We start from the raw sequence: 41,041 nt of genomic DNA, 5'->3' as shown, positions 1-41,041 counted from the left end.
CGCCCGGCACAACCCCATGACGATCTCGTCGAGGTCGATGCCGCGGGCGACCTTCCGCGTGACGCGACGCCGAGCGGCGTCAACTCCCGTACACGCGCCGGGCGATGTGCTCCGCGATCATGATCGTCGTCGCGTTGGTCACCGTCGACGGGACCTCGGGCATGATCGAGGCGTCGACCACGCGCAACCCCGTCAGACCGTGCACCGCCCCCGACTCTTCGACGACGGCCCACTCGTCCCAGGGCCCGCCCATGGGCGCGGTCGAGGTCGGATGGCCGTAGGTCGAGATTCCGGCCGCGATCGCCGCTTCCAGCTCGTCGTCGCCCACTGCCTCACCCGGAACGAGTTCGGCGGCCACCGCGCCCGCGAACGGCGGGGTGCTCGCCAGCCGGCGTACGAGCCGCACGCCCTCCAGCATGCGGCTGCGGTCCCTGGCCGTCGCGGGTAGTTGTCGCCGATCACCGGAGCGTCGTGGGGATCGCGGCCGGCCAGCCGCACCGAACCGCGTGACTCCGGCCGGGTCACGGCCGTGGCGAGGAGGATCGCCCTGCCGGTCGGGCCGAAGGAGCCGTCCGGGAGGTGGGTCGCGACGATGCTGAGGTCCAGCTCACCGGCCTGCGCCTCGGGCGAGGCGAGCCACAGATGCGCCGCGAAGGCCGACGTCAGGGTCTGGTGCTCGGGCGCGAGAGCGAACAGCGAGTGGAAGAAGGGGTGGTCCTGCAACCGGCGGCCGACCGGGAGATCGGCGACCACGTCGATACCGAGCGCCCGCAGATCCTCGGGCGGGCCGACGCCCGAGCGCAGCAGGATGGCCGGGCTGCCGTAACTCCCCGCGGAGAGCACCACTTCACCGGCCCGGAAGTCCGTCCCCGACGCGCTCACGGCACCCCGCGCCACCCCGTCCTCGACGATGACCTTGTCGATCGTGATGTCACTCAGCACCGTCAGGTTGGGGCGGCTGCGCACACCTGCGGTGTCAGGTACACCAGCGCGGAGTTCTGGCGCACCCCGTCGACGATGTTGACCGGGTAGCCGCCGGTGCCGTCCTGCCGGGCGCCGTTGAAGTCGTCGTTCCGCCGGAACCCCAGATCCGCCGCGCTGTCCACGAACGCCCGCAGCGAGGAGGTGAGTTCGTCGTACGTCCACTGCCGGATCGGGAAGGAACCGGTACGGCCGTGGTAACTGTCGTCCCCGGTGGGCGTGTTCTCCATGTCCCGGAACGTCGGGAGGACTTCGTCGCACGACCAGCCCTTGATCGGCCGCCGACGCGCCCGGCAGAACGTGCCGCTGCCCACCGTGATACGGCCTACCGCGTCGGCGTGAAGTACTTCTGGGAGTCCGTGGTCGCCGAAGCCACCACAACTGCCCTGGTGGGCAACGACATTCTGGTCGCGGCGGCCACCGCCATGTGGGAGATCCAGGACGGCATCACCGAGGCCATGGTCACCGGCTACACGACGCCGTGGCCCAACGGCTCCTCGTCGGCGACAAGGAACGCTCGGCGCTGGTGGAAGCACTCCTGGAGGGCAGGAGCATGGACGCCGACGCCGTGTGGTCCGCGGCGGAGGTGCTGCGCGTGCCGCGCGACGGGCCGTTCACCGTGGTCGCCGCCGAGGCACCCCGGATCGGCCGGCGGGCCCTGCCGGACATCGCGGTCCAACTGACCCGGCGTGGCATCCGGTCCGCCTGGCGACTGCGCCCCGATCTCCAACTGGGCATCGTGCACCTGCGCACCCCGCGCGATCTGCCCGACCTGGTCGAGGTGTTGCGGGACCACGCGGAGCGACGCGTGGGGGTGAGCCCCTCCTACGACGACCTCAACCGCACGGGCGACGCCCTGCGCTTCGCCAAGGTCGCGATGCGCGGCGGCAACGCGGAGAGCAGCGCCGTGACCGTCTTCGACGACTCACCGCTCGCGGTCGCCACAGCCGGTGCACCCGACGTCATGGCCCGCGTCGCCACCCAGGTCCTCGGCCCCATCGAGGCCCTGCCCGCCGACGAACGCGCCCTGCTGCTGGACACGTTGGACATCTGGTTCGAGTGCGGCGGATCCGCCGAGGAGGCCGCCAAGCAGCTCTACGTCCACCCCAACACCGTGCGCACCCGCCTGCGCCGTATCGCCGAACGCACCGGCCGCTCCCTGACCGACCCCCGCGGCATCACCGAACTCGCCCTGGCGCTACGCGCCGTACGCCAGACTCCGAGGCCCCCGACCTCGGAGTCCGCGAGCTGATCCCGCAACTGCCGGGACGCACGGGGTCGTTCTAGGCGGCGGTACCGCCCGCGTAGTCGCTCTTGAACGTGGTCTCGATGGTGGTGGCGACGGACTGGGCCACTCCCGTACCGGTGAGGATGATGCCCAACTCCCGGTTGTTGGAGAGGGAGTTGCTGCTGATGTTCATCGAACCCGCCTCCACCTCCTGGGTGGACAGGCCGTAGTCGGCGACCATGGCCTTGGCGTGGATGTAGAAGCCGTCGGGGTCGGAGTAGCCGACGACCGTGCCGCCGGCCGCTTTGATCGCGGACACCTCGCTGGAGTAGTCGGACGGGGTCTCCAGCACCACCCGTACGGTCACGCCCGCCTTCGCTCTGGCCACGATCGCGTTGACCACCGTGCTGTCGCTGAACTCCAGTTCCTCGACGTCCAGCGTCGTGGTGGCCGCGTTGATCACGGTGAGCAGCCGGCTGCGGGAGTCGGTGGGGGACCAGAGCAGATGGTCGCCGTCGGTCGGGGTGATCGAGGTGCCGGCGTAGTCCGCGTCGAAGACCTTCTCGATCGCGGCGACATCACGGGTGTCGTCGGTGAAGACACCGTAGTCGCGGCCGGTCGCGTAGTACTGCGCGGTCAGATTGCCGGTCAGGACAAGCGACTTGGTGGCGTCCACCGTGATCGTCTTCTGGTGGGTGTAGACGAAACTGGACGGTGACCACACCACGCCGACGCCCGCGTTCGTCAGGGCCGTGTACGCCGAGCTGTTGGCGGACTGGTGCGCGCGGTCCAGGACCACGCGCACGGTGACGCCCTTCTTCTCCAGGGCTATCAGGTCGTTGACGGCCGTGGTGTCCTCCAGCTCGTACATCGTCATGTCGAGCGAGGAGGTGGCCGAGTTGATGAAGTCGTAGATGGCCGGCTCGCTGCTGGTCTGCGAGAAGGCGAAGGCGGTGTAGGTCGCGGCGTTGGCGGGGACGGCCGTGACGAAGAGGGTGGCGCCGGCTGCCAGCGCGACACCCGCGCGGCCGAGGAACGTCCTCAACATGTGTGACTCCTAGTCGAGTTGATGCCCACGTGGGGGGTGGCGGGCAGGTGCATGACACCACGCGCGTAGAACGCGGTGGAAGAGAAGCTCGGTGAACTCGGGATTACCTGCCGTGAGTACGGCCGGACAAAGGGGACTTCGGGCAGGTGGGGGGCGGTTCATGGGGTCCCCGCGAGTTCGCAAAAACTTCGTAGTAGGCGGATCGGGCGATCGAGAGCACATCGCCCTCTTCGGGTGCCGTGCGTCGGCAGCGCCCCAAAGGGGCGCGGGGCTGTATCGATATGCGGCTCCGCCGCGCGGGCGCGACCAGCCACGACGGCGCGGCACTGGAACGACGGCATATCGGGGCACTCCGTGCGGAGCGCTTAGGCTGCGCCCCGACACCCGCATCGACCACAGGAGCGCCCCCGTGTCCAACCCTCCGTACCCCGACACCCACCGCCCCGACGAGAAACCCGCCCCCCACCCGCTGCTCGCCCCCGTACTCGGCCTCCTCGGCCACTGGCACGGCCGGGGCGAGGGCGAATACCCCACGCTCGACGGGGACTTCGCGTACGCGCAGGACGTGACCTTCAGCCACGACGGCCGCCCCTTCCTGCACTACGAGGCCCGCGCCTGGATCCTCGACGCCGACGGCACACCGCTGCGTCCGGCGGCCCGCGAGAGCGGCTGGTGGCGACTGCAGCTCGACGGCCGGGTGGAGGCACTGATCACCCAGCCCACCGGCATCGCGGAGATCCTCGTCGGCCGCGCCACCGACGGCACGGTCGAACTCGCCACCCACGAGGTCGCCCTCGCCCCCACCGCCAAGAAGGTCACGGCCAGCAGCCGTCGGTACACGCTGACCGACGACTCCACGCTCACGTTCGACCACGAGTTGGAGGCCGTGGGACAGCCGCTGCAACACCATCTCTCGGCGCGGCTGCGGCGCAGGGACTGAAATGGAGTGATCAGAAAGCCTGTTCACGGCGTTGCTTTCCGAATATCCGATCGTTGATCTCCTTATGCAGTGAGCGGTGCCCGAGCGGCATGGAGGCATGGATCGACAGTGGTGCCCGGCGGCCTCCCGTGGGCAGGCGAACGGAGAGCCCTGTGCGCATGACCGACCTTCAGCGGTGCGAGATCCGGCCCGGACGACTCGTCGAGTGGACGCTTCACCCGGCGGCCGTAGGAGCGGCGCGGGCGCTCCCGGACGACGCGCGGCCACCGGCGTACGTGCAGGAGTCCCACATCCGTACGGCGCGCTCGGTGCGCGAGGACGGGCTGTTCGTGCCGACCTGGCTCGGTACCGCCTTCGACATGCCGGGGCGGATCGAACTCGACGTCCTCCAGGGCGCGTTGCGCGCCTGGATGCTCCGGCACGAGACGCTGCGCAGCGGCTTTAGGTGGGCCGGTGACGAGATGCGGCGCTTCACCCTGGACGCCGACGCCGTGGCCCTGCACCGCGAGGACGTGGGGGAGTTCGCGGACGCGGGGACGCTGACCCGGTACATGCAGGACCGTTTCGATGTGACGGCGGACGCGCTCACCTGGCCGAACTTCCTCTTCGCGGCGGTCGTCCGCGACGACGGCACGAGCGTCTACCTGGCGTTCGACCACAGCAACGTCGACGCCTACTCGCTCCATCGCATCGCGGGGGAGGTCCACGAGCTGTACGCGGCCGGCCTCGTCGGCAAGTCGGTCGAGTCGGCGCCCGTCGCCAGTTACATCGACTTCTGCGCGGGCGAGCGCACGGACGCCGACCAGATCGACGACACGCACACCGTCGTGTCCCGCTGGCGCGAGTTCATCGCCCGCTGCGACGGCAAGCTGCCGAACTTCCCCGTCGACCTCGGCCTCGACCCCGAAGGGCCGCTGCCCACCCAGAAGTTCCTCCAGGAGATGCTCGTCGACGACACGGACGCGGCGGCCTTCGAGGCGTACTGCCGCCCCTACGGCGGAAGCCTCGTCGGCATCCTGGCGGCCGTCGCCCTCGCCGCCCGCGAGATCAGCGGCCTCGACGTGTACCGCACCGTCGTCCCCTTCCACACCCGGGCCAAGTCCCGCTGGGCCGACTCGGTCGGCTGGTACGTGGGCGGCGCCCCGATCGAGATCCCCGTCCAGCACGCCACCGACTTCGACCACGCCCTGCGCATGGTCCGTGCCACCCTCCGCGAGAACCGCCCGCTGGCCCGTATGCCCATCGCCCGCGTCCTGCGCCTGCTGGGCGCCGACTTCAGGCCCACGTCCCCCGACCTGTACTCGATCGTCTCCTACGTCGACTCGCGCGCCCTGCCCGGTTCGGAGCGCTGGCAGGAGCTGAAGGCGTACGGGCTGATCCGGGTGTCGTACGGCGACCAGGTGTGCGCGTGGGTGACCCGGGTCCACGAGGGCCTGCAGTTCGCGTGCCGTATCCCGGACAACGTGATCGCGGACAAGAACATGCGGCTGTGCATGGAGCTGGTGCGGGAGCGGCTCGTCGCGGTGGCCCGGGAGTCCTTGTCGGCGGCGGTCGGTCCCGCCTCGTAGCGATCGGTCCCGTCTCGTGGCGGGCGGGGCGCGCGGCACCTCACCCGCACCGTCCGGCACCTCACCCGCACCTCACGCGTACCTTCCGGTACCTCACCCGTACCTTCCGGCACCCGCGCCCCGCGGATCCGATCAAGCATTTGCTGCAGCACCGTTGACCGTACGGACGGACGGCACCTACGTTTCCTGGAGGTGAAAGCGCTTGCCACGCCTCACCATCCGTCCAGCGTGGCCCGGTGGGCCGCGTCCCCGAACCCTGTCATTCGCCCGCCCGACGGAGAGATCCCAGCGATGACGCGCACATCGCGGTCTTCCTCCCGGTGGCTCCCCCCACCCGCAATGACCGACGACCGTCGACGGTGATGCACGGGCCCCCGGCCGGCCCTCCCGCACGCCCATGCCGGTGAGGGCGTCCGCCCCTGACCTCCGACATCGATGTCGAAGCCATGCCCAGGAGGCCTCGCCATGACACGACCGAGCATCCGCCGGAGACGAGGCACTCTCGGCACCGTCGCAGGCACCGTGCTCGCCCTGCTCCTCGCCGGCCTCACCGGCTGCGCGGACGGCCAGAGCACGGAAGCGGGCGGGAAGATCAGCCTCACCTTCGCCTGGTGGGGCAACGACGACCGCGCTCAACGCACCAACGACGCTGTGGCCCTCTTCGAGAAACGCCACCCGAACATCACGGTCCGCACCTCCTTCGCCGGCTACCCGGCGTACGTGCAGAAGCTCGCCACCCAGGCGGCGGGCGGCGATCTGCCCGACGTGGCCCAGCTCGACTACCGGCAGATATCCCAGTACGCGGGCAGCGGCACCCTCCTGGACCTCGGCCCCTACCTCAAGAACGGCACGCTGCAGACAGCCGACTTCGACAAGACACTCACCCGCACCGGCGTCTACGACGGCAAGCAGTACGCCCTCCCGATGGGCAAGGGAACGACCGGCGTGGTCTATGACGCCGCCGTCTTCAAGAAGGCCGGAGTCGCGACGCCCCGGCCCGGCTGGACCTGGGACGACTGGGCCGAGGCGGGCAAAAAGATCAGCGCGCTCGGCATGAAGGGCCCCAACGGGCATGCCTACACCGGCCTCTCCGACCTCGGCGTGAACGAGGACGCCTTCGAGACCTGGCTGCGCGGCAGGGGCAAGGACCTCTACGCCTCCGAGCACCGACTCGGCTTCACCGCCGACGACTTGACCGCCTTCTGGACCTTCACCGACAAGCTGCGCCGCGCGGGCATCGTCTCGCAGGCCAGGGACACCGCCCAGGTCGGCGGCGCCGTCGAGGACACCCCGATGGGACGCGGCATCGCGGCGACCGACTTCAACTGGGACGCCCCCTTCCTCGGCTACCCGCCCCTGCTCGGCGACCAGGTCCACTTCGCGCCCGTCCCCACGACCGACGGCACGGTGGGCCAGTACTTCAAGCCGACCATGCTCATCGGCGCGGGCGCGGGGACCCAACACCCCAAGGAGGCGGCCGAGTTGATCGACTTCCTGCTCAACGACCCCGCCGCGGGCAAGATCCTCGGCGTCACCCGCTCCACACCCCCCAACGAGAAGATCGCCGAGGAGATGGGAAAGGGCCTCACCGGCCCGGAGAAAGAGGTCTACGACTACGGCCGCGAGATCGCCGCCCACGGCACATCGGCCCCACCCCTGGCACCACCCCGCGGCGACGTCGTCCTCCAGGTCTCCTTCACCCGCGACTACCAGCGCGTCTCGTACGGCATGGAGAGCCCGCGAGGCGCCGCCGAGGAGTACGTCGCCGAGGCGAAGCGGGAGCTGCGATGACCACCACAGCGACCCCGCCGCCCCGCACCGCACGTGCCACCGCGACACCACAGGTGAGCCGGAAGCGGGGTCAACGCAGCGGCCCCGCCTACGTCTTCCTCTCGCCATGGATCCTCGGAGTCGTCCTCCTGACGCTCGCGCCCATGGCCGTGTCCCTGTATCTGTCGTTCACCGACTACAACCTCTTCGACCCGCCCAAGTGGGTCGGACTGCGCAACTACAGCGACATGTTCACCGCGGACCCGAGGTACTGGCGCTCGGTGGGCACCACGCTCCTGTACGTAGTGGTCGCGGTCCCCCTCAAACTCGCCCTCGCCCTGGGCGTCGCACTGCTGCTCGGCAACACGCGCAAGGTCAGGGGTTTCTACCGCTCGGCCTTCTACGCACCTTCGCTGCTCGGCGCGAGCATGGCGGTCGCGCTGGTGTGGCGGGCGCTCTACAACGACGGCGGCACCGTCGACGAACTGCTGTCCTCCATCGGCATCCACACCGGCGGCTGGGTCTCCGACCCGCACCTCGCGGTGTTCGTCGTCGCGCTGCTCTCCGCCTGGCAGTTCGGCGCCCCGATGGTCATCTGCCTCGCCGGACTGCAGCAGATCCCGGCCGACCTGTACGAGGCCGCCGCACTCGACGGCGCCGGACGGTGGCGACGGTTCGTGTCCGTGACACTGCCCATGCTGTCCCCGGTGGTCTTCTTCAACCTCGTCCTGGAGACCATCCAGTCCTTCCAGGTCTTCACCCCCGCCTTCGCGATCAGCGGCGGCAGCGGCGGACCCGCCGACTCGACCGAGTTCTACACGCTCTACCTCTACGAACGGGGCTTCACCGCCTCGCACATGGGCTACGCCTCCGCCATGGCCTGGGTCCTGCTCCTGGCCATCGGCGCGGTCACGCTCGTCCTCTTCAGGACCTCGCGCTCCTGGGTCTTCTACGCCAACGAGGGGGCCTGATGGCCACGACCGCGCCGGACTTCAAGAGTGCCGCCGGCCTCAAGACCGACGCCGGCCGCACGCGCGCCGCGGCGATCGCGAAACACCTCGGACTGCTGGCCGTACTCCTCGTGCTGCTCTACCCGTTGGCGTGGCTGCTCGCCACCTCGCTGAAGCCGGCCAACGAGGTCCTCACCAGCCTCAAGCTGCTGCCGAACCACATCGAGTGGTCGAACTACACCACCGCCCTCGACGGAATCAGCGGCGTCTCGATATCCCGCCTTCTCCTCAACTCCCTGCTGATCAGCGTCGGTTCGGTCGTCGGGAACGTCGTGTCCTGCTCCCTCGCCGCCTACGCCTTCGCCCGGTTGCGCTTCCGGATGCGGGGCCCGATGTTCGGCTTCATGATCGCCACGATGATGCTGCCGCACCACGCCGTGCTGATCCCGCAGTACATCATCTTCAACAAACTCGGCATGGTGGACACCTATTGGCCGCTGATCCTGCCCAAGTTCCTTGCCACGGAGGCCTTTTTCGTCTTCCTCATCGTCCAGTTCATGCGCGGCCTGCCCCGCGAACTCGACGAGGCCGCCCGCATCGACGGCTGCGGACCGTTCCGTATCTTCTGGTCGGTCGTCCTCCCGCTGACCCGCCCGGCACTGATCACCACCGCGATCTTCACCTTCATCTGGAGCTGGAACGACTTCTTCACCCAGCTGATCTACCTCTTCGACCCGGAGAAGTTCACGATCACCCTGGCCCTGCGCAACTTCGTCGACCAGTCCAGCACGTCCGCCTACGGCCCGATGTTCGCGATGTCGGTGATCTCGATCGTGCCCATCGTGCTGTTCTTCTTCGCCTTCCAGCGCTACCTGGTGCAGGGCATGGCGACCTCCGGCCTGAAGGGTTGAGCCCATGAGTTCCTCCGTGCCCCAACGCCGGGAACCGGGCGAGCTGTTCGGCCCGCGCTTCACCCTCTTCGCCGACATGCTCGCCGTCGGCCTGGCCACGGCGGTCGCCTCCCTCCCCCTGATCACCGCTCCTACGGCGTTCGCGGCGGCCTGCGCCGTCCTGCGACGGTCGATCCGCGAGGACCGACCGGTGACTGTGGGGGAGTACGTCGCCGGGTTCCGCGCGCACGGTCTTCGCCGTTCCCTGCTGGCGGGCGTGATCGTCTTCGGCGCCGTGACCTTGGTCGTCCTCGACCTCGCCCTCGCGAGGGCAGGTCTCCCGGGCGCCCGTCCGATGTCATGGGCACTGACCGCTCTCGCGGTAGCGGGACTCGTCCTCGCCCTGCGCGCCGCCGCCGATCCGGAGGCGGCGCGCGGTTGGCGTCCGGCCCTGAACCGGGCCGCGACACGCTCCGTCGCGGACCCGACGGGCTGCGCCCTGATTGCGGCGGCGGTCGGACTGTGCGTCGCCTTCCTGTGGATGCTGCCACTGCTGGCCCTGCTCCTGCCCGGGCCACTGGCCTTCGCGATCACGGCAGTTGAACTGCGCGGAGAGCCTCCGTCCGACACGGAAGCAGAAACCGGACCTCCTTTGCGCAGGCATGGGTGAGGCGGCCAGTTGGGTCAGCCCCGGGCCACCGCGATGGACCCCGCGAGCCGCTCTCCCGCCTCGTAGACCATGTACGGGACGCCGCCATCGGTGCCGAAGGAAGGTGACGCGGAGCGGCCGTTCTCCGGGGCCGCGCTGCGTGAGTTGTAGAAGACGCCGAGGTGGTTGCGCTTGCTGAAGTCGTTGCCGACCTCGGTGATCATGATGTCGCCGCCGCTCTCCTTGTCCTTGTTGTAGACGACGTAGGTGCTGTTGTTGCGGTTGAGAAGGTGCGGGCCCCCGATGTTGACGGCGCCGACGTCGCTGTGCCGGACCAACGGCTGCTGGTCGTAGGTCCAGGTGCGGCCGTCGGCGGACCAACCCCAGTGGATGTCACGGTGGTTGGTGGTGTTGTTGAGCATGAAGACCATCACGTAGCGGGCGCCGCGTGAGGGCAGGTCCTGACGGAAGACCCGGGCGTACGACGTCTCCGTGGTGCCCGCCGGGAGCATGGACGCCGACAGCACGACCTTGTCGTACGTGAAGTGGATGCCGTCGGCCGAGCGGGCGAGGCGGGTCGTGGTGTTCTCGCCGTGGAAGTACAGCCAGAACTCTTTGGCGTCCGCGTTCCACAGCACGTGGGGCGAGGAGACGTGGCTGACGGAGTAGTACGGGGACCACTTGTTGGAGACGATCGGGTTCGACGGGTACTCCGTGAACGGGCCTTCGAGCGAGTTGCCGTAGGCCAGGCAGATCCCACCGGGCGCGTCGTGCGGCGCGTAGTACAGGTAGTAGCGGCCGAGGGGGGAGGCCAGCTTGTCGTAGACGCCTCTGATGGTGGGGAAGATGATCTCGCCGGTGGGGTTGTACTTCAGCTGAGACGGCGTCAGAAGGGTGCGGGCGTAGGTGTAGTCGGGAAATCCGCCGGGCGCCGCGGCCGCGGTCTGGGCGCCCAGGGACGTCCCGACGGCGAGGGCGGCTCCGGTGGCGGCGGTGGCGCGCAGGAAGAGACGCCGGTCGAGGTGTTGCTCGTGCATGGCGGGCTCCAGTTCCGGAAGGTGTGCGGCTCAGAGGTAGGTGGCGGCGGTGACGCACAGGCCGCCGAGGGCGACCGCCCAGACGTACGGCAGGGTGCGCACCATGACCTGTTGGGGAGTGACGCCCGCGTACTGGGCGCTCCACACGGTCTGGGTGCTGGTGGGGTCGGCGACGCCGAAGACCTGGTTGTACGAGGTGGCCATGCCGAGGACGGCGACCGCGGGGTAGATGCCGGTGGCGATGAGGACGCCGGCGATGCCCGCGCCGAGCCCGAACACGTTGAGGGGGCCGCGGTAGAGGCACAGCGGGACGAGCAGCGTGAAGACGAGGACGAACACCACGGGGTTGTGCGGGCTGACGGCCTTGACGAGTGGTTCGAGCGCGTCGACGGCGCCGGGCAGTTTTACGGCCGCCAGCAAGATGCCGATGGCGATGAACAGGGCGATCGGCGGGGCGGCCACCTCGAAGCCGCCGTACAGGGTGCGCAGCAGCCGCTTGTTCATCTCGCCGGGCCGGGTCGTGGTGACCAGCGCGTACAGGACGCCCGCCAACAGCGAGGGAATGATGGCGAGTTCGAAGCCCAGGGCGAGAACGAGCGGGACGGCGGGGGCGAGCAGCGCGTACCAGGGTGCGTCGCCCAGCTGCTGTCGTCGTGAACGAGGCTTGGCGTCAACGGACTTGAGCGACCAGGCGTGCTCGGTGCCACGCCGTCGTGTCTCGATGAGGACGAACGCGAGGGCGGCGGCCAGGGCGAACGGGAAGAGCTTCTCCATGAAGCCGCGCACGGTCGGGATCGGCAGATCCAGCGCGGTGGAGAAGAACTGCCACAGCGGCAGCTCGAAGGGGATACCCACGGCGATGCCCATCAGCACCGTGCCCGCGGCGGTCACCTTGGGCACGCCGACGGCGATCATGGCGGGGATGCCGATGATGCCGGCGAGCATGGCGGCGGGCGCCGAGCCGGTCACCGTACCGACGAGTGCGGACACGGCGAGGACGCCGAGGGCCACCACGGTCGGGCGGTCACCGCCGAACTCGACGATCTTGCGGACGAGGGTGCCCGCGATGCCGGTCTCGTCGAGGAGCTTGCCCAGCCAGGACCCCAGAATGATCGCGATCATGGTGGCGGCCAGAGCGGGCGCGCCCTCCTGGAGAACGGTGTCCAGGACGCTGTTCTTGCCGGTGAACGGTGCCCCGGCGAGGAAGGCGATGACGACCGCGAGCAGGGCCAGCGCGAAGGCGGTGGGCAGTCTGCGGGTGAGCATCAGGGCGACGCCGGCCGCCATGACGAGAAGGATGACGACACCCATGGGTCAGTTCTCTCTTCCTGGCGGGGTGAGCGCAGCGCGCAGCGCGGCGGTGAGGAGCAGGGGGCTGCGGCCGAGTCCGCAGACGGTTCGGGCATAGGCGTGCGCGGCGACTTCCTCCGCACCGGCGACATGGCCGGCCAGGCGGTGGCGTCCGAGGCGCAGCACGGTGTGGTCGAGCGCCTGCTTGAGGGCGGCCTTCGCGGGGCCGTGGTGGAGGTGGGCGTGCACGGCCTCGTGGGCCAGCGCGGCGGCGCGCACCGAACCCGGCGGGTACCAGGCCCGCCAGCCGCGGGCGTCGACCAACTCCTCGGCGAGCGCGAGCGTGTCGGTGTAGAGCTCGACCGTCGGGGGCCGTGACGTGTAGCGGGCGAGCAGCATCCGCTCCAGCCCGTCGTCCCGCTCGACCACGCGTGCGGTGGACGCAACGGGGGCGAGCCGGGATCCGAACTCGTCGGCCCTGCGGGCCCATTGACGCAGCAGCTCGCGGTCCCGGCCCTCGTGGGTGGGCGTGGCGGCCAGCAGCCGTACGCCCCATTCGACATCGTCGACGGACGCTGGATCCATCAACGCACGCCCCTGGACGGCGAGTTCACCCATTCTGGCTGTCATGACCGCACCTCCAGGACCGCGACCACGGGCTCGTCGGCCGCGCGGGCCCGCAACTCGCTCCGGGCCAGCGCCAGTAGAGGCTGGGGATCGAGGATGCCGGACAGGTCGGCGATGCGGGAGCCGAGCAGCAGCCGCAGGGCGGGAGCGCGTACCCCGCCGTCGCCGTACGAGGTGGACTCGCCCACCAGCCGGGCGAGCACCTCCGGGGCGGCGGCCACGGTGGTGGTCTCCACGCGGGCGTCGGTGGCGTGGTGGCGTACGACGCCGTCCACGTCGACGATCCGGACGGGGCGGCGGGTCGGCCGCAGGCGGCGGTGCGTCTGGGTGCCGTAGACGGTGTGCGAGGCGGTGCCCGCGAGGACGTGGACCGCCGCGGGGTCGGTCTTGAGGCTGGCCGCCGCGGCACGGAGCCGCTCGGTGTCGTCGGCGCGGTGGGACCGGTCCTGGGTGCGCAGTTCGGTGGCGCCGGTCGCGACCGCGCGCACGGTGTTGGTCTGCGGGTCGACGGTGACCTCGACCTCGACGCCTTCGGCAGCCGCGCCCTGGGCGACGACCGCCCGCTCCGCCTCGGCCCGGACGGCGAGGATCTGTTCCTGCGTGGCGCCGGGCACGATCCGCTCGACCTGTTCCCGTACGAGTGCGAGGGCGACGCCGATGGGGCTGATGACCTCGTTGTGGCGGGCGATCCGTCCCTCCATCCCGCTGGTGTGGGCCAGGTGCGGGGTGACGGACGCGGCACCGCCGCCCCCGCCGACGAGGACCGCCGTGTCCTTGTCGAGGCGGTAGTCGCGGACCATGGCGTCCACCACCGTCTTCACCTGGGCGACACCCGCGTCGAGGATCCGTGTCGCCGCGGTCGCGACGTCGGTGCCGAGATGCGCGGCCAGCGGCGCGATCGCGGCCCGCGCGCTCTCGGGATCGCAGCGGGCGAAGTCGCCCTCGGGGACGCGGCCGAGGGCATTGGCGGCGCAGGTCATGGTGACGGCGAACCGCCCGCCCGCCGCGTCGATCACGGCGTAGTCGGCGGGGTCGCCGTCCATCGGCCGGACGGTGTCCACCTTGGCGTCGCGCAACTGCTCCGGGGAGGCGAAGCAGGCGTACGGCAGCCCCGCGATGTGCGCGCTGCGCGGCCCCACACCCGTCACCCGGCCACCGCCGATCCGCACCATGGAACCGCCGCCGACGCCGACCGTGCGCACGTCGAGCGCGCTCAGATACGAGGTCTTGCCGAGGATGGTGGCGTGCCGGACGGCGACCTTGCCGCGGCGTACGACGCTGATGTCGGTCGAAGTGCCTCCGGTCTCCAGGAACACGCCCTCGCTCACCCGCTCCTGCATCAGAGCGCCCGCGACTCCGGCGGCCGGTCCCGACAGGACCGTCAGGAGCGGTCGGCGGCGCATCTCGTCGAGCGCCATCACGCCGCCGTCGCAGCGCATCACCATCAGTGGCGCGGTCACGCCCGCCTTGGTGATGGAGGCGTCGACCAGGTCGGCGGTGGCCAGCATGCGGGGCAGGATCGCCGCGTTGACCACGGCGGTACGGGTGCGCTTGTGCAGTCCGTACAGCGAGGTGATCTCGTGCGCCGCGGTCATCGGCAGCCCGTACGGCCGTGCCGCGTCCAGGACCGCCTGCTCGCCCTCGGGGCGGTCGACGCTGAACGGCTGGCTGGCGACGAGGACTTGAGCGCCTTCGCCCTTCACCTCTTCGACGGCGCGGCGGACGGCTGCCGTGTCCTCGGGGTCGGTGACATGCGCGTAGGCCAGCGGAAGCCTTTTGCCGGGGGCGAGTTCGAGCTTGCCGAACGCGGCGAGGCGGCGGGTCAGCACCGCTGAGGGGCCGCTCCCGATGCCGATCAGGCCGACGGTCGCCACATCGCCCTCCAGAAGGGCGTTGGTCGCCTGGGTCGTGCCGTGCGCCAGGAAGGTGATGTCGGCCGGGGCGCTGCCGGTCTGCTCCAGCAGCCGGTCGAGCGCCTCGACGATGCCGTGTGCGACGCCGTCCTCGTGATGGTGGCTGGTGGGGACCTTGACCTGCCCCAGGAGTTCGAGGGTCGTGGCGTCCACGGCCACGGCGTCGGTGAAGGTTCCGCCCACGTCGATGCCGACGCGGATACGGGGTGTGTTCATGTCCTGGCACCTCCTTGTGCTGGATCGGTTCGCGCCGGCGGTCACCGGGCGGGGCGCGTGGAGCCGCCCCGCCCGAACTCCCGCCCGTGCGTGGGTAGTTCAGTAGCCGCGTACGTCCGGCCAGTGGCGTTGCACTCCGTCGCGGTCGAGCAGCCGCGCGAACTCCTCGAACCGCTTGTCCTCGGCCTGTACTTGGTGCGGTTCGACGTCCTCGGCGACGCAGTGCGCGGCCAGAGCGCCGGCGACTTCGCCGACGTTCCACTCCACCGGGTGGAGCCGGTAACAGCCGTTGGTGATGTGCGTGGTGCCGATGTTCTTGCCGGCCGGCAGCAGGTTGCGCACCCGGCGCGGCACGAGTGCGCCGAGCGGGATCTCGAACGGCACCGACCCGATGTCGATATAGCCGTCCCCGCCGGTCGAGGGATGCAGGTCGATGCGGTAGCTGCCGACACCCACCGAGTCGCGGTACCGCGTGCCGCCGTAGGGGCCGACGAGATCGATCGCCACGTCGTGCTCGGTGACCGTGGTGACCGCCTTGATACGGCGGGACTCGCGGACGTACGCCGCCTTGGCCAGTCCGTCCGCCGTGCCGGTCACGTCCGGGCGGATCCGCAGGCCCGGGAAGCCGGTGCCGCCGTCCGTGCGCGGCGCCTCGGTCTGCAGCCAGTGCAGCACCGACAGCGACAACTGCCGTGCCTCGCGCAGCGCTTCGGCCTCCTGGCCGATGTATGGCTTGAGCCAGTAGTCGTTGAGCGGCCAGTTGACGAGCGTGATGTCGGAGTCGAAGGCGCCCGGCGCGTGCAGCTTGCGGGCGAGGATGCGGCGGAAACCCCACAGTTCCTTGTCGCCGGCATCGGCGCTCTGGTCGGCCGAGACGCCGAGCGGATCGAGATCCGGATTCGGTACGAAGGTCCGCGGCACCGGCTCCAGCGTGCGCGGGTCGGGCGCCTCGAAACCGAGCAACGGGCCCGGCCAGAACGAGGGTTGGTAGGTGCGCCAGAAGCCGTAGTCCCGCGGGCGGTCGATCGTGTGGTCCTCGCCCTCGTGGTGGGAGAGCGCGAAACAGACCGTGATGCCCTGCTGGTTGAGAGGCTGCGCCTCGTCCGGAGCGTGCGGCTCGTCGAACTCGGCGCGCGCCTCCGCCCCGTTCGCGTGCTCGACGTCCGCGAGGTGGAGGAGTTCGCCCGTCTCGGTGGCGTCCAGGACGTAACGCGCGGTGAGGGTGCGATGCGTCCCCTCGCGCAGGTCCTCCAGCGTCACCGACCGTACGACATCGTTGTCCGACTCGGCGGAAACCGGCCGGTGTTCGGTGAGTACGGTCAGTCGTCCCGCTGCCCGGTGGGGCGCGAGCATGCCCTCAAGGACGGCGAGGGAGACCCTCGGCTCGTGGCAGAGCTTGCTGACACGGCCCGCTCCCGGGTTGAGGTCGGTGAGTGCCGAGGCCTCGGCCCGCAGCGGGTACCAGTGGCGGTAGTAGTCCCGGATCTCCTCGCGCAGCCGCCGGTACGAGGCGGTCGTGCCGAACCGCTCGACCCACGGGTGCTCGTCGGGTGGTACGGCCTGGCTGGTCAGCTGGCCGCCGATCCAGTCCGTCTCCTCGGTGAGCACGACGGTGCGTCCTGCCCGGCAGGCGGCGAGTGCGGCGGCAACGCCACCGAGGCTGCCGCCCACGACGAGGATGTCGGCTTCGGGTATCACGCTTCTCCTTGCTGCTGGTTCGCGTTCGGTGGGGGACAGGGGTCTGCCGGGACCGTGGTCAGGAACGGGGATGCGGTGGTCCGGTCGTCAGGCCCGGGCGGAAGACACAGCTGACGAGTGGCTCCCGTGCCTCCTCGCCCGCGACGAGTGCGGCCAGCAGGCGCACCGCTGCGGCGCCCAACTGCGGCCGGGGGATGTCGAATCCGGTCGGTTCGGGCTCACCCGCCAGATCGGCGGGCGGGCTGCCGAGCAGGGCGAGCGACACCTCTGCGGGGCAGTCGAGACCCGCCTCGCGTACGGCGGAGAGCAAGCCTCGCCAGGCAGCGCCGGTGTCGGTCTCCTCCGCGACGAAGGCCGTCACCCCTTCGCCGACCCAGGCCCGCAGCCGTTCGGGCGTGAGGTCCCGCTGCGGATCCGCGGACCGGAAGACGGTCGTGGGCCCGGAGGACAGACCCGCCGCCTCCAGCCCTTCCAGGAAGCCGAGTTGACGGTCCGCCGAGGCGGGCGCGTCGTCGTCCTCGCGGACGAGGACGATCCGCTGATGCCCCAACTCGGCCAGACTGCCCACGACTTCACGCGTGGCCTCGACATAGTCCGCGCCCACCCATGCCACGCCCTCCAACTCCTCGCGGCGGCCCAGGTGGACGACCGGGAAGCCGTCCTCGACCAGCCGTTTGAGCTCCGCCCGGGGTGTGTGCCGACCGAGGAAGAGACAGCCGTCGGCGAGCCGGACCCGGCTCAGGGCGTCGGGACCCGCGGCCCCCGCGCCGCCGGTGCTCGACCCGGTGAACAGCACCAGGTCGTAGCCGAGCGCCGCCGCCTCGCGCTCCACACCGACCAGGAAGGGGTAGTACGAGTGCTGCACATCGGTCGGGAAGGTGGCGGTGAAGCTGAAGACTCCGAGGAGGTTGTTGCGGGCGGCGGCCAGGCGCCGGGCGGCCGGGTCGGGAACGTAGCCGAGGCTGCGGGCCGCCTCCAGGACGCGACGGCGGGTCTCCTCGGAGATGACGCGTCCCTTGGCGTCGGGCTTCGGGGAGAGCACCAGCGACACGGTCGCCTGGGACACTCCCGCCAGCCGAGCCACCTCGGCCTGGCGGGGCCGTGAGGTACGTCCGGCGGGAGCGGGCGTACGGCCGGGCCGCTTCCTGGGTTCCACGGGGCTTCATTCCTCCGGGGCAGATCGTTAATGCGTATTAGGTAATGCGCATTAACGAGAGACTGTGCGCTTCTCCACCCCGTGGGTCAAGCCTTGGGACAGAAGTTTCCGTGCGGTCGGCATGGCGTGGCGAGATCCCGTCGGACCCTGTCACCGAACCCTCTGGTTGCCTTCCGTCACCCCTTCTACGGTCGAGGGAGAGGCCGGCGAACGGCCGGCACCCCCTCCCACGGAAGACGCCACATGCACGTCCACGTCCAGATCGTCCTGTTCGACGGCTTCGACCCGCTCGATGTCGTCGCTCCCTACGAGGTCCTGTACGCCGGTGGTGCCGCGTCCGGTGGCGCGGTCACGGTGGAACTGGTCTCGGCCGAAGGCCCCCGGGACGTCGTCAGCGGTACCGGTGGCCTGATGCTGCGGGCCACCGGAACACTCGACCCGGCCCGCTCCGGGCTCGTTCTCGTGCCGGGGGCCTCCGGCCGGGTCGGGGAGCCGGGCGAGGTGCCCGACACCGATGCCGACAGCGAACCGGTGTGGCGGCAGGACGAGTTCATCCCCGTCCTGCTCGGACGCACTCTGAGCACCGAACTCCCCGGTCTGCTCAAGGCCGCCATGGACAACCCGCGGATCACCGTGGCCGCGGTGTGCGGCGGCTCGCTGGTCCTGGCCATGGCCGGACTCATCGAGGGACGCAACGCCACCACCCACCACCTGGGCCTGGACATGCTCGAAGCAACGGGCGTGTATGCCGTTCACGCCCGTGTCGTCGACGACGGCGACTTGGTCACCGGCGCCGGCGTCACCTCCGGCCTCGACCTCGGCCTGTACCTCCTGGAGCGCGAGATCGGTCCGCAGATCGCCCACGCCGTAGAGGAACTGTTCGCACACGAACGCCGCGGCACCACCTGGCGGGCCCACGGTCCGGCCCCCGCCGCCGTGTGACACCCGGTCCACATCCGCACCGAGTCCGCCGCCCACTGCTCGCCGCCGTCGTAAGGAAGAACCACCCATGCCCATTGAAGGCGTCTGGGACCTGACCATCGCCACGCCCGTCGGCCGTATCAAACCCGTCGTCGAACTGAGCCGGGAGGGCGACGAGTTCACCGGAGTCGCTCACGGCGCGGGCGAGGAGGTCCCCCTTCGGGACGTCGTCGTCGACGGCGACCGGATCACCTGGAAACAGGCGGTCACCAAGCCGTTGCGCCTGAACCTGACCTTCGCGGTCACCGTCGAGGGCGACGCCCTCACCGGTACCTCGAAGGCCGGCCGCCTCCCTGCCTCAAGGGTCACCGGCCGACGCCGACTCACCGGCACCGACTGAGCCGGTGAGTCGGGACCGGACCGGGCGTTACGTATGGAGTACGCGGAGACGTCGTCGGTGCACTGCGAGCAGGGGCCCCGACTACACGCTCCCCTGACGGGCCGCCGTGAGTGAATCCCATCCACTCCAAGCGGGGATGGCCTCACGCGCTTCCCGCCAGGCGGACGGTATGCCACCCGTGCCCGTGCGGGCCGCGACGACGCCTCCCACGATCGCGCAGGTCGTGTCCCGGTCGCCCCACCCGGCGACTGTCCGCCACAACGCTTCGGGCAGGTCGTCCAGTTGACCCGCGGCGGACCACAGGGCGAACGGCACGGTGTCCGGAGCGGAGATCAGCGTGCCCGAGCCCAGGACGGACGCCGCGTGTCGTACCGACGTCCGGTCGGAGAAGTTCGCGGCGACCAGCAGGCCGGAGCGGACGTCGCTGTCCGGCACGTGCGAGGCGATCTCCCGCAGGAACTCGGCGCGTGGCGCGGCCTGTTGACCCGCACCGGCGGCCGCGAGCGCGGCGGCGACCGCCACGGCCATCGCCCCCGCGACGGCCTCCGGGTGGGCGTGGGTGGTCAGTGCGGCACACCCGGGCCTGCCCGGCGGCGGTCACCAGATCGTCCTGGAACCAGGCCCCCAGCGGGGCGACCCGCATCGCGGCGCCGTTTCCGTAGGAACCCTGTCCGCCGAACTGTCCGGTGGTGACCGCCCGCCAGTCCTCACCGGCGCCGATGCGCCGCAGGACGCTGTGCATGGACGGGCCGTACTTGCGACCCATGTCCCGCTCGTACTCCGCCGCGAACTCCCTTGCCAGGACGTCCGGTTGAATCTCCCCGTGGGCCACCAGGTGGGCGAACAGGACGAACGCCATGGCCGAGTCGTCCGTCCACAACCACGGCGCGGGGCGCAGTTCCCGCGCGGCCCACAACTCCTCGGCGGACTCGTCGGACCGGGTGAACCAGCCGTCACCGAAGGCGTCTCCCGTCACCAGCCCGTCGAGGGAGGCGTGGGCGTGGTGCGGACTGGTCATGGTGGGGCTCCTGTCAATGATCGGCGGGCACCGCACATCGTAGTTAGGGTGCCTGGATGGAGCGGATCTTGGTGGTCGGGGCGACGGGCGCGGGCAAGTCGACGCTGGCCAGGGCCGTGGGCGAGCGGCTGGGACTGCCGTACTACGAGATGGACGCCCTCTACTTCGCCGGCCCCGACTGGACCGTCAACGAAGGCCTGGCCGACGATGTCCTGCGCCTCACCTCCGAACCCCGCTGGATCATCGACTCGATCGGCTCGCCCGAAGTCCGTGATCTGCTCTGGGGGAAGGCCGACACGGTGGTCTGGCTGGACTACGCGAGAGGCGTGATCATGCCGCGCGTGCTGCGCCGCTCACTCCGGCGCACGGTCACCCGCGAGAGCATCTTCGGCGGCAACAGGGAGACTTGGGCGGGCTGGTTGAGCCGGGAGCACCCTGCCTGGTGGGCCTGGTCCCAGCACGCGGGGCGGCGGAGTGAGATCGAACGCCGGACCACCGACCCGCGGTTCGCTCCGCTCGTCACACACCGGTTCGCCCGACCCGACGAGACCGCCGCCTGGCTGGCGACCCTGCGCTGAAGCGCTCGGTCCGGTCAGAGGAAGGGCGTGCCCGCGTCGAGTCCGGAGAGGACCCGGCCGTACAACTCCAGGTTGGTTGTCGGGTTGACGAAGGAGTGCAGGCTCAGCGCGTGCAAGTCGCGTACGGCTCGCTGGACGGGGACGTCCCGGTGGAGGGAAGACGCACCTGACGCGGAGGCGATGAGGTCCACGGCCTCCTTGCACAGACGGGTCGTATAGCCGCTCTGCGCGCGGATCCTGGCCCGGTCCGCCTGCGTGTACGGATCGCCGCTCTCGGCCGCGGCCTCGATCCGGGCGACGAACTCGCCGGTCAGCAACTCGGCGCAGGAGATCTTCATCGCCGCCTCGGCGGCCTGCAGATGCGTGACGCCCGCCTCGTACTGCCGCTCGTGGAAGGTGTACGTGATGCCCCGATGGTGGATGCGCTCGGTGAACTCCGTGAGGGCCGCCCGGGCCAGGCCCAGCGCGTTCGGTGCCGTCCAGGCACAGAACAGCATCAGGACCGGCATCCGGTAGAAGGGGTCGTCGGCGTTGGCCTTGGAGGGGAAGTCACCGCCCAGCAAGGGCCCGACGGGCAGGACGCGGTGGGCCGGCACGAACACGTCCCGCGCGACGACGCTGTTGCTGCCGCTCCCCGCCAGCCCCGAGACGTACCAGTCGTCGAGGATCTCCAGATCGGACATCGGTACGGCGGTCCACAGCACCTCGGGCGGGCCGCCGTCGGACTCGACCCGGGCTGTCAGGAGATGCCAGTCGGCGTTCTGGCAACCGGTGGCGAAGGCCGAGGTGCCGTTGACGACATAGCCGCCGTCCGTCGCGACCGCGACGGCATCCGGGATGAGCGTGCCGCCGACCCGAACGTCCGGGCTGGTGAAGATCTCGTCCTGGGCCTCGTCGGGGAAGAGCGCGGCGATGTACGAACAACCGGCCTGGATCAGCGCCATGAAGCCGGTCGAACCGCACCCGGCGGCGATCTCGCTCAGCACGTCGACCTGCGTGCTCAGCCGGCTCTGGTAACCGCCGTACCGCCGGGGGACGTTCATCCGGTAGACCCCGGCGTCCGTCAGCGCCGACACCACTTCCCCCGTCACCCTTCTCTCCTGCTCGGTGCGCAACGCGTGCTCGCGGACGAGGGGTTGGATCGCCCGTACGCGTTCGACGAGGCCGGCATCTGACGGGGGCGCTGAGGACGGAGCCATGGACGACCTCCGGGCACGACGGAGCCCTCACCGTGACGCGGATCGGGTGCGGTGTCAACGCCCTTGTTGACAGGGGCTGTTCACGGGGGAGGGCTCAGCGAGCGGTAGAAGTCGAGGTGGCTGCGGGCCGCCGCGTCCCAGGTGTGACGGGCGGCGAGGGCGCGTCCTGCGGATCGCCGGACCGGGTCCTCGCTCGCGAGCGCGTGGCCGAGTTCGGTGGCCAACTCGTGAGGAGTGGCCGCGAATTGGGCGGCTGCGCCGAACACCTCACGCAGCACGGGCAGATCCCGTACGACCAAGGGGACACCCGCGGCCAGCGCCTCCATGGCCGCGAGACCGAAACCCTCCTTGAGCGACGGGAACGCGAACGCGTCCGCCGCCGCGACCAGGGACGGCAGCTCGTCCTCGTCGACCTGCCCCAACACCACCGGTTCTACGGCGAGTTCGGCGGCCCGCGACTCCCAGCTCGCCCGGTAGTCGCGGTAGTCGAAGAGCGTCTCGCCGCCCGCGATGACCAGCCGGACGTCGGGTCGGGTGGCGTGAAGGAGGGCGTAGGCCTCCAGGAGGTCCAGCGAGCCCTTGCGGGGTTCGATGCCGCCGACGGTGAGGATGTACGGGCCGAGACGGGAGCGCCAACTCGCCTGCGCGGCCGGGTCGGTGGCGGCGAAACGGTCGTAGGCCACGCCGTTGGGAATGACCTGCGCCTCGATGCCCCAACCGGCGGCCAACTCCCCGGCGACGGCTCCCGATACGCAGATGTGCGCGTACGGCTCGACGATCGCGCGCTCGTGGCAGGCGGCCAGTTCGGGGGTGGTGAAGTGGTCGAGGTGGTGGACCGTGCGGACGCAGTGGCCGGCCGCGTTGGCGCTGATGCAGTCCTGGGCGTGGACGACGTCGTAGGGCGTGGGGTCGAAGGCGGTGCGGAGGGTGGCGATGGAGCGCAGGATGCGTTCGCCGACGGTCTCCGCGGGCGGGCCGTCGGGGAACGGGACGATCTGGAGCCGTACCGCCGGGCTCACCGGACGGAAGAAGCCCGCGTCGCCGCCCCGGCCCAGGGTCCACACCGTGACGTCCTCGCCCAGTGCCGCGAGGGCCTCCGCGAGGGCGAGGGTGTGGACGACCCCGCCGCGCGGCTTGGTGGAGTAGCTGAGCAGGGCGATCTTCACGTACGGGACTCCCGGTAGGCGTCGGGGCGGCGTTCGTCGAGGTGGCGCAGGACGCGGCGGGCGCGGTCGGTCTCGGCGGCGACGTCGATCTCGGCGACGGCGAGGCCCGCCTTGGACCAGGTACGGGCGAGGATGTCGCCACCGGGGCCGACGACTTTGGCCTGGCCGAGGAAGCGCATGCCACCCATGGCGCCGGTCTGGTTGGAGGAGGCCAGGACGACCTGGTTCTCGGCGGCGCGGGACTGGTCGTAGAGGTCGAAGAGCCGGGCCTGGCGGTCCTGGGCCATGCGCGGGGCGCGGTTGGTGATGCTGGTGGGCCAGGCGGAGAGGCAGGCGAGGATCTCGGCGCCGTCCAGGGCCAGCGAACGGGCCGACTCGGGGAAGGTCTTGTCGTAGTCGATGAGCATGCCCAGGCGGCCGACGGGGGTGTCGAAGGCGTCGAAGCGGTCGCCCGCCGTGTACGCGGCGACCTCGCCGGCCGGGAGGTGAACCTTGCGGTGCCGGCCGAGGACGCCGTCGCCGCTGACGCACACGGCGGCGTTGTAACGCTCGGTCCCGCCGTCCTCGCAGTAGCCGACGCACACCACCATCTCGGCTGCCAGACGCGCGACTTGAAGGATCAGCGGGTCGTCCGGCTTGAGCGCCGGGGGCAGCGTCTGCGGGTCGGGGTGGCGCAGGTCGGCGAGGTAGCCGCCGAGAGTGGCGTCGGGCAGGACCAGCAGTCCGGCGCCGGAACCGCGGGCGTCGTCGATGAGTTTGGCGACGCGGGCCAGGGCGAACTCCAGGTCGCGGCCGAAGTGGGCGGCCGCGGCCGCGATCCGGATGGTGCTCATGCGGTGACTGCTCCCGGGGCTGGTCCGTAGGTCTCGGGCCGCCGGTCGCGCAGGTGCCCCATCGACCGGCGGGCGGTCTCCAGGGCCTGTACGACGTCGAGTTCGGCGACGGCGATGCCGGAGGTCACGCCCGTGTCGGCGAGGATCTCGCCGCCCGGGTCGACGACCTTGGCACTGCCGACGAAGCGTAGCGACCCGAAGGTGCCCGCCTGGTTGGCGGACAGCCACACGATCTGGTTCTCCAGGGCGCGGGCCCGGTCGAACAGGTCGAAACGCCGCTTCCAGCGGTCCTTCTCCAGGTCCGCGCTCGCGTTGGTCCGCGCACCCGGCCAGGCCGACACGCACACCCCGATCTCGGCGCCGTCCAGGGCCAGGGCCCGCGCCGACTCCGGGAACGCCTTGTCGTAGCAGATCATCATCCCGATCCGGCCGACCGGAGTGTCGAAGGCGTGGAAACGATCCCCGGAGGCATAGCTCGCGTCCTCGCTGAGCGGCTGGTGGACCTTTCGGTGGTTGCCGAGGACACCGTCGCCGGTGACACAGACGACGCTGTTGTAGCGGGCCTCCCCGGCGGCCTCGCAGTACCCGGCCACGACCGTCAACTCCCCGGCAAGGGCGGCCAGTCGGCGAATCTCGGGGCCGTCGAGGGCGAGCGCGGGCGGGCCCTCGTCCAACTCGCTGTCGTCGTCCAGGCTGAGCAGATAACCGCCCAGGCACGCCTCCGGCAGCGCGAGGAGCCGCACGCCCTGCTCCCCGGCCTCCTTGATCAGCCGTTCGGCGATCGCGAAGTCCTCTTCCAGGTCGCGGCCGAACTCGGCGGCCACGGCCGCCATCCGCAGCGTGCTCATGCCGTCCCCATTCCGGTCACCGCGGAGGCGACCGCCTCGGTGATCTCTCCGTCGGGCCAGCGCAGCCCGACCCCCTGCCCGGCGGTCAACTCCCCGCACACAGCGCCAGTTGCGGGCCCAGCCGGCAGCGGAGGCGCGTGCGGCTCGTCGGCGGTGAGCATCGCGAAGCCCGGGAAGCAGGTCAGCCAGTCACCCATGGACGCACCCGCCGGACTGGGCACGGCGGCCACGTCGAGCACCGCCCCGCAGCCGCTCGCCTCGGCCAGCATCCCCAGCGTCCCGGCGATCCCGGCCATCGACACGTCCTTCGCGGCGGCCGGTCGCGCGGCGGCCACCGCCCTTGTCATCGTGCGCAGTTCGTCCGTACGGCGACGGCTGGTCGAGTCCCACTGGCGGCCCCGGTAGCCCGCGCGCCAGCCGCCGCCGAGGTCGGCCGTGAGCCGTACGGCATGCCCGGGACGCCCGCCGCCGCCGGGCACGGGCCGGTCGGTGCGGCCGAGCGCGGTCACCGACAGGGCGGCGGGGACGCCGAGTTGGGTGTGACCGCCGAGCACCGGGACGCCGTAGGCCCGCGCCGCCCGGGTCAGTCCGGCGAGGACCAGCGCGGCGTGTGTGGCGTCGCGAGCACCCACCGCGTCCAGCAGCCCGACCGGTGAAGCACCCATCGCGGCAAGGTCGTTGACGTTCACCAGGACCGCGCACCAGCCCGCCCACTCCGGGTCCCGTTCGACCATCGACGGCACGATCGCGTCGCACGCGGCGATCACGTCGGTGCCGGGGACGGGCGCGCCGTCGTCACCGACGAAGCCGGGCGGCGCGGGCAACGCGGCGAGCAGCGGGCCGAGTGCGGACTTGGTGGACGCAACTTGGGCCGCGATTCTGCCTATTGGCCACCGCATCAGGACATGCGGTGCGTTCGCCACGGTGGTCGGACGGACGGATCGCCAGCCCAGTCGCCGGAAGAGCGGTTCGTTGCGGGCCTGGACGGTCGCGTCGAAGCGCAGGACTCCGTCACTCTCGGCCCGTGCGCACGCGGCCCGGACGAGGGCCGCGCCGATGCCCTGGGGTCCGCGCGCGCCCGGCGCGACGACCAGCCTGCCGCCCGCCCACCAACCCAGGTCGGGCCCGTCGTCGACCGGCCCGAGCCGGACCCCGCCGACGACGGCACCCGCCCGGTCCTTGGCGACCAGCACCACCGTGCGGGGATCGGCGTCACGGTCGTCCAGATCGTGCCCGTCGAACAGCCTCTGTTCGTGCACGAAGGTGTCCTGGCGCAGTCGGCGATAGTCCGCCAACTCGCCCTCACTGGCGGCCTCTTCGACGTGGAAGTCGGGTCGGCGCGCGAGTGTGCTGCGGTCGCCGAGCAGGGCCAGGATGTCGAACGGCCGGTCCGTCGCCGGCGCTGTGCTGGAACCGTCGAGGAGCACGCCCTCACCCTCCCGCCGACTGCAGGACACTGCACGCGCCGCAGGCCGCGCAGCCCGCCTTCTGGTCGGCACCGCGCATCCCGGCGGCGCGCAGCCTGACCGCGACGCTCTCGGTGACGTACGTCAGGAGTTCGGCGCTCGGTGCCGGGATTCCGTCGCGGGCGGCGAGGGTGCCGGCCATCGGGCGGAACGGGACGACGAACGGGTACACCCCCCGGTCGATCAACTCGCCCGCACCCGCGATGAGTTCGTCCGGATTCTCGCCGAGCCCGACGAGCAGATACGTGGAGACACGGTTCGGCCCGAAGACCCGCACCGCCTCGTCCCAGGCGGCCTCGTACTCGGCCATGGGGACCGTCGACTTGCCCGGCATCCAGCGCCGCCGCACCTCCTCGTCGAGGGACTCGACATGGATGCCGATCGTGGTGGCCCCGGCGTCGTGCAGTTCGCCGATCCAGGCGAGGTCGCCGGGCGGTTCGCACTGCACCTGGATGGGCAGACCGGGCACCGCTTCGAGGACGGCGCGCACGGAGCGGACGAGATTGCGCGCGCCCCGGTCGGGGCCGGTCGTCGTACCCGTGGTCATGACCATCTGCTTGACACCGTCCAACCGCACGGCTGCTTCGGCGACTTGGGCGAGCTGCGCCGGTGTCTTGGCGGCGACCGTCGCGCCCGAACGCAGGGACTCCTCGATGGTGCAGAAGCGGCAGCGGTCGGACTCGGCGTAGCGGATGCAGGTCTGCACGACGGTGGTGGCGAGGACGTCGGCGCCGTGGAGACGGGCGATGTGCTCGTAGGGGGTGCCGTCGTCGGTGGTGAGGTCGTAGAACTTCGGGCGGCTCACGGCGGTCAGGGTGAGCCCTGTGTCTTCGAACGTGCCGTCCTCGTCGCCCAGCCACACCTTGCCGTCGCGTACGCGGTAGGGGCTGGCCGGGTTGGTGGGCAGTGCGGCGTTGGCACCGTCGACGAGGACGTGACCGTCGCCGCTCGGACCCGCGCCGTCGGGCCGCCGTACGGGGGCGTCCAACGCGACGCCGTGCAGGGCGAGTTCGGCACGGGTCATGATGCGCACATCCACCGCCGTACTCGTCGATTCGGTGCCAACGCTCACAGCGGCCCCCTTACAGCTGGTAGGTGGAGTTGATGATGGCGCCCTTGCGTGCGTAGTGGATCAGCGCGTCCTGGACGTCGAGCGGGTGGGTCGGGATGACGCCCTCGATGAGGTCCTCCTCGCGGGCGCCGTGCAGCGACAGTCCGAACCGGCAGCAGAACACCTTGCCGCCCTCGGCGATGAACGTCTTCAGCTGGTTGTTGATGTTGTGCTCGCCGGGGAAGGCCGAGTTGCCGGTGGTCGGGAAGCCGCGCGTGGCAAGGCAGTTGAGGGAGCCGGGGCCGTAGAAGTAGATGGCCGTCTCGAAGCCCTTGCGCAGGGCGCGGGTCGCCTGGAGTACGGCGACGAACGACACCGACGACTCGTGGGCGATGCCGTGGACGAGCGTGAAGTACGTCTCGCCGTCCTCGGCCTTGTAGTCGGGGAACACCTTCGTGGCGCCGTAGATGCTGGTGCCGTCGGGGAGGGACGGGTGGGGGATCTCGTTGAGGGACTGCTGCTCGATCTCGCTGAGTTCGACGGTTTCGGACATGGCTGTCTCCTTGTACGTACCGGACTTGAGAGGGGAGTCGGTCAGTCGTAGAGCGCGGCGAAGGTGTCCCGGAAGACCAGGTCGCCGAGTTCGCCGCCGCCGGTCGCTTCGGCGAGGCGGGCGTACTCGCCCGTGAAGTCGCCCCACGGCTGGTCGCTGGCGAAGAGCACCCGGTCGTGGCCAGTGCCGCGGCGCTCGATCTCCCGGGCCAGCCAGCGGGGAGTGAAACCGATGGCCCAGGAGAGGTCGGTGTAGACGTGCTTGCCGGCGGTGATCCAGTCGAAGAACCGGGAACCGGCGAGCTTGATGTGACCGCTCATCCCGCCACCGAAGTGCACGAGATGGACGGGGACTCGGTCGGCGTACCAGTCGACCAGGTGGCCGACCTCGTCGATGTCGGAGGCGGCGCCGGGGGAGGTGTGGACATGGACCACCAGCCCGTGCCGGGCCGCCTCGGCGAAGATACGGTCCAGGTGGGGGCGGCAGGCCGGGTCGGTCGGACGCCCGCCGAGCAGGAAGCTCAGCTTGAGCGCCTTCACGCCCCGCTCGCCCGCCAACTCCAGTGCCTGGGCGGTGCGTTGCTCGTCCTCGGGGCGCGGGGAGACCCACAGTCCGGCCCGGATGCGGTCGTCGGTCTGGGCGGCCTCGATCGCCAACTCGTTGAAGGAGAAGGCGATCGCGGGGTCCGGGACGCCGTAGTTCGGGATGACCAGGGCGCGTTCGGTGCCCTCCGCGTCCAGGTCGGCGATGAGTTGCTTGACGGTGGCGCGGGCGGTGGTGTCGGGGTTGACCGGCGGGCCGCCGTAGAAGGGGTAGGCGGGCAGGACGCCGATGTGGCGGTGTGCGTCGTAGACCATGTGTGTCGTCCCGTTCCTCGTCCTGGTCCTGTCCTTCTCCTCTTCCTTCTCCTTCGCCTCAGCCGATCGGGAGGGCGGAGGCGAGTTCGGTGGGGGCGCCGGTGAGGGTGCCGCAGACGTCGGCCAGGCGGCGGGAGGCCTCGATGTGGTTCGCCAGGAACTCCGCGTCCCTGCCCACCGCTTCGAAGCGTCCCGAACCCCACGAGTGCTGCCAGGGCAGACCGAGGAAGTACAGGCCGGGGACGTTGGTGGCGCCGCGCCAGTGCATCGGATAGCCGCGGCCGTCGAAGACCGGTGCCTCGATCCAGCGGTGGTCGCGGCGGAACCCCGTCGACCAGACGACGGACGTGATGTCGGCCCGGTCCAGGTCGAGTTCGCGCGGCTGGTCGTCCGGCTCCCACACGGGTACGTAGCGGGGCTCGTCCGGTGCCGCGATGCCCTGGGCGGTGATGTGGGCGTCGATGGCGTCCTTGATGCCCTCGGCCACGGTGTCCGCGTGATCGAGGTTCACCTTGAGATCGTCGGCGAACTCCAGCGCCGTACCGCTGACTTCGGTGAGCCGCCCGTACAGCCGCATACCGTCGCGGGCGAAGGCGCGCAGGTCGATGTCGCGGCCTCCGTCGCGTCCGGTGACGTAGTGGTTGACGCGCATCCGGACCGCGCCGGCGTCGTCGAAGTCGTCGATGCTCTTCGCGTAGTGGCCCATCTCGTCGAGCCAGGCCACACAGTCACGGCCGCGGTAGAAGCGGGCGACGCGTGGTGCGCTGCCGACCGCGAGGTGTACCTGGCGTCCGGCGAGGTGCAGGTCCTCGGCTATCTGGCAGCCGGACTGGCCGGTGCCGACCACCAGGACGGCGCCCGGGGGGAGTTGGGCGGCGTTGCGGTATCGGGAGGAGTGGACCTGGGTGACGGAGTCGGGCAGGCGTTGGGCCATCGGGGGGAGGGAAGGAGTGTGGTAGGGACCGGTGGCTATCACCACCTGGTCGGCGGTGAAGTCCCCTTCGGTGGTGGCGAGTTCGAAGACTCCGCTCGGGGAGCGGCGCAGCCGGGTGACCGTCACGCCCTCGACGAGTGGTGGGCGGAAGTGGGCGACGTAGCCCTCCAGGTACCGCACGATGTCGTCGCGGACCATGAACCCGTCGGGGTCGTTGCCTTGATAGGCGTAACCGGGCAGCCGGCACTGCCAGTTGGGGGTCACCAGGCAGAAGGAGTCCCAGCGGCGCTCGCGCCACTCGTGTCCGACCCGGTGGGCCTCGACGACCACGTGGTCGATGCCGCGTTCGCGGAGTTCGTGGCTGACGGAGAGTCCCGCCTGGCCGCCACCCACCACGGCCACCGAGTAGTGTGCGCCGGCCAGCCGCGTCGTCGGGCTCATCGCGGACTCCCGTCGGCGCCGGTGAGGGACTCGACCGTGACCCTGGCGCCGGTGACGTCGCCGTATGCCGCGGCTGTCCGCTCTATCAGGGCGAGTTGGTCGGAGGCGCCGGTGCAGAAGAAGCCGAACTTCTCCCGTACCCGCTCTCCGGCGATACCGAGGGCAGTACGGCTGCGCTCGACGAATTCGGCGAGCTCGTATTCACCGCCCGGGGCGAAGTAGTCCTCGACTATCGTGGAGGGGGAATAGCAGCGCTGGGTCAGTCCGTCGGGCCAGCGCACATCGAAATACATCTCGGGCATGACATCCTCCATGCCGCGCGCCGAGGTCTTGCCACCTCGCCGCTCTCCATGGCGACCAACTTCAGCCCTGCGGATTTCCGAACGAAGTCATCGGGAACAAAGGGGAGTTGCGAAAACCTCACCGCGACTCGGAGGCGGTGTCAGCTATTTGTCACCGCCCGTTGAGGTCTCGGCGGACGGCCACTGTGCGAACGAGATCATCCCCATCACCCGGCGTATCAGGTAGAAGGCCAGGGGCAGTTCGGCGAACACCGCGAGTGCCGCCGCGAACCAGACGTCAGAGGTGCCGAAGGCGAGCGACACGTCGAACCACGCGTCGCAGATCAGCAGTACCGACGTGGTGAGCGCCGCCAGTATGACGGCGCGGTTCCGGCGCCAGCCGAGCAGCGCGGTGGACGCCATCGCGACCACGAGCAGGACGTCGAACCCGACCCATGTCAGGCGCCACTGGTGCACCTCGTACCCGGACGGCAGCGTCATCGCCAGCAGGACCGTCCACGGGACGAGTCCCACGGCGCAGACGACGAGCAGCTCCAGGGTGTGCCGCCGGTGCCGCCGTACGCGCTCCAGCGCGTCGGGCGTCGGATTGGGGCCCTCGACCCTGTTGTGGGTGTCGACATCTGTCGCCTCACTCACCTCGACTGCTCCGTTCTCAGACGTCCGATGGTGATCCAGTACTTTCAGGCAACGCCCCCTTCGGCGTTGTTTCTTCCCGAGGGCAGTGAGTGCGGATTCCACGCCTCCGGATCGCCTCAAATCGGATCGATCTCCCCGATAGCGGAGGAAGGGGGCAGCGGGCTAAACTCGCGCAACCAACGATCCGGGGAAGGTCCGGCATGCGACGGTGGGCGGAATTCGTTCTTCGGCATCGCAAGGCGGTAGTGGCGTTCTGGGGCCTGGTGCTGGTCGCCGGCATCCTGCTGGCCGGTCGCACCACGGACCGGCTGACGATCGACTTCTCCCTGCCCGGCCAGCCCGGCACCGTGACCGCGCACAAGATCGAGGACGCCTTCGGCAGCGGCGGCGACACCAATCCCTATCTCGTGGCGGTCACCCTTCCGGCAGGGCAGACGATCACCGGTCATGAGACGGACGTCGGGCGGGTGTTCACGGCCGTCGGCACGGCGGTACCGGGCGTGCGGGTGATCGACGAGGCGAACACCGGGGACAAGGCCTTCCGGACGAAGGACGACCGCACCGCCTACGCGCTGGTGTTCTACCGGTTCAACCCGTCACCCAGCCAGAAGCCGCTGACCGATCCGATCCGCGCGGCGGCCGAGAAGGCGATGCCGGCGGGCGCGGCGATCGGAGTGACCGGCGAGGACCCACTGGCCTCTGGCGGCGACGGCGGGGGCGGACCCGGGGTACTCGGCGAGACGCTCCTCGGCGCCGTCGGCGCACTCGCCGTCCTCGCCTTCGTGTTCGCCTCCTTCCTGGCCCTGCTGCCGCTGCTCGTGGCCGCGGTGTCGATCCTCGCGACCTTCGTGATGCTGCTGCCGCTCACCTATGCCACCGACGTGTCGTTCATCGTGCAGTTCCTGGTCGCCCTGATCGGCCTGGGCGTGGCGATCGACTACTCGCTGCTGTTCGTCACCCGCTGGCGCGAGGAACGCGACCGCGGCCGGGACAACCACGAGGCGGTAGTGGTCGCGATGCAGCACGCCGGGCACGCGATCGTGTTCAGCGGGGTCACGGTGGCCATCGGCCTGCTCTCCCTGGTCGTCCTGCCCGTCCCGTTCCTGCGCAGCATGGGCTACGGCGGCGCGCTCATCCCGCTCGCGAGCGTCCTGACGACGCTCACGCTTACCCCCGCGATCCTGGGCGGCATCGGGCCGAAGGTCGACTGGCCCAAGATCCGGCACGAGAACCGGGCGAGCCGTTTCTGGAGCCGCTGGACCGCCGTCGTCGTACGGCGCCGCTGGATCGCGGCCGCCGCCGCGCTGGCCGCGCTCGCGGCCCTGGTCGGCGTCTTCCTCGGCATCAAGATCGGCCTCGCCTCCTCGGACTCGCTGGCCAAGAACGGCCCGGCCTACGACACCCTGCAGACCCTGGAGCGAGGCGGAGTCCCGACCGGCGCGCTGACCCCGATGGAGGTCCTGGTCAGCACCGACCAGGTGAGACCCGTCGCCGCCGAGCTGGCCAAGGTCGACGGCGTGACCAGCGTGCTCGTGCCGACCGGGCCCGCCGGCAACCGGGGCGGGCAGAGCATCGTCGTCGTCATTCCGGACACCGAGACGGTGAACTCGAAGAGCGTCGACGTGGTCGAACGGGTCAAGACCGCCACCGAGCACCTGCCCGGTGTCGTCGGTGTCGCCGGCGTCGGCGCGGCACAGATCGACTTCCTGCACGCCGTCTACGGCAACTTCCCGCTGATGCTCACGATCATCGCGCTGCTGACGTACGTCCTGCTCGTACGTGCCTTCCGCTCCCTGCTGCTGCCGCTGAAGGCGGTGCTGCTCAACCTGATCTCGCTGGCGGCGACACTGGGTCTCATGGTGCTGTTCTGGCAGGACGGCCACGGTTCGAACACGCTCTTCGGCATCGCCGCGACCGGGGCCGTCACGTTCTGGATCCCGATCATGATCTTCGCGTTCCTGTTCGGACTGTCCATGGACTACGAGGTGTTCATCCTCTCCCGCATCCGGGAGGAGTACGACGCCGGACTCTCCACCGACGACGCGGTCATCGAGGGCATCGGCCGCACCGGCCGACTAGTCACCAGCGCCGCACTCATCCTCTTTCTCGCCTTCGCCGCACTGGCCTCGGGACCGGGCACCGACCTCAAGACGCTGGCGACCGGCCTCGGCATCGGCATCCTGCTGGACGCGACCATCGTGCGGATGCTGCTCGTTCCCTCCCTCGTCTCCCTGTTCGGCGGCTGGAACTGGCACCTGCCCGCCTGGGCGGCCCGCCCGCTGCGCGTAGCGCCGTCGAGTCCGCACCCGGAACCGTCCGGGCCCGCGCCGACGCCACCGGCGGACTAGGCCCCTGCCCGAGGCGGCGCGCCGGGCCGCTGAGCGGATCAGGCCGACCGGCTGCGGGCGCGGAGCATCCGGCTGACCTCGTCCGAGCGCTCCAGGAGCGTGAGGCGCACCACCGGGACCGCCTCGCGGGAAGCCTCGCGGGCCTTCTCGATGTACGCCGGGTCGATGGCGTGCAGCGGGAAGAGGCGGTGCGTGTAGCTCATCGCCAGGATCATTCCGCCCTGGTGGAGCTTCGGGACCGCCTCCAGGTAGCGCTCGGCGTAGGGAGCCAGCAGCGCGTCCTGGCCGGGGCGCCAGAAGGACGCCGCCACCAGGCCGACCGAGTTGACGGGGACCGTACGGTCCACGACCAACTGCTGCCAGACCTCCGCCTTCGTGGCCGCGTCGGGCAGGGCGGCCCGCACGGTGAGGGCGCGGAGCCAGGCATCGGGGTCCGGGTCACGGGCGAGGAGAAGGTCGGATTCCGCGGCGGTGTCGCCGCCCAGTTCCGCTTCGCGGATCAGCGCGCGCCAGTGCAGGTCCACGTCGTCACCGGCCTGTTCGCGGAGCCAGGCGAGATCGTCAGCCGTCGTCGCGGTACGAGCCAGCCCGCGCAGCGCGACCTGACGGCGGCCGGGGTCTCCGGCGAGGCTTCGGCAGGCGGCCGCCACCTCCGCCGACAACGCGACGCGCTCGGCGGGCGGCGCCCAGAGTTCCGCCACGTTCGCGGCCAGGGTCAGATACGGCTCGATCACCGCGTCGGACGTCTCGGCCGTCAGCACCGAGGTGAGGCACCGCCCGGCCTCCGCCGCCGTGGCCTCGCCGGTCGTGAGCATGTCCCACACGGTGGCCGCGGCCACGCCCCGGGAGATGGCCGTGGGCAACTGCGCCGCCGTACGGAAGAGGGCGTCCCTGGTCGTGGGATCCGGGCGGGTCGTCGCGAAGGTCAGGTCGTCGTCGTTGATCAGCAGGACGTCCGCCGGCGGGAGGCCGGTCACCGCGGTGCGGGTCTCCGTGACCTCGACCCGTACCAGCGCCCGGCGTTCGAGCGTGTCGCCGTTCCTGGCGTACGCGCCCACCGCCAGCACCTGCGGACGCGGGCTGTCGGCGGCCACCAGCGTGACCGTGCCGCCGTCGCGCTCCAGGGTGAAGCGGTCGGTGCCCGCCGTCTCCAGCCAGGCCGTGCGCCAGGTGTCCAGGTCGCGGCCACTGGCCTCGGACAGGGAGTCGATCAGGTCCTGGAGCGTGGTGTTGCCCCACGCGTGGCGGGCGAAGTAGGCGGCCATGCCGGTCCTGAAGTGGTCTTCGCCGACGTACGTCTTGAGCTGCTGGAGGACGGACGCGCCCTTGGGGTAGGTGATGTTGTCGAAGATCGACGCGGCCTGGGCGACGTCGTGGATGGGCTGGTGGATCGGGTGCGAGGCGGGGCCCTGGTCGGACAGGTACGCGCTGATCTTGCCGATCATCAGATGGCTCGCCCACGCGTCGGTGTGCCGGGTGGCGCGCTCGGCCGCCCAGTGGCAGGCGAACTCCGCGAACGCCTCGTTCAGCCAGAGGTCGTCCCACCAGCGCATGGTGACGATGTTGCCGAACCACATGTGCGCCATCTCGTGCAGCAACACCCTTGCCAGGAGGTCGTGTTCGGCGGGGGTCGGCGCGGCCCGCCGCAGGAACACGTCCGACCAGGTCACACAGCCGTAGTTCTCCATCGCTCCGCCGAACTCCGGCACGAACACCTGGTCGTAGCGGCGCTGCGGGAACGGCATCGCGAAGACCTCGCCGTAGAAGGCGAGGCCCTGGCGGGTGAGGGTGAAGATCTCGTCGGCGTCGCGTTCGAGGACCTCGGCGAGTGAACGGCGGGCGTACAGGCCCAAGTTGTGGCCCTCGACCTCGCGGCGGACCTCATGGAAGGGGCCCGCGTTGATCACCGTGTTGTACACGGACAGGGGCGGGGTGTCCGGGAAGGTCCAGCGGCGGGCCGTTTCCAGTTCCTCGACGCGCGCGTCACCGGAGTTGCTGGTGACGGTCCAGGCGGACGGCGCCGTGACGGTGAAGGCGTGCGGGGCCTTGAGGTCGGGCTGGTCGAAGCACGCCCAGACGAAGCGGGCCTCGTCCGGTTCGAAGCTCATCCACACATACACCTCGCCGTCGGCGGGGTCCGTCGCCTTGTGGACGCCCTCGCCGGTCGTGGTGTCGGCCTGGACGCTCTCCACCCGCAGTACGTTGTGCTCGGCGAGGCCGTGGAGTTGGATCCGCCCGTCCTCGGCGGAGGCGAGTTCGACGCCGTTCAGCGTGGCGCTCAGCACCCGTGCCGCGCAGTCCACGAAGGTCTCCGCGCCGGGCTCGTGACAGGTGAACGCCACGGTGGAGACACAGCGCACCTCCGGCCCGTCGGGCAGTGCGGTCAGATCGACGTCCACGTCGTACCGTTCGACCGCGACCAGCGCGGCCCGGCGCTCGGCTTCGGTGCGGGTCAGGCTTCGGATCCCCATGTGTCCTCCCTCGGCAGACAGCGGCCGTCAGCGTACGACGGGGATCGACGGGGAGCGCAGGGGTTTTCGGGGGTGTCGACGTCGGCCGCGGCCGCTCGACCGGCGTCTCGTGCGGGACGCCGCCCGGCCATGGCGCCGGGCAGCGGCCGACCAACCGCGCGGAGCGTCACGCCGGGCGCTCGTTCCCCACCCGAGCGCCCGGCGTTTTCGAGGACGGGGCCGGCGGCGCGGCCGGTGCTCGTCCCCGCCCGACTTCCGGACCGCGCCGCCGACCCCGTCGTATCACCGCCCCCGACCGCCCCTGACCCAGCCCCTCACCGCCCCCGCAACCCCGCGCTGATCACCCGCCCCGTCCGACGCGCGGTCTCCGCGAGCCGTTCCAAGTGGTGGGCCGGATCGGTGAGTACGCAGAGGGCCGCAACGGGAGTGCCGCGTACTCCGAGCAGCGGAACCGCCGCGCAGCACACGCCGGTTACCACCTCCTCCCGGTCGAAGGCGGCGCCGCGCTCCCGTATCACCGCGGCTTCTCCCGCCCAGGACGGGGGAAGCGGCCCCAGCAGGGGTGTCGGAGCGGCCGTGGCCACCAGGACCTTGCCCGCCGCGGTGAACCACGGCCAGGTCATCCGGGTCTCCAGCGGATCGGGCCGTCGGGCGTCGTCGGGACACCAGTCGACCATCAGCGTCTCGCCCTTCCACAGCACGGCGATCCCCACCGTCGTGCCGGTGAGCTGCGCCAGCCGGCGCATCGGTTCCCGCCCCGCGGCGCGCAGCCGGGGGTGCGGCTGCCACGCGCTCCCGAGGCGGAACATCCGCGGTCCCACCCGGTAACTCCCTCCGCATCGCTCGACCGCGCCCAGGTCCGCCAGTTGTTCCAGCAGCCGGTACGCGGTCGTCTTGGGCAGCCCGCAGTCGGACGCCAGCCTTGTCGGCCCCGCCTCCACGGCCCGCTCCACCGCCTCCAGCAGCGCGAAGGCGCCTTCCAGCACGCTCCGTCCTCCTGCGTTCCCCGCGGCGGCCGGTAAGGTCTCCGGCCGCCGTACCGGCACCCGTTTCTCAGGTGCCATCACTCCCTGTGTGATCACACGTCTCGCCCCCGTTTGCCTGTTGCGCAGCCGCCAGGCGGCGGCCCTGCCGTCGAGCCCGGACGGGACGCGGTCGGCGCCCCGTCCGTTTCCCAGCAGATTCGCACCGGTGTGTGACGGGAAACCTTGTCGAAGGCTTGTCGCGCCGCATACACGTCTGTGAAAAAAAGGAGGAGGCTTTGTGTAGGGGGAGGCGCACATCATGGTGGACGTGCAGTTGCTCGGGCCGGTGGAACTGTCGGCGGAGGGGCGCGCGGTGGAGGTGGGCCCGCCCCAACGCCGCACCGTGATGGCAGCGTTGGCCGTGGACGTAGGCCGGCCCGTCGCCGTCGACGTGGTCATCGAGCGGGTGTGGGGCCCGCACGCGCCGGACGGCGCGCGCGGCGCGGTGCACGCCCATGTCGCCCGGATACGGCGGATGTGCGAGCAGGCCGCCGAGACCGCGCGGGAACCCTTATTAGTGGTGCGCCGTTCCGGCGGATACCTGCTGGAGGCCCGCCCGGACCAGGTCGACGTGTACCGGTTCCGGCAGTTGGTCGACCAGGCGCGGGCGGCGGGGCCGGCCGACCAGGCGCGGGCGGTGCTGCTGCGCGAGGCACTCGATCTGTGGCGCGGGGAGCCGTTGTCCGGGCTGAACGGGGAGTGGGCGGCCCGTATGCGCGAGGCCTGGCGGCGTCAGCACCAGGACGCCGCCGTCGGCTGGGCCCGCGCGGAACTGCGCCACGGCGACCCCGCCCCCGTCATCGGCCCGTTGACCGGCCTGCTCGGCGAGTACCCGCTCGCGGAACCCCTGGCCGAAGCGCTGATGCGGGCCCTGCACGAGACCGGCCGCAGCGCGGAGGCCCTGGACTGCTACGCCGCCGTCCGCAAACGGCTGGCGGAGGAACTGGGCACGGACACGGGACCGGCACTGCGCCAGCTCCACCAGTCGATCCTGCGCGGCCACCGCTCCGCGTCGACCCCGCGCCCCGACCCGTCGGGGGTCATACGACAGACCGAGCCATCGGCGGTGCTACGACAGACCGAGCATCCCGCCCAACTCCCTATGGCCGTACGAGGGTTCACCGGCCGTGACGGCGAGCTGGCCCGTCTCGCCGCGATCCTCGCCTCGGCCGAGGGGGAGTCCGCCGCCGTGGTCATCTCGGCGGTGTCGGGCATGGCGGGGGTGGGGAAGACCGCGCTCGCGGTGCACTGGGCACGCCGGGTGGAGAGCGCGTTCCCCGACGGGCAGTTGTATGTGAACCTGCGGGGGTTCGACCCCCAGGGATCGGTGGTGCCGCCGACCGAGGCGGTACGCGGGTTCCTGGACGCGCTCGGGGTACGGCCGGAGCGGATGCCGCCGGGGCTGGAGGCCCAAGTCGGCCTGTACCGAAGCTTGTTGACTGGGCGTCGGATATTGGTCGTACTCGACAACGCCCGCGACGAGGAGCAGGTCCGCCCGCTGCTGCCGGGGGCCGTCGGCTGTATGGCGCTGGTGACGAGCCGGAACCGGCTGACCGGGCTGGCCGCGACGGAGGGCGCCCATCTGCTCGCGGTGGACCCGTTGACGCCGGCGGCCGCACGGGACGTACTGGCGGAGCGGCTCGGGGTGATCCGGGTCGCGGCCGAACCGGCGGCGGTGGCGGACGTCGTCACCTGGTGCGCGGGACTGCCTCTGGCGCTGGCCGTGGTGTCGGCACGCGCAGCCGCGCAGCCGCATCAACCCCTGGGGACACTCGCGGAGGAACTGCGGGAGGCGGGCGGCCGGCTGGACGCGCTGGACGGGGGCGAGGAGTCCAGCCAGGTACGGGCGGTGTTCTCGTGGTCCTACAGCGCGCTCAGCCCGGCCGCGGCCCGCCTGTTCCGGCTGCTGGCGCTGCACCCGGGACCGGACCTCGACCAGCGTGCGGCGGCGGCGCTGGCCGGGGCGCCGCCCGAGCGCGTCCGGGCGCTGCTGGCCGAACTGACCGGCGGGCACCTGCTGGTCGAGCACGCTCCGGGGCGGTACGCCTTCCACGACCTGCTGCGGGTGTACGCCGGGGAACTCGTGACCGCGTACGACGACGAGTGGGAACGGCGGTCGGCGCTGCACCGGATGATGGACCACTACCTGCACTCCGCGCGGGCGGCCGACGTCCTGGTGACCCCGCAGCCCAACCCGGTGGCGTCGCCCCCGCCCAGATCCGGGGCGAACGCGGTGGAGTTCGAGGACTACGGCCGCGCGCTGGCCTGGCTCGTCGCCGAGCACCCGGTGCTGCTGGCGCTGGTGCGGCAGTCGCAGCCCGGCTTCGACGCCCACGTGTGGCGGCTGGTCACCGTACTGACCACCTTCCTGGACCGGCACGGATACTGGCAGGCGCTGCTGACCGCCGGGCACCGCGCGCTGGCGGCGGCCGAGCGGGAGGGCGACCCGGCCGGCCGGGCGGGCGCCCACCGCGGTCTGGGCCTCGCGCTGGACCGGTTGAAGTGTCCGGAACCGGCCCGGGAGCACTATCTGCGGGCACTCGAACTCTTCGCCGCGGTCGGCAACGACGCGGGGCAGGCCCGGACCCATCAGCATCTCTCGCGGATGTCGGGGGGCCAGGACAACGCCGAACTCGCGCTGGAGCACGCCTACCGGAGTCTGGAGCACTACCGGGCGGCGGGTGACCTGGCAGGACAGGCCGCGGCGCTCAACCACATCGGCTGGCGGCGGGCCCACCTCGGCGACCATCTCCGTGCGCTCGCACACTGCGAGCAGGCCCTCGAACTCGCGCGGGCGGCCGGTGACGTGGACGGGCAGGCCCACATCTCCGACAGCCTGGGCTACATCCACCATCAACTGGGCCGCTACCAACAGGCAGTTGACCGCTACCGGCAGGCGGCCCAGTTGTTCCACGCCACCGGGGAGCGCCCCGGCGAGGCCGCCTGCCTGATCTGCCTCGGAGACAGCCATCGCAGCGCCGGCCAGTCCGACGCGGCCCACGAGGTGTGGACCCGTGCGCTCGCCCTGACCACCGAACTCGGCCTGCCCGACGACGATCCCCTTCGCACCGGGCTCCGGGAGCGCATCGGGGACGGTCCGTTGACATAGGGGACAGGGTTCAGGTGCAGGGCGCGGTCGTCGAGTCCGTCACCGGTGCCGTGGCCCGTGGTCCGAGGCGGCGGCTGAGGGCGATGCCCGCAGTCGTGCAGGCGCAGGTCAGCCACCAGGCGGAGTGCCAGTCGCCGGTGCGGGTGGCCAGCCACGCGGCGACGGTGGGGCCGACGAAACTGCCGGCGTTGAAGAGCTGCTGGATCAGGCCCATGGTGGCGGGAGCGGAGCCGCCGGCCGGCGTCAGCTCACCGATCATGCGCAGCAGGGTCGCCGGTATCGCACCGCCGGTCAGCGAGAAGACCGTGACACACACGAACTGCCAAGCGGTACCTGCCGGGAGACCGTGCCAGTTGACGGCGAACGCCGGCACGGAAGTGACGGCCATGAGGGCGAAGGCGGGGGCGATGAGCGCGCGGGTGGGCAGGCCGCGTCTCATGAGTGCCGCCGTGGCGATCGAGCCGACGGCGTTCGCCGCGCCGACCACGGCACTGAGCACGCCCGGCCAACTGCCCGTCATCCCGCCGTCGCGGTAGACGGTGGGCAGGAACCCGACCACGGCCATCCACGGCAGGGTGTAGCAGGCGAACACGAGACCGGCCGTCCAGGGCGCCGGTGCCCGGACGGTACGGCCGATACGGGTGAGCGCGTTCGCCGCGCCGCGCACGCCACCCGCCTCGTCACGGGGAACGTGGGCAAGGACCCACGGCAACGGCACCAGCGCGATCACGGCCATGCCCCACCACCACACCCGCCACGGCATCACCTGGAGGGCCAGCGCGCCGGTGATGAGCCCGGTGAAGGTGGAGATGCCCTGGTAGGCGCCCCAGAAGCCCATGGCCGTGGTGAAGCGGCCGGGTGGAGCGGTGCGGCGGATCAGCCCCGGGCCGGTCACCGCCACCAGGATGAAACCGGCCCCCTCGA

At 71.0% G+C, this 41,041-nt stretch carries 36 protein-coding genes and 2 pseudogenes (1 of these 38 only partly in view); 12 read left to right on the top strand and 26 right to left on the bottom strand.

What is annotated here, in order from left to right:
* Positions 1-79 precede the first annotated feature (79 nt).
* The 4 genes and pseudogenes from ACFWP5_RS06860 to ACFWP5_RS06845 form a co-directional block, all read right to left on the bottom strand.
* Positions 80-418, bottom strand: a complete 339-nt coding sequence (locus ACFWP5_RS06860; protein ID WP_384151360.1) for a GMC oxidoreductase — start codon at positions 416-418, stop codon at positions 80-82.
* Positions 419-768: 350 nt separating this feature from the next.
* Positions 769-942 (bottom strand): annotated as a pseudogene (locus tag ACFWP5_RS06855) (GMC family oxidoreductase N-terminal domain-containing protein); the annotation flags it as partial.
* Between the two features lie 2 nt (positions 943-944).
* A complete protein-coding gene (locus tag ACFWP5_RS06850) occupies positions 945-1,211 on the bottom strand; it encodes a hypothetical protein (protein WP_384151357.1) in 267 nt (88 codons plus the stop codon).
* Positions 1,212-1,306: 95 nt separating this feature from the next.
* Positions 1,307-1,447, bottom strand: a complete 141-nt coding sequence (locus tag ACFWP5_RS06845; protein ID WP_384151354.1) for a hypothetical protein — start codon at positions 1,445-1,447, stop codon at positions 1,307-1,309.
* A 15-nt stretch (positions 1,448-1,462) separates the two neighbouring features.
* On the opposite strand from ACFWP5_RS06845, the gene ACFWP5_RS06840 reads away from it, so the two are divergent.
* Positions 1,463-2,233, top strand: coding sequence for a PucR family transcriptional regulator (locus ACFWP5_RS06840; RefSeq protein ID WP_384151350.1), 771 nt, complete (start codon positions 1,463-1,465; stop codon positions 2,231-2,233).
* 31 nt (positions 2,234-2,264) lie between these two features.
* Here the strand turns inward: ACFWP5_RS06840 and ACFWP5_RS06835 are convergent, their stop codons facing one another.
* Positions 2,265-3,257: a phospholipase D-like domain-containing protein gene (locus tag ACFWP5_RS06835; RefSeq protein ID WP_384151347.1), complete on the bottom strand. Its 993-nt coding sequence runs from the start codon at positions 3,255-3,257 to the stop codon at positions 2,265-2,267.
* Positions 3,258-3,666: 409 nt separating this feature from the next.
* Here ACFWP5_RS06835 and ACFWP5_RS06830 point away from each other — a divergent pair, with 409 nt between their 5' ends.
* From ACFWP5_RS06830 to ACFWP5_RS06805, 6 genes are all read left to right on the top strand, one after another.
* On the top strand, positions 3,667-4,197 hold the full coding sequence (locus tag ACFWP5_RS06830) for an FABP family protein (protein WP_384151344.1): 531 nt from the start codon (positions 3,667-3,669) through the stop codon (positions 4,195-4,197).
* A 158-nt stretch (positions 4,198-4,355) separates the two neighbouring features.
* Positions 4,356-5,765, top strand: a complete 1,410-nt coding sequence (locus ACFWP5_RS06825) for a condensation domain-containing protein (protein ID WP_384151341.1) — start codon at positions 4,356-4,358, stop codon at positions 5,763-5,765.
* Between the two features lie 465 nt (positions 5,766-6,230).
* The gene (locus ACFWP5_RS06820) at positions 6,231-7,556 is read left to right on the top strand and encodes an ABC transporter substrate-binding protein (protein WP_384151338.1); all 1,326 of its coding nucleotides are present in this window, start codon (positions 6,231-6,233) and stop codon (positions 7,554-7,556) included.
* Positions 7,553-8,506: a carbohydrate ABC transporter permease gene (locus ACFWP5_RS06815; RefSeq protein ID WP_384151335.1), complete on the top strand. Its 954-nt coding sequence runs from the start codon at positions 7,553-7,555 to the stop codon at positions 8,504-8,506. Before ACFWP5_RS06820 ends, ACFWP5_RS06815 begins: the two co-directional genes overlap by 4 nt.
* Positions 8,506-9,396, top strand: a complete 891-nt coding sequence (locus tag ACFWP5_RS06810) for a carbohydrate ABC transporter permease (RefSeq protein WP_384151332.1) — start codon at positions 8,506-8,508, stop codon at positions 9,394-9,396. Before ACFWP5_RS06815 ends, ACFWP5_RS06810 begins: the two co-directional genes overlap by 1 nt.
* A gap of 4 nt (positions 9,397-9,400) precedes the next feature.
* Positions 9,401-10,045: a hypothetical protein gene (locus tag ACFWP5_RS06805; protein WP_384151329.1), complete on the top strand. Its 645-nt coding sequence runs from the start codon at positions 9,401-9,403 to the stop codon at positions 10,043-10,045.
* Between the two features lie 14 nt (positions 10,046-10,059).
* On the opposite strand, the gene ACFWP5_RS06800 is transcribed toward ACFWP5_RS06805, so the two are convergent.
* The 6 genes from ACFWP5_RS06800 to ACFWP5_RS06775 form a co-directional block, all read right to left on the bottom strand.
* Positions 10,060-11,061: a hypothetical protein gene (locus ACFWP5_RS06800; RefSeq protein WP_384151326.1), complete on the bottom strand. Its 1,002-nt coding sequence runs from the start codon at positions 11,059-11,061 to the stop codon at positions 10,060-10,062.
* Between the two features lie 30 nt (positions 11,062-11,091).
* On the bottom strand, positions 11,092-12,372 hold the full coding sequence (locus ACFWP5_RS06795) for a TRAP transporter large permease subunit (protein ID WP_384151323.1): 1,281 nt from the start codon (positions 12,370-12,372) through the stop codon (positions 11,092-11,094).
* A 3-nt stretch (positions 12,373-12,375) separates the two neighbouring features.
* Positions 12,376-12,969, bottom strand: a complete 594-nt coding sequence (locus ACFWP5_RS06790; RefSeq protein ID WP_384151374.1) for a hypothetical protein — start codon at positions 12,967-12,969, stop codon at positions 12,376-12,378.
* Positions 12,970-12,977: 8 nt separating this feature from the next.
* Entirely contained in the window at positions 12,978-15,107 is a 2,130-nt protein-coding gene (locus tag ACFWP5_RS06785) for a hydantoinase/oxoprolinase family protein (RefSeq protein ID WP_384151320.1), read from the bottom strand.
* 99 nt (positions 15,108-15,206) lie between these two features.
* A complete protein-coding gene (locus ACFWP5_RS06780) occupies positions 15,207-16,805 on the bottom strand; it encodes an FAD-dependent oxidoreductase (protein ID WP_384151317.1) in 1,599 nt (532 codons plus the stop codon).
* A 58-nt stretch (positions 16,806-16,863) separates the two neighbouring features.
* The gene (locus ACFWP5_RS06775; protein WP_384151314.1) at positions 16,864-17,961 is read right to left on the bottom strand and encodes a LacI family DNA-binding transcriptional regulator; all 1,098 of its coding nucleotides are present in this window, start codon (positions 17,959-17,961) and stop codon (positions 16,864-16,866) included.
* A gap of 243 nt (positions 17,962-18,204) precedes the next feature.
* Between ACFWP5_RS06775 and ACFWP5_RS06770 the strand changes: the two genes are divergently transcribed.
* Positions 18,205-18,903: a DJ-1/PfpI family protein gene (locus tag ACFWP5_RS06770; RefSeq protein ID WP_384151312.1), complete on the top strand. Its 699-nt coding sequence runs from the start codon at positions 18,205-18,207 to the stop codon at positions 18,901-18,903.
* Positions 18,904-18,970: 67 nt separating this feature from the next.
* The gene (locus ACFWP5_RS06765) at positions 18,971-19,282 is read left to right on the top strand and encodes a hypothetical protein (protein ID WP_384151309.1); all 312 of its coding nucleotides are present in this window, start codon (positions 18,971-18,973) and stop codon (positions 19,280-19,282) included.
* 81 nt (positions 19,283-19,363) lie between these two features.
* Here the strand turns inward: ACFWP5_RS06765 and ACFWP5_RS06760 are convergent.
* Positions 19,364-20,300, bottom strand: a pseudogene (locus tag ACFWP5_RS06760) (ADP-ribosylglycohydrolase family protein).
* 56 nt (positions 20,301-20,356) lie between these two features.
* Here ACFWP5_RS06760 and ACFWP5_RS06755 point away from each other — a divergent pair.
* A complete protein-coding gene (locus ACFWP5_RS06755; protein ID WP_384151306.1) occupies positions 20,357-20,878 on the top strand; it encodes an AAA family ATPase in 522 nt (173 codons plus the stop codon).
* A gap of 14 nt (positions 20,879-20,892) precedes the next feature.
* Here ACFWP5_RS06755 and ACFWP5_RS06750 read toward each other — a convergent pair whose 3' ends face one another.
* The 11 genes from ACFWP5_RS06750 to ACFWP5_RS06700 all read right to left on the bottom strand — a co-directional run bounded on the left by ACFWP5_RS06750 (position 20,893) and on the right by ACFWP5_RS06700 (position 31,164).
* Entirely contained in the window at positions 20,893-22,077 is a 1,185-nt protein-coding gene (locus ACFWP5_RS06750) for a flavin-dependent monooxygenase (RefSeq protein WP_384151303.1), read from the bottom strand.
* Positions 22,078-22,157: 80 nt separating this feature from the next.
* Entirely contained in the window at positions 22,158-23,243 is a 1,086-nt protein-coding gene (locus ACFWP5_RS06745; protein ID WP_384151300.1) for an MSMEG_0565 family glycosyltransferase, read from the bottom strand.
* Positions 23,240-24,076 (bottom strand): carbon-nitrogen hydrolase family protein, encoded by an 837-nt coding sequence (locus tag ACFWP5_RS06740; protein ID WP_384151297.1) that lies wholly within the window; start codon positions 24,074-24,076, stop codon positions 23,240-23,242. The genes ACFWP5_RS06745 and ACFWP5_RS06740 overlap by 4 nt, the downstream gene beginning before the upstream one ends.
* On the bottom strand, positions 24,073-24,924 hold the full coding sequence (locus ACFWP5_RS06735; protein WP_384151294.1) for a carbon-nitrogen hydrolase family protein: 852 nt from the start codon (positions 24,922-24,924) through the stop codon (positions 24,073-24,075). The genes ACFWP5_RS06740 and ACFWP5_RS06735 overlap by 4 nt, the downstream gene beginning before the upstream one ends.
* The gene (locus tag ACFWP5_RS06730) at positions 24,921-26,351 is read right to left on the bottom strand and encodes an MSMEG_0567/sll0787 family protein (protein WP_384151291.1); all 1,431 of its coding nucleotides are present in this window, start codon (positions 26,349-26,351) and stop codon (positions 24,921-24,923) included. Before ACFWP5_RS06730 ends, ACFWP5_RS06735 begins: the two co-directional genes overlap by 4 nt.
* Before the next feature lie 4 nt (positions 26,352-26,355).
* Entirely contained in the window at positions 26,356-27,462 is a 1,107-nt protein-coding gene (locus ACFWP5_RS06725) for an MSMEG_0568 family radical SAM protein (RefSeq protein ID WP_384151288.1), read from the bottom strand.
* Positions 27,463-27,472: 10 nt separating this feature from the next.
* Positions 27,473-27,994 carry an MSMEG_0572/Sll0783 family nitrogen starvation response protein gene (locus ACFWP5_RS06720; protein WP_033279770.1) on the bottom strand — a complete coding sequence of 174 codons (522 nt, stop codon included), beginning with the start codon at positions 27,992-27,994 and terminating at the stop codon, positions 27,473-27,475.
* Positions 27,995-28,035: 41 nt separating this feature from the next.
* A complete protein-coding gene (locus ACFWP5_RS06715; protein WP_384151284.1) occupies positions 28,036-28,851 on the bottom strand; it encodes an amidohydrolase family protein in 816 nt (271 codons plus the stop codon).
* A gap of 58 nt (positions 28,852-28,909) precedes the next feature.
* Complete coding sequence (locus tag ACFWP5_RS06710) at positions 28,910-30,226, bottom strand: MSMEG_0569 family flavin-dependent oxidoreductase (RefSeq protein WP_384151281.1); 1,317 nt, start codon at positions 30,224-30,226, stop codon at positions 28,910-28,912.
* Entirely contained in the window at positions 30,223-30,528 is a 306-nt protein-coding gene (locus ACFWP5_RS06705) for an MSMEG_0570 family nitrogen starvation response protein (RefSeq protein ID WP_384151278.1), read from the bottom strand. Before ACFWP5_RS06705 ends, ACFWP5_RS06710 begins: the two co-directional genes overlap by 4 nt.
* A gap of 144 nt (positions 30,529-30,672) precedes the next feature.
* The gene (locus tag ACFWP5_RS06700) at positions 30,673-31,164 is read right to left on the bottom strand and encodes a hypothetical protein (protein WP_384151275.1); all 492 of its coding nucleotides are present in this window, start codon (positions 31,162-31,164) and stop codon (positions 30,673-30,675) included.
* A 200-nt stretch (positions 31,165-31,364) separates the two neighbouring features.
* On the opposite strand from ACFWP5_RS06700, the gene ACFWP5_RS06695 reads away from it, so the two are divergent.
* Entirely contained in the window at positions 31,365-33,512 is a 2,148-nt protein-coding gene (locus tag ACFWP5_RS06695; RefSeq protein WP_384151272.1) for an MMPL family transporter, read from the top strand.
* A 38-nt stretch (positions 33,513-33,550) separates the two neighbouring features.
* Here ACFWP5_RS06695 and pepN read toward each other — a convergent pair whose 3' ends face one another.
* Positions 33,551-35,983: an aminopeptidase N gene (pepN, locus tag ACFWP5_RS06690; protein WP_384151269.1), complete on the bottom strand. Its 2,433-nt coding sequence runs from the start codon at positions 35,981-35,983 to the stop codon at positions 33,551-33,553.
* A 314-nt stretch (positions 35,984-36,297) separates the two neighbouring features.
* A complete protein-coding gene (locus ACFWP5_RS06685) occupies positions 36,298-36,969 on the bottom strand; it encodes an IclR family transcriptional regulator (RefSeq protein WP_384151266.1) in 672 nt (223 codons plus the stop codon).
* Positions 36,970-37,267: 298 nt separating this feature from the next.
* Here ACFWP5_RS06685 and ACFWP5_RS06680 point away from each other — a divergent pair, with 298 nt between their 5' ends.
* Complete coding sequence (locus ACFWP5_RS06680; protein WP_384151262.1) at positions 37,268-40,117, top strand: BTAD domain-containing putative transcriptional regulator; 2,850 nt, start codon at positions 37,268-37,270, stop codon at positions 40,115-40,117.
* A gap of 10 nt (positions 40,118-40,127) precedes the next feature.
* Here ACFWP5_RS06680 and ACFWP5_RS06675 read toward each other — a convergent pair whose 3' ends face one another.
* Positions 40,128-41,041, bottom strand: partial view of a CynX/NimT family MFS transporter gene (locus ACFWP5_RS06675; RefSeq protein ID WP_384151259.1) — the 3' portion only. It continues 325 nt past the right edge of the window; 914 of the gene's 1,239 nt are visible here — the last part of the coding sequence; the start codon falls outside the window, past its right edge; its stop codon occupies positions 40,128-40,130.

It is taken from the genome of Streptomyces sp. NPDC058469 (assembly GCF_042721125.1).
GTDB lineage: Bacteria > Actinomycetota > Actinomycetes > Streptomycetales > Streptomycetaceae > Streptomyces.
The sequence above is the reverse complement of the archived record's forward strand: the minus strand, read 5'-3'. Positions and strand labels throughout refer to the sequence as shown.

Excerpts from the sequence above, each read along its gene's own strand:
- ACFWP5_RS06695 (WP_384151272.1), top strand. The coding sequence starts at position 31,365 with ATGCGACGGTGGGCGGAATTCGTTCTTCGGCATCGCAAGGCGGTAGTG.
- pepN (WP_384151269.1), bottom strand. The coding sequence starts at position 35,983 with ATGGGGATCCGAAGCCTGACCCGCACCGAAGCCGAGCGCCGGGCCGCG.
- ACFWP5_RS06680 (WP_384151262.1), top strand. The coding sequence starts at position 37,268 with ATGGTGGACGTGCAGTTGCTCGGGCCGGTGGAACTGTCGGCGGAGGGG.
- ACFWP5_RS06715 (WP_384151284.1), bottom strand. The coding sequence starts at position 28,851 with ATGGTCTACGACGCACACCGCCACATCGGCGTCCTGCCCGCCTACCCC.
- ACFWP5_RS06835 (WP_384151347.1), bottom strand. The coding sequence starts at position 3,257 with ATGTTGAGGACGTTCCTCGGCCGCGCGGGTGTCGCGCTGGCAGCCGGC.
- ACFWP5_RS06720 (WP_033279770.1), bottom strand. The coding sequence starts at position 27,994 with ATGTCCGAAACCGTCGAACTCAGCGAGATCGAGCAGCAGTCCCTCAAC.
- ACFWP5_RS06810 (WP_384151332.1), top strand. The coding sequence starts at position 8,506 with ATGGCCACGACCGCGCCGGACTTCAAGAGTGCCGCCGGCCTCAAGACC.
- ACFWP5_RS06750 (WP_384151303.1), bottom strand. The coding sequence starts at position 22,077 with ATGGCTCCGTCCTCAGCGCCCCCGTCAGATGCCGGCCTCGTCGAACGC.
- ACFWP5_RS06770 (WP_384151312.1), top strand. The coding sequence starts at position 18,205 with ATGCACGTCCACGTCCAGATCGTCCTGTTCGACGGCTTCGACCCGCTC.
- ACFWP5_RS06820 (WP_384151338.1), top strand. The coding sequence starts at position 6,231 with ATGACACGACCGAGCATCCGCCGGAGACGAGGCACTCTCGGCACCGTC.
- ACFWP5_RS06825 (WP_384151341.1), top strand. The coding sequence starts at position 4,356 with ATGACCGACCTTCAGCGGTGCGAGATCCGGCCCGGACGACTCGTCGAG.
- ACFWP5_RS06850 (WP_384151357.1), bottom strand. The coding sequence starts at position 1,211 with ATGGAGAACACGCCCACCGGGGACGACAGTTACCACGGCCGTACCGGT.
- ACFWP5_RS06710 (WP_384151281.1), bottom strand. The coding sequence starts at position 30,226 with ATGAGCCCGACGACGCGGCTGGCCGGCGCACACTACTCGGTGGCCGTG.
- ACFWP5_RS06860 (WP_384151360.1), bottom strand. The coding sequence starts at position 418 with ATGCTGGAGGGCGTGCGGCTCGTACGCCGGCTGGCGAGCACCCCGCCG.
- ACFWP5_RS06765 (WP_384151309.1), top strand. The coding sequence starts at position 18,971 with ATGCCCATTGAAGGCGTCTGGGACCTGACCATCGCCACGCCCGTCGGC.
- ACFWP5_RS06785 (WP_384151320.1), bottom strand. The coding sequence starts at position 15,107 with ATGAACACACCCCGTATCCGCGTCGGCATCGACGTGGGCGGAACCTTC.
- ACFWP5_RS06790 (WP_384151374.1), bottom strand. The coding sequence starts at position 12,969 with ATGGGTGAACTCGCCGTCCAGGGGCGTGCGTTGATGGATCCAGCGTCC.
- ACFWP5_RS06805 (WP_384151329.1), top strand. The coding sequence starts at position 9,401 with ATGAGTTCCTCCGTGCCCCAACGCCGGGAACCGGGCGAGCTGTTCGGC.
- ACFWP5_RS06735 (WP_384151294.1), bottom strand. The coding sequence starts at position 24,924 with ATGAGCACGCTGCGGATGGCGGCCGTGGCCGCCGAGTTCGGCCGCGAC.
- ACFWP5_RS06705 (WP_384151278.1), bottom strand. The coding sequence starts at position 30,528 with ATGCCCGAGATGTATTTCGATGTGCGCTGGCCCGACGGACTGACCCAG.
- ACFWP5_RS06740 (WP_384151297.1), bottom strand. The coding sequence starts at position 24,076 with ATGAGCACCATCCGGATCGCGGCCGCGGCCGCCCACTTCGGCCGCGAC.
- ACFWP5_RS06755 (WP_384151306.1), top strand. The coding sequence starts at position 20,357 with ATGGAGCGGATCTTGGTGGTCGGGGCGACGGGCGCGGGCAAGTCGACG.
- ACFWP5_RS06815 (WP_384151335.1), top strand. The coding sequence starts at position 7,553 with ATGACCACCACAGCGACCCCGCCGCCCCGCACCGCACGTGCCACCGCG.
- ACFWP5_RS06800 (WP_384151326.1), bottom strand. The coding sequence starts at position 11,061 with ATGCACGAGCAACACCTCGACCGGCGTCTCTTCCTGCGCGCCACCGCC.
- ACFWP5_RS06795 (WP_384151323.1), bottom strand. The coding sequence starts at position 12,372 with ATGGGTGTCGTCATCCTTCTCGTCATGGCGGCCGGCGTCGCCCTGATG.